Source organism: Moraxella sp. (assembly GCF_030525845.1).
GTDB lineage: Bacteria > Pseudomonadota > Gammaproteobacteria > Pseudomonadales > Moraxellaceae > Moraxella.
The window spans coordinates 1-49,741 of record NZ_JAUNDY010000012.1 but is presented as its reverse complement, the minus strand read 5'-3'; the positions used below and the strand labels follow the sequence as shown (position 1 = coordinate 49,741).

General features: G+C 44.3%; 55 protein-coding genes, 4 tRNA genes and 1 pseudogene. 32 read left to right on the top strand and 28 right to left on the bottom strand.

Annotated elements, in window-relative coordinates; translation table 11 throughout:
• Positions 1 to 95: 95 nt before the first annotated feature.
• The 3 genes from Q4B79_RS06115 to Q4B79_RS06105 all read right to left on the bottom strand — a co-directional run bounded on the left by Q4B79_RS06115 (position 96) and on the right by Q4B79_RS06105 (position 3,719).
• Positions 96 to 1,082 (bottom strand): hypothetical protein, encoded by a 987-nt coding sequence (locus Q4B79_RS06115; protein WP_303085542.1) that lies wholly within the window; start codon positions 1,080 to 1,082, stop codon positions 96 to 98.
• A 139-nt stretch (positions 1,083 to 1,221) separates the two neighbouring features.
• Entirely contained in the window at positions 1,222 to 1,470 is a 249-nt protein-coding gene (locus Q4B79_RS06110) for a YheV family putative metal-binding protein (protein WP_303085541.1), read from the bottom strand.
• Between the two features lie 137 nt (positions 1,471 to 1,607).
• Positions 1,608 to 3,719: a M3 family metallopeptidase gene (locus tag Q4B79_RS06105; RefSeq protein ID WP_303085540.1), complete on the bottom strand. Its 2,112-nt coding sequence runs from the start codon at positions 3,717 to 3,719 to the stop codon at positions 1,608 to 1,610.
• A 62-nt stretch (positions 3,720 to 3,781) separates the two neighbouring features.
• Here Q4B79_RS06105 and Q4B79_RS06100 point away from each other — a divergent pair, with 62 nt between their 5' ends.
• The 10 genes from Q4B79_RS06100 to lpxC all read left to right on the top strand — a co-directional run bounded on the left by Q4B79_RS06100 (position 3,782) and on the right by lpxC (position 9,977).
• Positions 3,782 to 4,531: an endonuclease/exonuclease/phosphatase family protein gene (locus tag Q4B79_RS06100; protein WP_303085539.1), complete on the top strand. Its 750-nt coding sequence runs from the start codon at positions 3,782 to 3,784 to the stop codon at positions 4,529 to 4,531.
• Between the two features lie 13 nt (positions 4,532 to 4,544).
• On the top strand, positions 4,545 to 5,144 hold the full coding sequence (locus Q4B79_RS06095; RefSeq protein ID WP_303085538.1) for a hypothetical protein: 600 nt from the start codon (positions 4,545 to 4,547) through the stop codon (positions 5,142 to 5,144).
• Positions 5,145 to 5,201: 57 nt separating this feature from the next.
• Positions 5,202 to 6,707: a glutamate--tRNA ligase gene (gene gltX / locus Q4B79_RS06090; protein WP_303085537.1), complete on the top strand. Its 1,506-nt coding sequence runs from the start codon at positions 5,202 to 5,204 to the stop codon at positions 6,705 to 6,707.
• A gap of 73 nt (positions 6,708 to 6,780) precedes the next feature.
• A complete protein-coding gene (locus Q4B79_RS06085) occupies positions 6,781 to 7,023 on the top strand; it encodes a hypothetical protein (RefSeq protein WP_303085536.1) in 243 nt (80 codons plus the stop codon).
• Positions 6,968 to 7,390 (top strand): type II toxin-antitoxin system VapC family toxin, encoded by a 423-nt coding sequence (locus Q4B79_RS06080; RefSeq protein ID WP_303085535.1) that lies wholly within the window; start codon positions 6,968 to 6,970, stop codon positions 7,388 to 7,390. Before Q4B79_RS06085 ends, Q4B79_RS06080 begins: the two co-directional genes overlap by 56 nt.
• A 108-nt stretch (positions 7,391 to 7,498) precedes the next feature.
• Positions 7,499 to 7,810: a DUF5713 family protein gene (locus Q4B79_RS06075; protein WP_303085534.1), complete on the top strand. Its 312-nt coding sequence runs from the start codon at positions 7,499 to 7,501 to the stop codon at positions 7,808 to 7,810.
• A gap of 139 nt (positions 7,811 to 7,949) precedes the next feature.
• Positions 7,950 to 8,025, top strand: a tRNA-Ala gene (locus tag Q4B79_RS06070).
• A 74-nt stretch (positions 8,026 to 8,099) separates the two neighbouring features.
• Positions 8,100 to 8,175: transfer RNA gene (locus Q4B79_RS06065), tRNA-Glu, on the top strand.
• Positions 8,176 to 8,234: 59 nt separating this feature from the next.
• Complete coding sequence (locus Q4B79_RS06060) at positions 8,235 to 8,927, top strand: metal-dependent hydrolase (RefSeq protein ID WP_303085533.1); 693 nt, start codon at positions 8,235 to 8,237, stop codon at positions 8,925 to 8,927.
• Positions 8,928 to 9,044: 117 nt separating this feature from the next.
• Positions 9,045 to 9,977 (top strand): UDP-3-O-acyl-N-acetylglucosamine deacetylase, encoded by a 933-nt coding sequence (lpxC, locus tag Q4B79_RS06055; protein ID WP_303085532.1) that lies wholly within the window; start codon positions 9,045 to 9,047, stop codon positions 9,975 to 9,977.
• 243 nt (positions 9,978 to 10,220) lie between these two features.
• On the opposite strand, the gene Q4B79_RS06050 is transcribed toward lpxC, so the two are convergent.
• Complete coding sequence (locus Q4B79_RS06050) at positions 10,221 to 10,736, bottom strand: hypothetical protein (protein WP_303085531.1); 516 nt, start codon at positions 10,734 to 10,736, stop codon at positions 10,221 to 10,223.
• A 212-nt stretch (positions 10,737 to 10,948) separates the two neighbouring features.
• On the opposite strand from Q4B79_RS06050, the gene Q4B79_RS06045 reads away from it, so the two are divergent.
• Positions 10,949 to 11,632, top strand: coding sequence for a CHAP domain-containing protein (locus tag Q4B79_RS06045; protein WP_303085530.1), 684 nt, complete (start codon positions 10,949 to 10,951; stop codon positions 11,630 to 11,632).
• A gap of 57 nt (positions 11,633 to 11,689) precedes the next feature.
• On the opposite strand, the gene Q4B79_RS06040 is transcribed toward Q4B79_RS06045, so the two are convergent.
• Complete coding sequence (locus Q4B79_RS06040) at positions 11,690 to 12,367, bottom strand: YidB family protein (protein WP_303085529.1); 678 nt, start codon at positions 12,365 to 12,367, stop codon at positions 11,690 to 11,692.
• Between the two features lie 154 nt (positions 12,368 to 12,521).
• On the opposite strand from Q4B79_RS06040, the gene Q4B79_RS06035 reads away from it, so the two are divergent.
• The 6 genes from Q4B79_RS06035 (at position 12,522) to trpE (ending at position 17,087) form a co-directional block, all read left to right on the top strand.
• Complete coding sequence (locus tag Q4B79_RS06035) at positions 12,522 to 12,842, top strand: sulfurtransferase TusA family protein (protein WP_303085528.1); 321 nt, start codon at positions 12,522 to 12,524, stop codon at positions 12,840 to 12,842.
• Between the two features lie 400 nt (positions 12,843 to 13,242).
• Entirely contained in the window at positions 13,243 to 14,121 is an 879-nt protein-coding gene (gene rpoH / locus Q4B79_RS06030) for an RNA polymerase sigma factor RpoH (protein WP_303085543.1), read from the top strand.
• 20 nt (positions 14,122 to 14,141) lie between these two features.
• Positions 14,142 to 14,507, top strand: coding sequence for a DUF423 domain-containing protein (locus Q4B79_RS06025; protein ID WP_303085527.1), 366 nt, complete (start codon positions 14,142 to 14,144; stop codon positions 14,505 to 14,507).
• A 164-nt stretch (positions 14,508 to 14,671) separates the two neighbouring features.
• The gene (rplS, locus tag Q4B79_RS06020) at positions 14,672 to 15,040 is read left to right on the top strand and encodes a 50S ribosomal protein L19 (protein ID WP_303085526.1); all 369 of its coding nucleotides are present in this window, start codon (positions 14,672 to 14,674) and stop codon (positions 15,038 to 15,040) included.
• Positions 15,041 to 15,168: 128 nt separating this feature from the next.
• On the top strand, positions 15,169 to 15,495 hold the full coding sequence (locus Q4B79_RS06015; RefSeq protein ID WP_303085525.1) for a sulfur transferase domain-containing protein: 327 nt from the start codon (positions 15,169 to 15,171) through the stop codon (positions 15,493 to 15,495).
• A gap of 77 nt (positions 15,496 to 15,572) precedes the next feature.
• Complete coding sequence (gene trpE / locus Q4B79_RS06010) at positions 15,573 to 17,087, top strand: anthranilate synthase component I (RefSeq protein WP_303085524.1); 1,515 nt, start codon at positions 15,573 to 15,575, stop codon at positions 17,085 to 17,087.
• A 52-nt stretch (positions 17,088 to 17,139) separates the two neighbouring features.
• Here the strand turns inward: trpE and Q4B79_RS06005 are convergent, their stop codons facing one another.
• The 7 genes from Q4B79_RS06005 to putP all read right to left on the bottom strand — a co-directional run bounded on the left by Q4B79_RS06005 (position 17,140) and on the right by putP (position 23,747).
• Positions 17,140 to 18,087: a ribose-phosphate pyrophosphokinase gene (locus tag Q4B79_RS06005; RefSeq protein WP_303085523.1), complete on the bottom strand. Its 948-nt coding sequence runs from the start codon at positions 18,085 to 18,087 to the stop codon at positions 17,140 to 17,142.
• A gap of 139 nt (positions 18,088 to 18,226) precedes the next feature.
• A tRNA-Gln gene (locus Q4B79_RS06000) sits at positions 18,227 to 18,302 on the bottom strand.
• A 29-nt stretch (positions 18,303 to 18,331) separates the two neighbouring features.
• Positions 18,332 to 18,407 (bottom strand) — tRNA-Gln (locus tag Q4B79_RS05995).
• Positions 18,408 to 18,503: 96 nt separating this feature from the next.
• Positions 18,504 to 19,373: a 4-(cytidine 5'-diphospho)-2-C-methyl-D-erythritol kinase gene (gene ispE, locus Q4B79_RS05990; RefSeq protein WP_303085522.1), complete on the bottom strand. Its 870-nt coding sequence runs from the start codon at positions 19,371 to 19,373 to the stop codon at positions 18,504 to 18,506.
• A gap of 9 nt (positions 19,374 to 19,382) precedes the next feature.
• The gene (gene lolB / locus Q4B79_RS05985) at positions 19,383 to 19,955 is read right to left on the bottom strand and encodes a lipoprotein insertase outer membrane protein LolB (RefSeq protein ID WP_303085521.1); all 573 of its coding nucleotides are present in this window, start codon (positions 19,953 to 19,955) and stop codon (positions 19,383 to 19,385) included.
• A 70-nt stretch (positions 19,956 to 20,025) separates the two neighbouring features.
• Positions 20,026 to 21,984 (bottom strand): tetratricopeptide repeat protein, encoded by a 1,959-nt coding sequence (locus Q4B79_RS05980; RefSeq protein ID WP_303085520.1) that lies wholly within the window; start codon positions 21,982 to 21,984, stop codon positions 20,026 to 20,028.
• A 263-nt stretch (positions 21,985 to 22,247) separates the two neighbouring features.
• Positions 22,248 to 23,747, bottom strand: coding sequence for a sodium/proline symporter PutP (gene putP / locus Q4B79_RS05975; protein WP_303085519.1), 1,500 nt, complete (start codon positions 23,745 to 23,747; stop codon positions 22,248 to 22,250).
• Positions 23,748 to 24,100: 353 nt separating this feature from the next.
• Here putP and Q4B79_RS05970 point away from each other — a divergent pair, with 353 nt between their 5' ends.
• The 4 genes from Q4B79_RS05970 (at position 24,101) to Q4B79_RS05955 (ending at position 26,631) form a co-directional block, all read left to right on the top strand.
• Positions 24,101 to 24,502, top strand: a complete 402-nt coding sequence (locus Q4B79_RS05970; RefSeq protein WP_303085518.1) for a hypothetical protein — start codon at positions 24,101 to 24,103, stop codon at positions 24,500 to 24,502.
• A gap of 143 nt (positions 24,503 to 24,645) precedes the next feature.
• Positions 24,646 to 24,936 (top strand): 50S ribosomal protein L25, encoded by a 291-nt coding sequence (gene rplY, locus Q4B79_RS05965; protein ID WP_303085517.1) that lies wholly within the window; start codon positions 24,646 to 24,648, stop codon positions 24,934 to 24,936.
• Positions 24,937 to 25,078: 142 nt separating this feature from the next.
• The gene (gene pth / locus Q4B79_RS05960) at positions 25,079 to 25,657 is read left to right on the top strand and encodes an aminoacyl-tRNA hydrolase (RefSeq protein ID WP_303085516.1); all 579 of its coding nucleotides are present in this window, start codon (positions 25,079 to 25,081) and stop codon (positions 25,655 to 25,657) included.
• A complete protein-coding gene (locus Q4B79_RS05955; protein WP_303085515.1) occupies positions 25,654 to 26,631 on the top strand; it encodes a tRNA-dihydrouridine synthase in 978 nt (325 codons plus the stop codon). Before pth ends, Q4B79_RS05955 begins: the two co-directional genes overlap by 4 nt.
• 56 nt (positions 26,632 to 26,687) lie before the next feature.
• Here the strand turns inward: Q4B79_RS05955 and murA are convergent, their stop codons facing one another.
• The 4 genes from murA to Q4B79_RS05935 form a co-directional block, all read right to left on the bottom strand.
• On the bottom strand, positions 26,688 to 27,950 hold the full coding sequence (gene murA / locus Q4B79_RS05950) for a UDP-N-acetylglucosamine 1-carboxyvinyltransferase (RefSeq protein WP_303085514.1): 1,263 nt from the start codon (positions 27,948 to 27,950) through the stop codon (positions 26,688 to 26,690).
• A gap of 59 nt (positions 27,951 to 28,009) precedes the next feature.
• Positions 28,010 to 28,255: a BolA family protein gene (locus tag Q4B79_RS05945; RefSeq protein WP_303085513.1), complete on the bottom strand. Its 246-nt coding sequence runs from the start codon at positions 28,253 to 28,255 to the stop codon at positions 28,010 to 28,012.
• 69 nt (positions 28,256 to 28,324) lie between these two features.
• Positions 28,325 to 29,167, bottom strand: coding sequence for a BON domain-containing protein (locus Q4B79_RS05940; RefSeq protein WP_303085512.1), 843 nt, complete (start codon positions 29,165 to 29,167; stop codon positions 28,325 to 28,327).
• Positions 29,168 to 29,190: 23 nt separating this feature from the next.
• Complete coding sequence (locus tag Q4B79_RS05935) at positions 29,191 to 29,583, bottom strand: YraN family protein (protein ID WP_303085511.1); 393 nt, start codon at positions 29,581 to 29,583, stop codon at positions 29,191 to 29,193.
• A 77-nt stretch (positions 29,584 to 29,660) separates the two neighbouring features.
• On the opposite strand from Q4B79_RS05935, the gene rlmH reads away from it, so the two are divergent.
• The 3 genes from rlmH to hemA all read left to right on the top strand — a co-directional run bounded on the left by rlmH (position 29,661) and on the right by hemA (position 32,682).
• Positions 29,661 to 30,140, top strand: a complete 480-nt coding sequence (rlmH, locus tag Q4B79_RS05930; protein ID WP_303085510.1) for a 23S rRNA (pseudouridine(1915)-N(3))-methyltransferase RlmH — start codon at positions 29,661 to 29,663, stop codon at positions 30,138 to 30,140.
• 96 nt (positions 30,141 to 30,236) lie between these two features.
• On the top strand, positions 30,237 to 31,205 hold the full coding sequence (gene ribF, locus Q4B79_RS05925; protein ID WP_303085509.1) for a bifunctional riboflavin kinase/FAD synthetase: 969 nt from the start codon (positions 30,237 to 30,239) through the stop codon (positions 31,203 to 31,205).
• A gap of 145 nt (positions 31,206 to 31,350) precedes the next feature.
• The gene (hemA, locus tag Q4B79_RS05920) at positions 31,351 to 32,682 is read left to right on the top strand and encodes a glutamyl-tRNA reductase (RefSeq protein WP_303085508.1); all 1,332 of its coding nucleotides are present in this window, start codon (positions 31,351 to 31,353) and stop codon (positions 32,680 to 32,682) included.
• A 28-nt stretch (positions 32,683 to 32,710) separates the two neighbouring features.
• On the opposite strand, the gene Q4B79_RS05915 is transcribed toward hemA, so the two are convergent.
• The 3 genes from Q4B79_RS05915 to yaaA form a co-directional block, all read right to left on the bottom strand.
• The gene (locus tag Q4B79_RS05915; RefSeq protein ID WP_303085507.1) at positions 32,711 to 33,619 is read right to left on the bottom strand and encodes a regulatory protein RecX; all 909 of its coding nucleotides are present in this window, start codon (positions 33,617 to 33,619) and stop codon (positions 32,711 to 32,713) included.
• Between the two features lie 6 nt (positions 33,620 to 33,625).
• A complete protein-coding gene (recA, locus tag Q4B79_RS05910; RefSeq protein ID WP_303085506.1) occupies positions 33,626 to 34,729 on the bottom strand; it encodes a recombinase RecA in 1,104 nt (367 codons plus the stop codon).
• A 147-nt stretch (positions 34,730 to 34,876) separates the two neighbouring features.
• Positions 34,877 to 35,659: a peroxide stress protein YaaA gene (gene yaaA / locus Q4B79_RS05905; RefSeq protein ID WP_303085505.1), complete on the bottom strand. Its 783-nt coding sequence runs from the start codon at positions 35,657 to 35,659 to the stop codon at positions 34,877 to 34,879.
• A gap of 130 nt (positions 35,660 to 35,789) precedes the next feature.
• Here yaaA and Q4B79_RS05900 point away from each other — a divergent pair, with 130 nt between their 5' ends.
• A complete protein-coding gene (locus Q4B79_RS05900; RefSeq protein ID WP_303085504.1) occupies positions 35,790 to 36,857 on the top strand; it encodes an enoyl-CoA hydratase/isomerase family protein in 1,068 nt (355 codons plus the stop codon).
• A gap of 57 nt (positions 36,858 to 36,914) precedes the next feature.
• Here the strand turns inward: Q4B79_RS05900 and Q4B79_RS05895 are convergent, their stop codons facing one another.
• Positions 36,915 to 37,334: a hypothetical protein gene (locus Q4B79_RS05895; protein ID WP_303085503.1), complete on the bottom strand. Its 420-nt coding sequence runs from the start codon at positions 37,332 to 37,334 to the stop codon at positions 36,915 to 36,917.
• Positions 37,335 to 37,629: 295 nt separating this feature from the next.
• Between Q4B79_RS05895 and Q4B79_RS05890 the strand changes: the two genes are divergently transcribed.
• On the top strand, positions 37,630 to 38,883 hold the full coding sequence (locus tag Q4B79_RS05890; protein ID WP_303085502.1) for a multidrug effflux MFS transporter: 1,254 nt from the start codon (positions 37,630 to 37,632) through the stop codon (positions 38,881 to 38,883).
• Here the strand turns inward: Q4B79_RS05890 and Q4B79_RS05885 are convergent.
• Entirely contained in the window at positions 38,880 to 39,245 is a 366-nt protein-coding gene (locus tag Q4B79_RS05885) for a diacylglycerol kinase (protein WP_303085501.1), read from the bottom strand. The genes Q4B79_RS05890 and Q4B79_RS05885 overlap by 4 nt on opposite strands.
• A gap of 177 nt (positions 39,246 to 39,422) precedes the next feature.
• On the opposite strand from Q4B79_RS05885, the gene Q4B79_RS05880 reads away from it, so the two are divergent.
• The 6 genes from Q4B79_RS05880 (at position 39,423) to Q4B79_RS05855 (ending at position 43,274) form a co-directional block, all read left to right on the top strand.
• Positions 39,423 to 39,650 carry a hypothetical protein gene (locus tag Q4B79_RS05880; RefSeq protein ID WP_303085500.1) on the top strand — a complete coding sequence of 76 codons (228 nt, stop codon included), beginning with the start codon at positions 39,423 to 39,425 and terminating at the stop codon, positions 39,648 to 39,650.
• Positions 39,647 to 39,916 carry a hypothetical protein gene (locus Q4B79_RS05875; protein WP_303085499.1) on the top strand — a complete coding sequence of 90 codons (270 nt, stop codon included), beginning with the start codon at positions 39,647 to 39,649 and terminating at the stop codon, positions 39,914 to 39,916. Before Q4B79_RS05880 ends, Q4B79_RS05875 begins: the two co-directional genes overlap by 4 nt.
• 137 nt (positions 39,917 to 40,053) lie before the next feature.
• Positions 40,054 to 40,215: a hypothetical protein gene (locus Q4B79_RS05870; RefSeq protein ID WP_303085498.1), complete on the top strand. Its 162-nt coding sequence runs from the start codon at positions 40,054 to 40,056 to the stop codon at positions 40,213 to 40,215.
• A gap of 80 nt (positions 40,216 to 40,295) precedes the next feature.
• Positions 40,296 to 41,879: a peptide chain release factor 3 gene (locus tag Q4B79_RS05865; protein WP_303085497.1), complete on the top strand. Its 1,584-nt coding sequence runs from the start codon at positions 40,296 to 40,298 to the stop codon at positions 41,877 to 41,879.
• Positions 41,880 to 41,894: 15 nt separating this feature from the next.
• Positions 41,895 to 42,398, top strand: coding sequence for a hypothetical protein (locus Q4B79_RS05860; RefSeq protein ID WP_303085496.1), 504 nt, complete (start codon positions 41,895 to 41,897; stop codon positions 42,396 to 42,398).
• Between the two features lie 51 nt (positions 42,399 to 42,449).
• Entirely contained in the window at positions 42,450 to 43,274 is an 825-nt protein-coding gene (locus Q4B79_RS05855) for a putative RNA methyltransferase (RefSeq protein ID WP_303085495.1), read from the top strand.
• A gap of 202 nt (positions 43,275 to 43,476) precedes the next feature.
• Here the strand turns inward: Q4B79_RS05855 and Q4B79_RS05850 are convergent, their stop codons facing one another.
• From Q4B79_RS05850 to Q4B79_RS05820, 7 genes and pseudogenes are all read right to left on the bottom strand, one after another.
• Positions 43,477 to 43,998 carry a redoxin family protein gene (locus tag Q4B79_RS05850; protein WP_303085494.1) on the bottom strand — a complete coding sequence of 174 codons (522 nt, stop codon included), beginning with the start codon at positions 43,996 to 43,998 and terminating at the stop codon, positions 43,477 to 43,479.
• Positions 43,988 to 45,373, bottom strand: coding sequence for an FAD-binding oxidoreductase (locus Q4B79_RS05845; protein ID WP_303085493.1), 1,386 nt, complete (start codon positions 45,371 to 45,373; stop codon positions 43,988 to 43,990). Before Q4B79_RS05845 ends, Q4B79_RS05850 begins: the two co-directional genes overlap by 11 nt.
• An 18-nt stretch (positions 45,374 to 45,391) precedes the next feature.
• Positions 45,392 to 46,450, bottom strand: a complete 1,059-nt coding sequence (locus tag Q4B79_RS05840; RefSeq protein WP_303085492.1) for a LysM peptidoglycan-binding domain-containing protein — start codon at positions 46,448 to 46,450, stop codon at positions 45,392 to 45,394.
• 65 nt (positions 46,451 to 46,515) lie between these two features.
• Complete coding sequence (locus tag Q4B79_RS05835) at positions 46,516 to 47,841, bottom strand: folylpolyglutamate synthase/dihydrofolate synthase family protein (protein ID WP_303085491.1); 1,326 nt, start codon at positions 47,839 to 47,841, stop codon at positions 46,516 to 46,518.
• A gap of 16 nt (positions 47,842 to 47,857) precedes the next feature.
• Entirely contained in the window at positions 47,858 to 48,553 is a 696-nt protein-coding gene (locus Q4B79_RS05830; protein WP_303085490.1) for a hypothetical protein, read from the bottom strand.
• A gap of 73 nt (positions 48,554 to 48,626) precedes the next feature.
• Positions 48,627 to 49,514: an acetyl-CoA carboxylase, carboxyltransferase subunit beta gene (gene accD / locus Q4B79_RS05825; RefSeq protein ID WP_303085489.1), complete on the bottom strand. Its 888-nt coding sequence runs from the start codon at positions 49,512 to 49,514 to the stop codon at positions 48,627 to 48,629.
• A 78-nt stretch (positions 49,515 to 49,592) separates the two neighbouring features.
• Positions 49,593 to 49,741, bottom strand: a pseudogene (locus tag Q4B79_RS05820) (tryptophan synthase subunit alpha); the annotation flags it as partial.

Below are 49,741 nucleotides of genomic sequence, written 5' to 3'. Positions count from 1 at the left end.
TGGTGTTGACACATCAGGGGAGGGTGTATCGGAGGGAGGGGGTTGTTAGGGGGGGATATGGCTCAAATCTAGGTTTGAGCCATATTTGTTGACTCTTACTTGGTGGCTGCCTCAGGCTTTTGTTTTTCAAGCTCTTGGGCGATTTGTGCTTCTAGAAGTGCGATAGCTTCTTCTTTGGCTGCGGTTAATTCTGTCATCATAGCAAGTTGTTCCTGAATCAGTTTTTCCTGCTCAGCAATTTGATTATTTGTATCAGTTAGACGGTCAATTTCCTCTTTGATAAGTGCGGGGTCATCAGGTATGCCAGCGTTTAAAATTTCATCAGGATTTGCCAAAGGTTTGATGTCTGGCAAGATGTCGCCATCGCTTTGTGTGGAGGTGCTTGCATTATCTGAGCTTACCCCTGCCTCTGGCGTAGTATCTTGTGTGGCAGGTGGTGTTGCCTGGGGCGCGGATTTTGGCTGTGTGGGAGCTGATGTTGTATTGTTATTTTGAGGTGGTGGTGTAGGCTGAGTATCATCACTGCTCATTGCCATATAAAGTGCCATACCAATTAAGGCTAATGCAATAATGCCACCTAAGATGAGTTTGTTTAGTTGTTTTGAGTCGCTAAGAACGCCAGCGATGTCAGCCTTGCGGCCAGGCTTTGATGTGGCAGTTTTTGAGGTTTTTTCTTTTTTGTCAAATAGCTCGTTTAGAGATTTTTTCTTTTTTGGGGTGGGTTTGGTGTCAGTTGCCGCTGCCGCTCCAATGCCGGCTACACCTGCCATTAAAACCTCTTCTGAAACGCCATCGGAATTTGGAGTTGGTTCATCCGCTTGATTAAGATCATCTAGTTGATGAAAAAAATCATCGTCAGATATTGCTTCTGTTTGAGGGGCTGTCTGTTGCGTTGGGTTGTCGTTTGATGAAATGTCAGAAGTAGCATTTGATGTTGTTAAATCAATGGCATTGTCTAATTCTAAGTCAAGGCTGATATTTTCTGCGCTTTCTGTGGCATTATTGACTGGTTTTTCGCCAAAATCAATCTCCAAGAAATTGTCATCAAAATTAATTTCGCTGGTGTCTTTTTTCTCTGACATGGTAACCCTTAAAATAACTGTGAATTGGCAGCAATGCGTTGCTAAATAAAATAATGTTGTACTATACCAAAATTTACAAAAATTTTCAGCTTTTTGCAATAAGATTAAGACAAAAAGCGTGTTTTTTTCTTTGAATTATTTATTCGTTTTGTGATGATGTGATAAAACGCACCACGCCAACATCATCGTTCCCACGCTCGGTTTGGATATTGGGTAAATCTTCGGCGGTGGGTCGGCGTTCGGTGTGATTACATTGTACGCACTCAATATATTCGTCAGGCTCTGGGATAAAAATCTGCACTTGGACGGTGGTGTCAATTTGACCGCATTGGGTGCATTTGACCCCAGCCAGAAATTGGCGTTTTGGGCGGGTGGATTGGTATCGCATGGCTTTTTGAAAATAAAAATGGAAGTAGATTTTACTCCCATTTTGTGATTTTGTCTATTGGTATGAGTTTGTTAAAGCTTGTAGGGGGGAAAGTCGTTATTCGTCCATATGGTTTTAGGTAACTTACTTTTAAATTTTTATTTAACAAAGCCACTTTGTTTTAAGAGTGCCGCCAAATCCGCCTCACGCCCCATAAAGGCGGTAAAGCTCTCTTTGGCAGGGCGTGAACCGCCCCTTTGCAAAATCTCACTTTTAAACAGCTCGCCTGTGGCGGGGTCAAACACGCCATGCTCATCGCTCGCCATGCTTTCAAATTTGCCAAATGCGTCCGCCGACAACAGCTCCGCCCATTTGTATGAATAATAACCAGAGGCATAGCCCCCTGCAAAGATGTGGCTAAATGTGTTGGCAAAGCGGTTATTGGGTGGTGGCGTGATGACCGCAATCTCTGAGCGAACCTCGTTTTGGATATTTAAAATATCCTCATAACCATTGAGCGTTTGTCCATGCACTCGCAAATCAAACAGCCCAAACTCGATTTGGCGGAGGGTTTGTAGTCCGCTTTGGAAGTTTTTGGCACTCACAAGGGCGGTCAGCTTATCCTCTGGCAACGGCTCGCCTGTCTCGACATGACGGCTGATGAGGGCAATACCGTCCTTATCAATGGCAAAATTTTCCATAAACTGACTGGGTAGCTCCACCGCGTCCCACTCTACGCCACTAATACCAGCGACATCGCTTAGGGTGATTTTGGTCAAAAGATGGTGCAAGCCATGCCCAAACTCATGAAATAGGGTGGTAACTTCATCAAAGGTCAAAAGGCTTGGCAAATCGCCCACCGCAGGCGAAAAGTTACCCACGATAAAGCCCACAGGGAGTTGCTCCATCTGACTATCTTTGTGCTTTTCTTGAAAGCCAGAGAGCCACGCTCCGCCCCGTTTGCCCGTGCGTGCAAATAGGTCAAGATATAGCCCGCCAATCAGCTCGCCATGTTCATGCAGTTCAAAAAACTGCACTTCATCATGCCAACGAGGCACATCGCTTGTGCGTTCTTTAAATTGCACATTAAACAATTTGCCAATAATCTCAAACAAACCACCCAGCACCACAGGCAGGGGGAAATAAGGACGAAGTTCATCGCTGTTGAGATTGTATTTTTCTAGGCGGATTTTTTCAGCCAAATAGGGTGTATCCCACGGCTCAACTTTATCCAGCCCCAGCGTTTTAGCCAAAATCTGCATGTCCGCCAAATCCGCTTTGGCAAAGGGGGTGGCATGATGAGCAAGATTTTTTAAAAACTGCTCAATCTCGTTTTTGTCGTTCGCCATTTTACTTGCCAAAGACACTTGGGTATAGTCATCAAAGCCCAAAAGTTTTGCCTTTTCTTGGCGTAACTTTAAAATCTCTACCATGATGTCGCTGTTATCAAAGCCTTTGCCTGCCTCATAAGTGCATTCGCTACTTGCCCGAGTGTTGTAGGCGTGATACAGTGTCTCACGCAAGGCTCTATCATCGGCGTACTGCATGACCGCCAAATACATCGGCACATCGAGCGTGGCGACATAGTCGGTGGCAAGCACGGTGTTGGGGTGCTTGGCTTTATAGTTGTCGCCTGCGGACTTTAACAGGGCAAGACCGCTTGGGGTAATGCCTGACAGTTGTGCGTGGGTAAGCGGTAAGGCGAAGGCTTGGGTGGCATCTAGGGCATTGTCGGAGAACTTGGCAGACAGCACCGACAGACGAGCCGAAATCTCGCCAAAACGAGCTTTTTTATCATCATCAAGTGCCACGCCAGACAGCGTAAAGCCTTGTAAGGCAAGCTCCACCGCTCGGCGTGTGGCAGTATCCGCACCCAGCGTGTCAAAATTATCGGCAATGAGTTTATAAAGCTGATACAGGGGCAAAGACTGCCCTGTTTTGGTGGAAAATGCCGACAACGCAGGCAACACCTCATGATGAGCGGTGCGAATCTCGGGGCTAGACACCACGCTATTTAGGTGCGACAGCACGCCAAAACTGCGATTTAGGGCAAGATTTAGGCGGTTAAACTGCTCGGTAACATCAAGGGCGACCGCAGGGTCATCGGTGGTCGGTAGGTTATCCAAAAAAGTGCTTGCCGTTTGTAAGTTCTGTTCTACCAATGCTTTGAGCGTGTCGGCAGAAGTTTTGCCAAAATCCACCAAATGTAGGCGGTCGTCAAGCCCATCATTGTGGTTAGGGGCGTGAAAATCGATGTTAAATTCGGTCATGATATTTTTCCTAAAAAATTTGTTTTATAATAGGGGTCAAATCGCATTTTACAAGTCAAACCATGACCCCCCTAAACATCATCTCTTATAACATTCATAAAGGCATGTCGCCCCTAAACCGCACAGTGGTTTTGCCAAAAATGGCACAGGCGTTGGCGACTTTGCCCATTGATGTGCTTTGCTTGCAAGAAGTGCAGGGGCAAAACCTAAAACGGGCATTTGCCTTTGATGACTACCCCGACAGCCCCCAGCATGACTGGTTTGGCGAGTATCTGTCGCTCACGCCCAGCTACGGGGCAAATGTCCGCTACCCACACGGTCATCACGGCAACGCCACGCTATCCGTCCATCGCCTTGACCCCTGCCATAATGTCAATATCACGGTGTCCACCCTAGAAAAACGGGGCGTACTGCACAGCGAGATTTATCCGCCTGATTGGGGCGTGCCTGTGGTGGTATTAAACGCCCATTTAAATTTATTAGAAAAAGACCGTACCAAACAATATCACGCCATTGCCGACTATATCGGGGGCGAGATTGATAAGGACAAACCGCTTATTTTGGCGGGGGATTTTAATGATTGGACAAAAAAGTCGTATGAATTTATGGCAAGATTAGGATTAAAAGAAGTCTTTATCAGCACGCATGACAACTATCCTGCCACTTTTCCCGCCAAATTTCCCCTATTAAGCCTTGACCGCATTTATGTGCGTCATTTGTCGGTATTATCCGCCCAAGTCTATGGCGGTGGGGTATGGGCGGAACTCTCCGACCATTTGCCGATAGGGGCTAGGGTGGTTTTGGATAATTAGATGAGAAAACACCATGAATGATATGATTGTTTTAACTCGTGATAATCTTGACGAAATTTTAACCCAAATCAAAAATTGCGATAATCCAGAAAATTTACCGATTATCCAAATTAACCTAATTCGCCCAAAAATGACTTTTCGGCTATTTTGGTTTTTAATGGTTTTTTCTGGTGGTTTATTTGTGTTATTTGCCAGTCTTGCAAAAGGCAATTTTAATATTTCTCTTATTATATTTTTTACAACTTGGTTTTGTTTCTTTGGTTTATTTTTAAGTTACGAAATTAAAAATTATAAAATCAAAGCCTTTTGGAATAAAACACCTGATATTTTTTATTGCCAATTAACGCCCACACATTTAATTTATCGTTTAAATGATAACGAAATAAAATTGGCTTGGCATGACATTATGGATTTTTCTTATATATGGGGCGGTCTAAATAATCAAAACCATATTATGATAACCCAAAGAAATGGCAATTTACTGCGTATTTTTAAAAGCCAAACCACTTTAAATATTAAAGAATTAGAAAAACCATTAACCGCTTATTTTAGAAAATGTCGCACCTTTAATTCTGACAGCAAATCCGTTTCCCTGTTTGCCATTAAACTTTAAATTATAAAAAATTTAAGCTATAATACCCCCAATTTCCCCTTTAAAAAGAGAACCCCTATGCCCTTTCCCAAAGTCCGCACTCGCATTGCCCCATCGCCCACAGGCTTTCCCCACGTTGGCACGGCGTACATCGCCTTATTTAATATGGTGTTTGCCAAAGCCCACGGTGGCGAGTTTATCCTACGCATTGAAGACACCGACCAAGTCCGCTCAACCGCCCAAAGTGAGCAGATGATTTTGGACGCCCTGCGTTGGACGGGGCTGTCGTGGAGCGAAGGTCCTGATGTGGGCGGACAATTCGCCCCCTATCGCCAGTCCGAACGCTCCGAAATTTACCAAAAATACGCCAATGAACTTCTTGATAAAGGACACGCCTTTCGCTGTTTTTGTACGCCCGAAGAGCTGGACGAAATGCGTAAAGCCCAAGAAGCACAAGGCTTGCCGACCAAATATGACGGTCGCTATGCCAATTTAAGCCGTGAAGAGAGCGACCGCCTTGCGACAAGTGGCAAGCCCTTTGTCATTCGTATGCGTGTGCCAACAGAAGGCGAATGCGTGGTTCACGATATGCTACGGGGCGAGATTGTCATTCCTTGGGATACGGTGGATATGCAGGTTTTGTTAAAAACGGACGGCTTGCCGACTTATCATTTGGCGAATGTCGTGGACGACCATTTAATGCAAATTTCCCACGTCATTCGTGGCGAAGAATGGATTAATTCCGCCCCAAAACATAAACTGCTGTACGAATATTTTGGCTGGGAAATGCCAACTTTGTGCCATATGCCCCTTTTGCGTAACCCCGACAAATCCAAACTCTCCAAACGCAAAAACCCAACTTCCATTACTTATTATCGTGATGCAGGGGTGTTGCCAGAAGTGTTGTTAAATTATTTGGGGCGAATGGGATATAGCTTGCCCAGCGAAAAAGAAATATTCTCCTTAAATGAAATGATTGAAAGTTTTGATATTAAACGCATATCGCTTGGCGGCCCTGTATTTGATATTGAAAAATTGTATTGGCTCAATGGCGAGTATTTAAGAGCGATGAGTGCCGAAGAATTAAAAACTCGTATTTTATCTTGGGCGTTTAATGACGATAAATTAACCGCCATTGCTAAGGCAATCCAGCCTCGTATCAATACTTTGACCGATGCGGTGAATTGGGCGGGATTTTATTTTCAAAACTTGCCAAACATTACCGCCGATGATTTTGCTCATAAATCTTTGGATAATGAAAAGTTATTGGAAATTTTACAAATCGCCACTTGGCAATTAGAAAGTTTGCCTGTATGGAGCGAAGAAAATATCTATAAAACTTTAAAAGGCTTATCGGCACATTTTGAGATTAAATTAAAAGACTTTATGCAGCCCTTCTTTATTGCCATTGCAGGCTCATCAAGCTCCACGCCTGTAATGAATTCAATGTATGTCATTGGGGCGGATATGACTTTGGCAAGACTTCGCCACGCCATTGAAGTCTTGGGCGGACTTGGCAAGAAAAAACAAAAGAAATTGGAAGAAGTCAATAGAGCCTTGCCTGATTTTTTGAGTGCTGAGTGATGGCATTGGCATAAAAGTGCGATTGGTAAAATTATATTTTGCCAATCGTATTTTTAAAAATAAGGATAATATGATGCAACTTGTGATTGATATTGACATTGATGATGATATTGGTAAAGAGTTTTTAACAAGCATTTCAAAAGATGAGCAAAAAAATATCTTTGAAAACTTGGTAAAAAAATATTTAAGCCAAATAACTGACAAAACCCAAGCCGATGATGAAGTGGACTTTGTGGGTATGTGGGCAGATAGAGAGATGAATGTTGAGGACTTTGTCAGACAATCAAGGCAAGGACGGCAATTTTATGTTGATTGACACCGATGTTTTGATTTGGCTTGCTCGTGATAATGCCAATGCCAAAAAGATGTTGTTAAATAATGATATTAAATATATTTCTATCATTACTTATATGGAAGTGTTGCAAGGCGTTCGCAACAAGGCAGAATTAAATGCCTTTTTAAAACAAATCAAAACAGACAATTACCATATTTTACCTTTAAATGAAGAAATTGGTAATTATGCAGGGGAATTGGTGAAAAATTACTATTTAAGTCATAATATGCAAATGTTTGATGCCCTCATCGCCAGCACCGCCATATTTTACAACAAACCGCTATTATCCGCCAACGCCAAACATTATGCTTTTATTGATGAATTGCAGTTGGTAAGGTTTGTGGTTTGATATTTTAATAATAACAAACCAAAACCTATCAATTGCCCAAACATTAGGAAAACAGTTATGTCAACCAAAGAAAATCTTACCAATCCCACCCTTTAACGACACGAATTTTTGGCGGATATGTATCAAGACGACTATTACCCCAATCATTTGGTGGCAAAAATTGAGCAAATCCTACTGACCATGTGTGAGCAAATTGAGACCAATCCACCCACCACCATTGAGGCATTTTGTGCATACTCTTACCCTGCGGTAGAGGCAATCAATGAGCTTGAGGATGAATTTGACGAACACGACAGCGAGCTTGAAACGGTGGCTCGTGAGTGCATGGGTGGGGATTTTGCGACCATCGCTCGGGCATATGGTTTTGAAAACCTGACAGGGGACGAACTTGAACACATCATCGCTCCGAGAGAATGGTAAATTTGGTGGGTAAATGACTTATTTTAAAAGTTATTAAAATCAATAAGTTACAAACTTTATTCGAAAAATATTAACTTTTTTAAAAATATTTGCTTGACCTTTGGTCGTTCTGTTTATATAATACGCCCACCTTAACAAAGGGGCTATAGCTCAGTTGGTAGAGCACTTGCATGGCATGCAAGGGGTCAGCGGTTCGACTCCGCTTAGCTCCACCAAATTATGCTAATAAGAATGTAAGCACCTAGGCATTTTCTTACATTCTGATGAGTTGAAAGACTTTTTTTCTTGCGCTCCATTCGTCTAGAGGCCTAGGACACCGCCCTTTCACGGCGGTAACAGGGGTTCGAATCCCCTATGGAGTGCCAAATTCCAAATCCCTAAGCTTAGGCTTGGGGATTTTCGTTTTGTTTGCTGGTCTTTGGTTATGGCAAATTTTACCACACATCTGACAGTCGTTGCTGTTGTTAGTACTGCCATGACGACATTTGGGCTCATGAGCGGATTATTTGGCTTGGGCGTGGCGGTTTTTTGCTGGGCGAGCGGTGTCATTGGTGGGCTGTTGCCCGACATCGACCTTGAAACATCTACGCCAGCCAAGCGATTTTTTAGCTTGATTTCACTGTTTATTGCGACTTTAACCGCTATTTTATACACTTCTTATTATGCTTCTTATCAGAGTGGTTCTCAGCTTGCCAAGCAGTCTCTTGTGGTGTGGGCGGCGGCATTTTTGGTGGTGCGTTATGGCATGATTGGATTGTTTAGCCATCTGACGGTACATCGTGGCATGGTACATTCGGTGCCATATATGGCGATGTGTGGGCTTTTGGCGGTATATGGTGCGTTTTATGGTTTTGGTATGACTGCCAAAGCCAGTTGGTTGTTTGGTGGATTTTTGTTTGTGGGTGCGATGGTGCATTTGTTGCTAGATGAGATATATAGCGTCAATGTGCTTGGGCTAAAACTTAAAAAATCCTCAGGTACGGCATTCAAATTTTTTGAGCGTAAAAAGCCTATTTATTATCTTATCTTATACGCAACGATTGCGATTTTATTTTGGTATGCTCCTGATCATTATTCTACTGTCAATGACATTAAACGAGTTATGGCAAGGTTTTAGTTAGGCATGATTTGATAGAGTTTGGTTGCCACAAAATCAATCAGCGCATTTTGGCTTAGATGACAAAATCACCCACAAATGATAAAATACCATCAAATCATCATTTGTGGATGCGGTATGAATCACTCTCCTGCTTCTTATTATCCTCAGCGTACTCTTGTATCATCGGTAACCACCACAGGGGTGGGGCTACACAGTGGCAAGGAAGTGGTATTGACACTTAGACCTGCCCCCATTGATACAGGCATTGTGTTTGTGCGAGTAGATTTGGATAATGCTCACATTCCCATGCATGCTACCGCCATTCAAGATACCATGATGTCTTCTAATCTGGTGGCAGGGCAGGCACGTGTAGGCACGGTGGAGCATTTGCTATCAGCAGTATCGGCATGTGGGTTGGATAACTTATATATAGAAGTAAATTCGCCTGAAATACCCATCATGGACGGTTCGGCAACCCCATTTTTGGCACTCATTGACTCGGTGGGGATAGCAGAGCAACCTGCTCCTAAAAAATTTTTAAAAATCAAAAAAACCATCTGTGTGGCAGATGGCGATAAATGGGCGAGGTTTGACCCTGATGAGGGTGGTTTTGCCATGCAATTTGAGATTGATTTTAATCACCCCGCCATTAAAGCCACACCCCAGCGTGCCACTTTTGCATTTGGTACGGCAAATTTTGAAAAAGAGATTGCTCCTGCTCGCACGTTTGGTTTTTTGTCCGACTTAGACAAGCTAAAACAGCACAACTTAGCACAGGGGGCGACGATGGAAAACGCCATCGTGATGGACGAGAACTCGGTGGTCAATGGCGAGCTTCGTTATTCTGATGAGTTTGTTCGTCATAAAATCCTCGATGCGGTGGGCGATTTGTTTGTGATTGGTTATGCTATTATTGGTCGATTTGACGCTTACAAATCAGGTCATGCCCTCAATAATGCCCTTATCCGTGCGGTACTTGCTGACGAAACCGCCTATGAAATTGTAACAAATTATGACAAAAATACCTGCCCCATTGACTTTATTTCGCCCAAAAACCCCTTAAATTAATCGTGAGTTTTAAGACATTTATGTATTAATGATTAGATTGAGCAAGCTATCCGTAAAATTACAGCAAGAAAAGCAAAGAGCAGACGGATACACTGTAACAAAAGCAAGTCTTATACGGCTTGCTTTTGTATTTGGGGGTTTGGCTGGCTGGTTGTGGAAAAAATTTTGGAGATTTTTGCCAAAATATGACGGTTTTGGTTACATAAAATTACAAAACTTGCCAAAAAACCCAAACTTAACAAATCAGTCTGGTGTTTTGGTGTGAGCGTTTTGGATAAGGCGAATAAGGGACGTTTGTAACTTTTTATTTTTGATGACAATTTTGGCACTGTGTGTTATAGTTTGCACCGTGTTTTCGCTTAATGGTTTTGTTGAGCGTGTGTCTGTGGCGATGTCATCGCCATGACGAGTGTTTTTTGGATTGACCACCCAGCTAATTTTTACAAATTGACCAAAGGCTTCATCTTGGTGTAGTGCTGTCAAACAGTCGTTTTTTAGGTAGCGTGCATGATTGACTGCCGTGATTGTTGGCAAGCTTAGCGTAATTTTATCATCGTGAGCATGCACTACCTGCACTTCATCGCTAAGTGTGTCTAGTGCCTTAGCAAGTAAGGGGCGAGCCAGATGACTAAGGTGTGATAAGTGAGCAAAGTGCTTACTAAGTGCTTTGGGAAGCTTTGCACCTGCTGACGCTTGTTTTTCAGTGCGACTGGCAAGATAATTGGGAAAATGGGTTTTTAGATACAAATCATCATTCATAAGACCACCTAACAAAATTGACGGACATGGTGTCCAAGAGCTAAGTTTACCACGCCACCCACCCAAAACCAATCATGTTGGGTAAAAAAGTATGCTAGGACGCATATGGCGTTAGATGAGGCTTTAATCAAAACAAAACAGACATGATGCATGCAGATAGAAAGCAGTCTGAGTCATTGGCTGTTATCGTGTGAATCATGCGAGGCAATTTCATGAAAAAACTCTTGTGGCTAGTATCAGCAGTAACATTTACCAGTGTGAGTGCCAATGCAGAAAGTGGCAGAATTACCATCTCATCTGCAAATGGCGAGCGTCAAGTAAATATCGTGGCACCGCCACCTGCACAGCAGACACTTAGTAATGCTCAGATTGATGATGCTATCAATGAGCTAATGGGTGCATCATCTGGTACGTCTCGTTTGGCACAGAATTCAAATTTAACGCCATCAAATCACTCCCAATCAGTTGGTGCTGTTGCTGCGTTGAGTGGGTCTGCTCCTGCTACTGCTGCTCGCTTAGCGTCTCGTGCTGCTCATGGCAGTAGCCAAGGTCGTTGTGCGTTATATGTACGCAAGGCACTACAAGGGGCAGGCTATCAGTTTACCTCACAGGCCTCAGCTTATATGTATGCTAATGGTACGTTAGCGAGTGCTGGTTTTACACGCATTAGCAGTGATAACTATGTGCCACAAGTAGGCGATGTGGTGGTGTTTAATCGTACCAGCAAAAATCCACATGGACATATTCAGATTTATGATGGTCGTCAATGGGTGTCAGATTTTCGCCAGCCAAATTTTAGTCCCTACCGCAATCACAACGGTTATAGTGTCTGGCGTGATGTTCGTCATTTAGATGCAACTGCCAATACAGGTACTGTGCTTGCGATGAATGAGTGAGATTGAGCTTGGCGTCATAAAAAAGAGCGTATTAGACGCTCTTTTTGTTTAGGGGGCTTAGCCTTGTAGCTGTTTTAGAATTTGACTGATTTCGGCATTGGCTTCACTTTCGTTTGAGAGGTCTCCATTTGGGGTTAGGTCGTTGACGATTTGGGGGAGTAGTTCGGCGATACCTTGACAGACGTCATTTTGGCTTGCCCCCGTTTGCTGGCAGGCGTGGTTGATGGTGTCTTGACCAAACAGACCTAAGATGTCTTTGGCATCAATCCCATCATTGTCGGTGTCGATATTTACCCAAGATTGGGCTTTGTTATTTAGGCCATTACCTTGAAATTTGGCAAGCATGCCTGATAATCCGCCATTGCTTTGAATGTAACCTAGGATAATTGGCAGCAAGGCAAGTAATAAGGTAGATTTTTTCATACCGCTTTGCTGACTCTTGGTCTGGCTACCAAGCACACTGCTTAGGATACTGCCTAAATCAGCTGAATTGGTTTTTTGGGTGGTTTGCCCCAAGAGGCTACCCAGTACACCGCCTAAGCCATCTTGGGATTGTTTACCACCAAGTTGGCTTGCTACCACTTGCCCAAGCATACCACCAAGTGCAGAGTTGTTGGACTGACCTGTTAGTCCGCCCAGCAAAGAACCAAGTCCGCCTTGTGGCTGTGCGTTGCGAGTGTTGTCAGCAATGGCGTTTTGTACCACCGAAGTTACAATGTTTTGTAATAAGCTCATGAGTTTTCTCCAAAATAAAAACCCCATTATCTTAACAAAATTTTTGTACTTAGACACAATTTTCTTGAATGATTTGTGTAACAAGCTAGAATTGTAAATTCATGATTTGCCCTTATCTATGGGTAAATTAATCAGTAAAATGTGCGGTATGGCGATGCTTTCTTGTTTAGATGATTTTTTGGCGACTCTTGATGAGGTGGATGGGACTGTCATTAAAATGGGTCTAAGCTCTGCTTTGGGTGAGCAGGAGCTGATGGCGGTGCATTATTTTTTAGATGCTCGTCATGTATCTTGCCCCATGCCACTATTGAGGGCAAAAGTCGCCCTAAAAACCATGTCGGAGGGTGAGTCTTTGTGCTTGCTTGCAACGGATAGGCATTCACAGACCGATCTGATGGCGTATTGCCAAAAAAACATGCTAGATATTAGGATGTGGCAACATGAGGTGGTTTTTTATTTTGTCATCACAAAATAATACCCTGATGTTTGGTATTGTAAAATTATGTAAACAGCCAAAATACGCCCTAGTATTTGGGTGGATTTAGGCTTACAATGAACTTGTTTAAATATTCTTGGTAAAGAAAATGCCCAAAAAATATGACGATTACGATGATTATAATGATTTTTATGGCGATGAGACAGAAGCGTATGAGGGATTTGCCACGCCTGTTCGCTCTCGCAAGATAGACGAGCTTGATGAATATTTGGAGGATTTGCCTTTTGAGGGGGCATCTGAGGATTTGGCAGGTTTTCATGACATCCATGATTTTGATGATGACTTGGAGGATTTAGAAGAGGATTTTAGTAAGGTGGGTGCTCCACGTTCAAAAAGACGCTCTACCACCGTAGATGATGGCAATACCCCCATCTATAACATGCCAACTCGTGAGCTTGTTCCTGCTATGCCTGTTGATTTGGCGACACCCGGTGTGAATTTGGGGGCGTATATTAATACCGTTCATCAGATTCCTATCTTAACCCCAGAGGAGGAGCGTGAGCTTGCCGATCGTTATTATCACGATGGCGATGTCGAGGCGGCACGATTGCTCGTCATGAGTCATTTGCGTTTTGTGATACATATTGCTCGTAGCTATTCAGGTTATGGGTTGTCGCAGGCTGACCTTATCCAAGAGGGGAATTTGGGGCTGATGAAAGCGGTCAAACGCTTTGACCCCACCAAAGGCGTGCGTCTTGTGAGCTTTGCGGTGCATTGGATTAAGGCGGAAATTCATGAATTTGTCATTAAAAATTGGCGAATTGTCAAGGTAGCGACCACCAAAGCTCATCGCAAGTTGTTCTTTAATCTGCGTAGCCTAAAAAAATCCAACAACCAGCTCACGCTTGATGAAGCCAAAGCCATCGCAAAAGACCTAAACGTTACGGTCAAGCAGGTGCTTGAAATGGAGTCCCGCCTAACCAGTTATGATGCTTCTTTTGAATTGCAAGACTCTGATGATGAAGACGGACGTTATGCTCCGCAGTTATTCTTAGAAGATGCCATCAATCCTGCTGAGGTGGTAGAAAATGATGACTGGGAAGAAAACACCGCGAATGCTCTTCAAGTTGCCATGCAGGGGCTTGATGACCGTTCACGAGACATTATTACCCAGCGTTGGCTTGCCGACCAAAAATCCACCTTACATGATTTGGCGGCGGTGTATAACATCTCCGCTGAACGAGTTCGCCAAATCGAAAAAAACGCCATGGATAAAATTCGTGAAGCCATGACGATGGACGATGTGCTGTTTGATTAAGGCTAAACTAAGAGGGTGTGATGAATTGGATAAAAATAGCGGGGCTAAATTTGGCATTGGCGGTGGCATTAGGGGCGTTTGGAGCTCACGGACTTAAAAAAACTGCTACGCCTTATGAGCTGGATATTTGGCATACGGCGACATTGTATTTGTTTGTGCATGGGCTTGGACTTTTGATGTTGGGTGCACTACATGCGGTGTCGGCATATCGTGTAAATGCAGTGGCTACCACGCTACAAATCGGCATTGGCATATTTAGTGGAACGCTGTATCTAATGGCATTAGGATTGCCAAAATGGCTGGGGGCAATCACGCCCATCGGCGGCACTTTGATGATAATTGGCTGGCTAATGCTGGTATTTATTAAACGTAGTGATAAATTGTGATTGATTTTTTTTGGGGTTTTTATTATAATGGGGGCTTTATGTGTTCCGTGTGGCTCGGATAGTGATTGATGAATAATCAATTAAAAATAGTATGATATGCGACTTTTTGGCCACCTAGTTTTTAGTAAAAAGTATGAGCCTATGTCATTTATTGGAGAATTTCCATGAGTAATAAACACCCTCTTGTTCAATACATCGAACAATCTCAACTAAAAGAACACCCATCATTTGCACCGGGCGACACCGTTGTGGTTAAAGTTCGTGTTCAAGAAGGCGACAAAGAGCGTCTACAAGCATTCGAAGGCGTGGTCATCGCTAAACGCAATCGTGGTCTTAACTCATCTTTTACTGTGCGTAAGATTTCAAGTGGTGTGGGCGTTGAGCGTGCTTTCCAACTTCACTCGCCAATCATTGGCAGCATTGAAGTGAAGCGTCGTGGTGATGTTCGCCGTGCCAAGCTTTACTACCTACGTGAGCGTTCTGGTAAGTCTGCACGCATCAAAGAAAAATTGGGTGCCAAAAAAGACGCATAATCTATGTGATGCCCAACATAAACTCCGTCTGATGGCGGAGTTTTGTTTTATGCTTATGCCAAATTTGTGCTGAGTGATGACGGATTTTTGGTTATAATATCCTTATAATATAACAATGAGGTGCCATCATGGAAAATGTCATTACCATTTATAAGCAAATCTATCCTTACCAATGTCCAGCATTGGCGAAGCTGGGCTTTAAGAGCATCATCAATTTACGACCTGATGACGAGGCGGCAGGTCAGCCCAAAAGCGATGAGTTGTTATCTAGTGCCAAGCGTGAGGGGTTGTCTTATTATCATTTGCCGTTTTCAAATGAGCAGTTGCATTTGGAATTGGTAAGAGATTTTGTGCATGTGCTGTCTGATATGCCAAAGCCTGTGTTGATATTTTGTGGGACTGGTGCTCGTGCCAAGCGTCTTTATCAGTCGGCGGTGGTCAGTGGATTGCTTTGATGAGATGATTTAAATTATTGCTTTAAAATTTGCCAAAATTATGCTATTTTTAGCAAAAAATCCTACAAGGTATCATCATGACTTTACTTACCCAAGAAGAATTTTGCAAACTTGCTAAGCAAGGCTATACCCACATTCCCTTGATTAAAAAACGCCTCATGGACGACTCGACCCCTGTGTCGGTATTTGCCAATTTGCGTAAATTTTACACTTCTGCTTATTTGTTTGAGTCGGTGGTGGGTGGCGAGCGTTGGGCAAGGTATTCTATGATAGGGCTGGGGTCTGATATGATTATCCAGTATCATGATGGCAAGGTGTTACTGACGGATAAACACAAAGGAGTAACTACCGAATATACGCAAAGCCCCTTTGATTTTCTTAGGGATTTTATGAAAAACTATCACATGCCCACCCAAACACAATTGCCTAGTTTGCCTACATTTAGCGGTGGATTGGTGGGGTATTTTGGGTACGATATGATACGTGTGATTGAACCATCGGTAGGGCAATCAAATGCTACGCACTCACTCAACTTGCCTGACATGTGGCTGACTTTATCTAATCAGGTGGTGGTGTTTGATAATTTGGAACACACTTTATCCATCGTTGTGTACGCCGACACTAACGCCAAAGACGGCTACAAAAAAGCTCTAAAAAACCTTGAAACCATTGAATACTTGCTTAGCCATAAGCCTGATTTGACCGTCAAAAAACAGCCCCTGCCACATTTTGTATCACAAACAGGGCAGGATAAATACTGCACAGACGTGGAACGCATCAAAGAATACATCAGAGCAGGCGATGTCATGCAAGTAGTGCCAGCTCAGCGTTTGACAGGCGAGTTTGACGGCGACCCACTAGCGGTGTATCGAGCACTTCGCTATCTTAACCCATCGCCATATCTGTTTTTGATACAAGGCGAGCTGTCAGATGACACGCCTTTTCATGTGGTGGGAGCATCGCCTGAGATTTTATCACGCATTGAGACTGTAGATAGTCAGCGAAAAGTAACGGTGCGACCTTTGGCTGGTACTCGTCGTCGTGGGGTAGATGTAGCGGAGGATTTGGCACTAGAAGCCGAGCTACTCTCCGACCAAAAAGAAATTGCCGAGCATTTAATGCTTATTGATTTGGGGCGTAACGACATCGGCAAGGTGTGCGACATTGGCACGGTCAAGGTTACGGACAAGATGTTTATTGAACGCTACTCGCAAGTCATGCACATCGCCAGTAATGTCGAAGGGACGGTGTCGGCTGACAAGGACGCCCTTGATGTTTTTTGTGCGACTTTCCCAGCAGGAACGCTGTCAGGTGCCCCCAAAATCCGAGCCATGCAAATTATTGATGAGGTTGAGCCTGTTCGCCGTAGCGTCTTTGGTGGGGCGGTGGGTTATCTTGGCTGGCATGGCAATATGGACACAGCGATTGCCATTCGCACGGCGGTACTAAAAGACGGACAAGTCCATATCCAAGCAGGGGCAGGCGTGGTAGCGGATTCCAATCCTATTGCCGAGTGGGACGAAACCAACAAAAAAGCCCTAGCCATCGTCAAAGCGGTTGAGATGGCGTGTGGGGGGCTTGATATTGGATAGTATTGGTTGATAAAATCCCCCTAACGGTATTAGGGGGATTTTTTGTGATACATCAATAATTAAACATCGCACTGATGGACTCTTCGTTGTTGATACGGCGAAGGCTCTCAGCAATCATTGGTGCGATGGTAACTTGACGGATTTTTGGACAGGCTTTGGCTTCGGCGGTCAAAGGAATGGTGTCTGTTACCACAATCTCATCTAAGGCGGAATTTTGGATATTTTCTAGGGCTTTACCTGACAGTACAGGGTGGGTAATATAACCAACCACACGACTTGCTCCCTTGTTTTTAAGGGCATCTGCTGCTTTGCACAGTGTGCCTGCGGTGTCTGCAATGTCATCAACAATGACGCAGTCTCGCCCTGCCACATCGCCGATGATGTGCATGACCTCAGATTCGTTAGCTTTGGCACGGCGTTTATCGATGATGGCCAGGTCGGTGTCGCCAAGCAGTTTTGCCATCGCTCTGGCACGTACCACGCCACCCACATCAGGAGAGACAACCATGAGGTTTTCGTAATTCTTTTGTTTTAGGTCAGCCAAGAAAACAGGTGTGGCATACAGGTTGTCCACAGGCACATCAAAAAAGCCCTGAATCTGGTCGGCATGCAAATCCACCACCATCACACGGTCAATCCCTGCAATGGATAGCATGTCTGCCACCACACGAGCTGAAATTGGCACACGGGCTGAACGTGGACGGCGATCTTGGCGTGCATAGCCAAAATAAGGAATCACAGCGGTAATGCGACCTGCACTCGAACGACGTAGAGCGTCAGCAAGTAGTACTACTTCCATTAAGTGGTCGTTGGTAGGGGCACAGGTGGGTTGTAGGATAAAAACGTCTTTACCACGCACGTTTTCTTTGATTTCAACGGCAATCTCGCCATCGGAAAAACGTGTGAGATTAGATTGGCTAAGTGGAATATGAAGGTGGTCAGCAACGGTTTGGGCGAGTTCAGGGTTGGCACTGCCTGAAAAAACAGCCATATATGACATGGAAAAATCCTATGATTGGATATTGGGTTTGATGTCATATTTTAGCACTTTTTGTATTAATTGCAAAGGCTCGGGGCTGTAAAATCTGTGTGGGTAAACCAGAATGCAAAAAAGCCAGTCTAGATAACTGGCTTTTAAATGGCAGAGGCGGCTGGACTCGAACCAACGAATGTCAGGATCAAAACCTGATGCCTTACCAACTTGGCGACGCCCCTATAACGGTGTGCTAAACAATTAGCTAAAATGGCAGAGGCGGCTGGACTCGAACCAACGAATGTCAGGATCAAAACCTGATGCCTTACCAACTTGGCGACGCCCCTAAATAATGCGACAATTATACCGAAAAATTTTAATTTTGCAACGACAAATTTTTTAAAATTAAAAATAATTTGTAACCTATTGAAATATATTATTTTTTAATATAAATTTTTGGTAAATATCGCAGGACAAGGAGCGTTATCAATCAGCTGTGCGATGGTGGTGTCATTGATGTTGTAAGGAAAAGGCAAAAACACCGCCGACCCTGTACCGCTCATGCGTGCTTTGGTGTGCGTCTGGGCGGAGACATCATCTAAATAGCCCATCGCTGTTGCTACTTGTGGGGAGAGTTCGAGTACCAAGGGGGTAAAGACATTGCCAAATAAGGCATTTGGCTCATAAAAATTGGAATTCATGAGTGTTTCTGTATCGTAAAGAGGGCAGTCTCGTCTTAGGTGCTCGCTGGCAAATAGCGTGGCGGTGCTGATGTGTTCATCTGGCATGAGAAGCAGGTATTGGCAGGGAGGTAGGTCAATGGGAGTTAATTTCTCGCCAATGCCTGTGGCAATCGCACCTGACTGGTGAGCGTGAGCGAAAATAAAAAACGGCACGTCCGCCCCAAGCGTGGCACCGATTTTTATGAGCTCGTCGGTAGATAAGCGAAGTCCCCAAAGCTCATTTAGGGCGATGAGTGTCGTGGCACAGTTAGAAGAACCGCCTCCTAACCCTGCCCCTGCGGGAATGCGCTTATCTAGGATAACTTGTACTGATGAAGCGTATGCTGGAAAACGCTTGGTAAGGGTGGTAACTGCCTTAACAATGAGGTTGTCATTAACATCATCAGTCAAATGTTCGCCCCCAATCAGCGTAACCATCTGAGAGCTGGTGGTGGAGCGAATGGTTAGGGTATCCCCAAAATCAAGGGCGGTAAACACGCTTTGTAGATGATGATAGCCATTATCTGCGTATCCTGTGATGTGCAAAAACAGATTGAGCTTGGCAGGCGAGAATAAAGTAAGTTCTTTCATGGTGTCTAGCTATGATGAATGAGCGATGGTCATGACGACACGATGTCCATCGGTGTGATTGATGATGAGGCGACTGGGAAGGGAGCTGTTTTTGGGGTATTCAAAAGTCGCTGTCCAGTTGTCGTTGGTGCTTTGTAGTAACTTGCCTTCGTCGGTGCTTGTGCTGGTGTCGTTTGTGGCAGGCTTGCCCATGACCCAGTAGGGAAGTTGGCTGATGGGAGCGTGCCAGCCTGTTGCCTTAAAAAGTAGCTCCTCTGGGCTATCTGCTGTGATTTCGCCCTTATCACTGATGAGTGTGGCTGTACGACCATCGTAGCGAATTTGGGTAGCTCCGATGCCGAGCACCCCTGTTAGGTCAATGGCAAAACGTTCGTCTTCTTGTGTCCAGCCATAAAACGCACTACCTGCCTGTTTGCCATTGGTATTTTGGGTGGTAATGCCGATTTTGCCTGTGATGGTAAAGCTGATTTTCTCGTCTGTGTTTTGTGTGATGAGTGGCGATGATGATTTTGGCAGGCTTTGACAGGCATTAAGCAATCCTACTAATACGGCAAGAGATAGGGCAATGATGTGTTTTTTCATAAATTTTTCCGAGTGAAATTTTGGAGGTGTCCTATAATAAGTGGTAAAGTTGGCAGGTTGGGTGGTAAATTTAGTATTCTTGTGCTTCGTTGCCTGTGTTGTTGGCACCAAAAGCAAAGCGATTTTGGAGGTCGCTAAGTAGGGCATATACTTTGTCGTGCTCGCCAAGCCCTTGATAGGCACGTAGTAGCACAATGCCTGCATTTAAATCTGGGGCGACTTCGTAGGGGGTTTCTAGGTATTCTAACACCGCCTTATAATCCCCCATCAAAAGTGCGTGATTGCCCAATACCACCAAAGCGTCCAGTTGTATCTTGGGGTCATAATTGGGATCGTCCGATTTAATTTGACTGATGGCAATGGCATCAGATAGGGCGGATTTATCATCGGGGCTTTGGTGTAGACGTAGCTTGATGTCTGCCAAACGATAAGCAAGATTAAACTCGTCAAGCTCTAATAATTTATCGATGGCAAAACGCTTGTCGTCGTCTGTTAGTTCGTTTTCTAATAATAAAAAGCTGGCAAACAGTAAACGGTCATCATCAGGGTATTCACGGTTGGCGGCGGTCAGCAGGTTTTGGGCTTCGGTTTTTTTGCCTTGACGCATTAAAATTTCTGCTTGCCACAAATAGCTATCTACGGTATAAATTTCAAAATCATCACGTAATCTGATGAGTGTCGCTATCGCCTTATCTACGTCATCTTTGGCAAGATAAAAGCCCACCACCTTAGTGCGTGCGTCTAGGACGTGTTCATAATCTTGGACACGTTCGTAGTATTCTTTGGCAACACTCATATTGCCTGTGCGTTCGTAGCTGATGGCAATGTAGTAGTTGGCACGACTTTTAAATGCTAAGTTGTCGAGCAGGGGGGTTAAAATGGCTCTGGCTTCGCTGTACTTGCCGATATCAAGACCTACCAAAGCAGTCAATAAGGAGACGTCAGGGTCGTGAGTTTGCCTGTTGGCAACTTGCAATAACTCCCATGCATGCCCCAATTCGCCTTGGTCGATGTCGTGGCGAATTTGGTATAGGTGTAATTCTTTGATGTGGGGCATTTCTTTGAGTTTTTGGCGAATAAATGCCCACATGTTGGCTTCTTGACCGCTTGCTTTTAGAATGTCGATTTTTAGGGTAATGAACGATAAATTTTGGGGGGCGGATTTTAGGGCTTTATTGGCATAAGCAAGAGCAGGAGCATAGTCGCCAAGCTGTAAGAGCAGACCTGCTCTTAGTACTGACAATGAGGGGTTATCATCGTCCATCATTTGTAGGGCGTAGAATAAGGAGCGTTGCTCATCAGGACTTTGGGGGAATATGCCTGTCAAAATCCCTGTCAAATCTGCATGACTGTCATAATCTAAAATCATGCCAATAGCGTCGCTGGCTTCGTGGTAATCCCCTGCTTTTAGGGCAAGATGTGCCACATAGAACCATGCAGGGATATGCTCTGGGTTTTGGCGTTGCCATGCACGGGCAAAGGCGAGCGACTGGCTGGGGGTTTCGTACTCGATGGACAGTGCCAAAGCACGTTCAAATACGGCGGTTGCATTGGTTTTAAAGCTCTCCGCTTTGTAGATGGTCAGGGCGGTATGAACCTGACCTCTGTCAATACCAAATTCTGCGGACAACAAGGCGTATAAATCAGGATAGCCAAGCATGGGCGTGCTGTCATGAGCGGTCAAGACATCATTAAAAATCACATCATCAAGGTCAAACATGCCAGTGGTAGGCATGTTCTCATCGGTGCTGTTGGGTAGATATCCCTCGTCGGTACCGTCATCGATGAACTGGTCAATGCTATCTATTTGTTGGGTTTTATCAGGTTGTGATGTGTCATGGCTTTCATCATAAAAGGGCAGTAGGATTTTTAATAAAGAGTCAAACACACCCGCCTGTGCTGCTGGTATGGGCTTGATAAAAAGACAAGACGACACCGCTAACACCAGCAGTGATGAATGCAGGTGTTTTTTGTGGGGTTTTTTAAAAGATGCTTTTAAAAATCGCTTAGGTGTCGGCTGTACCGTCATGACCAAAACCGCAAGAAAATTTGCCTATTATAAAATGAAAAGACATGTGCTTGCAATATTTGTAAGTGTGTCATAAATAAATTTAGGGAGAATTTTTTTTGGGGGGGGGGGGGGCGTCTGTCCATTGGCATTAACAGCGTGAATGCTCGGACAAAAAAAGACCCACCGAAGGAGGGGCGGTGGGCTGAGGAAACTAGATTTTATACCTTTAATAAAGATAAGTCAAATTTTTTCAAGTATTGCCTCAAAATTTTTGGCGGCAATCACGAGCGTGAGCTGTTGTTTAGTTCGTGCGTCATTTTTTCAAACTGTTCGGCAATCTCACGCTTGGGCGGAGCGGTCATGAGCGACACGACAACGGTGGCGATGACACTTGCCAAAAAGCCCGGCATGATAGAGTAGATGACTTTGTTGGCAGGTTCGCCCCCAATGGTAATCCCCCCATACACCCAGATGATGACCGTCAATGCACCGACCACCATGCCAGCCAATGCTCCATTGTGGTTCATGCGTTTCCACATGAGACTTAGTAGCACCAAAGGTCCAAAGGACGCACCAAAGCCCGCCCATGCGTGCGAGACGAGTTCAAGCACTGAGCTATTTTTGTCACCTGCAATGGCAATCGCTACCACTGCCACGACCACCACCGAAATCCGTCCGACTAGGATTTGGTTGGCTTCGGTGGCTTCTTTGTTTAAAAAAAGTTTATAAATGTCGCGTGTGAGCGAGCTACTCACCACCAAAAGCTGGCTTGAAATGGTACTCATGATCGCCGCCAAAATCGCCGCCAGTAAAAAACCACTCACGAGCGGGTGGAACAGCACTTGTGAAAATAATAGGAAAATCGTCTCAGGGTCGTCAAGCTTGATATTTTTGCCATTGGTATAAGCAATGCCTGCCAAACCAACCATCAACGCCCCAATGAGTGATAAAATCATCCAGCCCATGCCAATGGCAGTAGCAATCGGCACGTCTTTGACCGAGCGAATCGCCATAAAACGCACGATGATGTGCGGTTGCCCAAAATAACCCAAACCCCACGCCATGAGCGAGATAATGCCCATCGTGGTTACGCCATGCGTCCAATTAAAGACATCAGGATTGGCAAATTCTGCCACCGCCAAACCTTGACTTACCCCGCCTACCGCATCAAATGCCACGATAGGCACAAGGAGCATGGCAATGAGCATGATGACCCCTTGCACAAAGTCGGTCAAACTCACCGCCAAAAATCCGCCAAACAAGGTATAAGCCACAACCACGCCTGCCGTTACCCACAGCCCCATGTCGTAGCCTAGCCCGAGCGAGTTTTCAAACAGCTTACCACCTGCCACGAGGCTCGCTGCCGTATAAACGGTAAAAAACAAAATCACCACAAACGCCGACACAAGCCGTAGGGCGTGCGATTTGTCATCAAAGCGGTTGGCAAAAAAGTCAGGGAGCGTGATGGCGTTGTTTGCAATCTCCGTGTAAACCCGCAAACGTGGAGCAACGAGCAAATAGTTGGCAAACGCCCCAATTGTCAAGCCAAGTGCAATCCAAATAGACACCACGCCAGAGCCATACATATACCCCGGTAAACCCAAAAGTAGCCAGCCCGACATATCAGACGCACCTGCTGAGAGTGCCGTAACCGCAGGCGAGAGGTTGCGTCCGCCCAGCATATAGCCTTCCACGTCATTTTTTTGTTTAAAATAGGCATACACCCCAATGGCAATCATGCCAATAAAATATAAGGCAAGCGACACCCACACGCCATTCATAGCAAAATCCTTATGTGCGATGGTCTGCACAATTTATGTTAAAATTTATAAAACCATAAAACCCCAAATTATACCAAAATTTACCCCCAGACGACACAATACGCCCAAAATTCTAAAAAATGTTATGATTGGCAAAGTTTTATCATGTTTTGTAAAAAGTGCAAAAGTATTGTAAAAAATGCCATCAATCCTTGCCAAGCCCCCCATTTGTTACCAATAAACCCTCATTGCGATAAAAAATTCTAACACTTTTTAAGTATTATTTATTTTTACCAAACATTCTTGGCGTATCATACGCTCAATGCCAAGCAAGATGCATCGGCAGAAACCTCAACCCTTTAAAGAGAAAAACCATGAAAAAATCCATCCTAGCCTTGACCGCCATTTCATTCCTTGCTGGCAACCTTGCTTTTGCAAATACCGACACCAACAACAATTACCCAAAACACAACCCAGAATTTCATAAAGCCATTGGCGAGTGCATGGCAGAAGCTGGCATCAAAAAGCCTGAATTTAACAAAGATGACAAATCTACTGACGCCAAAAAAAGCGAACGTTCTACCAAAGCTGAACGTGCCCAAAAAGCCCAGAATGGCGAACGCCCAGAGCCACCCAAAGACGCACAAGGCAACCTGATTAAGCCACCATTTTCACATGGCAAACACCCTAAGTTTGAGATGACAGACGAGCAACGCACCAAAGTCGATGCGTGCTTGACCAAAAAGGGCATTGAAAAACCGCAACCACGCTCATAATTTAAAAAACCGCTCATCATTGGGTGGTTTTTCTTGTCAAAAATCCAACACTATGCTAAAATGAATATTTCATCTTCACGATGATAATTCCTGCAACGCTGGTCGCAAGCGTTGTGATTATTGAATTTATTTTGGAGTTCATCATGAGCTTTATTCTTAATGCGGTAGCACGTCCTACCGAATTGCAGGGCAAAGGTGCGAGCCGCCGCCTGCGTAAAGAAAACCTTATCCCTGCCATCGTTTATGGCAAAGGCGAGCCTGTATCTATCTCTGTTAAAAACAACGAGCTAGTGCGCGCCCTAGAAGAAGATGCGTTCTTTACCAGCACCATCACTTTGGCACTAGAAAGTGGTAACGAAACCGTTACCATCAAGGCACTACAACGCCACCCATCTAAGGGTATTCCACTACATGTGGATTTTGTGCGTGCCTAATTGCACCACCATCTCAAAAGCCAATGGGTCATCTGTTGGCTTTTTTGTTATGGTTAAATTTTAAAACCCAACTCTTAGAGCGGTTTTGTGTCATTGGCATAAATTGAATTTGGGTTTATTTGTAATCACTTTGGGTAAATTTATGATAAAACTGATTGTCGGCTTAGGCAACATCGGCAACGAATACAAGGACACACGCCACAACGCAGGATTTTGGTTTGTTGATGAATTGGCGGATAAATTTAACATCACGCTTAATCACGACAAAAAATTTCATGGCGATGTGGGGCGTGGGACAATCTTTGGGGCAGATGTGCGTTTGATAAAGCCGTCCACCTACATGAACCGTTCTGGCATGGCGGTTGCACCATTTGCTAAGTTTTATAATGTCAAAGCAGATGAGATTTTGGTGGTGCATGATGAGCTAGACATCGGTGCGGGCAGTTTACGCCTAAAACAAGGCGGTGGACACGGCGGGCATAATGGTCTAAGGGACATCACTCCTTACATCGGTGCAGACTTTTGGCGGCTGCGTGTGGGTATTGGTAGACCTGTGCAATCATCACAGGTCAGCAGTTGGGTGCTATCTAAGCCAACCACAGATGACCGTATCAGCATTGACCGTGCCATCGCCTGTGGCATTGATGCCTTAGAGCTTTTGATGAGCGGACAAAAAGACAAAGCTGTCAGCCTAGCCAATGGATTTAAGCTACCAACATGAGTGATTTTTGGCATTTGTTTGATAAACCAGTGCGTCTGCTGGCTCCGATGGAGGGACTGACCGACCCTTTGATGAGACGTATTTTAACGCACATTGCTGTGGAATTGGGGCGAGGATATGACTGGACGGTCAGTGAGTTTATCCGCGTTACTCATTATCCTCTGCCAGCTCATACGTTTTATAAGTTTGTACCAGAGCTTCATCAAGATGGTAAGACATCTAGCGGTACGCCTGTGCATGTTCAGCTACTTGGCAATAACCCACAAACCATCAGCGAAAGTGCGATGGTGGCGGTAGGTCTGGGGGCATGTGCCATCGATTTAAATTTTGGTTGCCCTGCCAAGACGGTCAATAACCACAAGGGTGGCTCGGTTTTACTTGATGAGCCTGAGACCATGTTTGCCATCATTCACGCCACAAGACAAGCTGTTCCTAAGCACATTCCTGTGTCTGCCAAAATTCGCTTGGGTTACACAGACACTTCTTTAATGCAGGAGATTGGCTGTGCCATCAAAGAGGCAAATACAAGCTGGCTGACGGTGCATGCTCGCACAAAAACCGATGGCTACAAACCGCCCGCCTACTGGGATAAGATTACGCATTTTACAGGTCTTGGCATGCCTGTGATTGCCAATGGCGAGATTTGGACTGGCGATGATGCAAGACGGTGCGTGAGTGAAGCTGACACGCCTCATCTGATGCTTGGGCGTGGTGCGGTAACTTATCCTGACTTGATTGCCAATATTGATGATCCCAAGGCATGCTTAACGTGGCAGGAGCTCATCTCTTATCAAATTGAATTTTTAAATGACGACACAGATAACCAAAACGGGCTGATTGGGCGTTATAAGCAGTGGCTTGGCATGCTTACAGGTGGTTATGATGAGGCAAAACTATTGTGGGATATCATCAAGCGAGAGAAAAGTAAAGAGAGTATCATCGACTGTTTAAAGAAGTCTGCGAAGTTGCCATGATAATAAAGCCATTTATCAAAATGATGATAAATGGCTTTATGGGGTCTGGCGACTAATCAGCCTTTAATCCGCTCAATATTGACCCCAAGCGATTTGAGTTTATGCTCGACATTATCATAACCTCTATCGATGTGATAAATGCGGTCAATGATGCTCTCGCCCTCAGCACACGCTGCCGCCATAACCAGCGACATGGACGCACGTAAATCGGTTGCCATGACAGGAGCGGGGCTAAATTTTTCTACGCCCGTAACGATGGCGGTATGTCCGTCAATGCGGATGTTTGCCCCCATGCGGTTAAGCTCTGGCACGTGCATAAAGCGGTTTTCAAAGATGTTTTCGATGATGGTGCTGGTGCCGTCCGCCAAACAGCAGACCGCCATAAGCTGAGCTTGCATGTCGGTGGGGAAGCCAGGGTGGACTTGGGTGCGAATGTCCACCGCTTTGGGGCGACCTTTCATCACGGCACGAATCCAGTTGTCGCCTGTGGTGATGGTGGCACCCATTGCCTCAAACTTTTTGAGGACGGGGTGTAAATGCTCGGCAGAGGTGTTGGTGGTGAGTACATCGCCCTCACTCATCAATGCCCCAGCCAGATACGAACCTGTCTCGATACGGTCAGCAATGACGCTGTACTCACAGCCGTGCAGACTCTCCACGCCCTCGATAATCATGGTGGGTGTGCCAATGCCGTCAATTTTGGCACCCATCGCCACCAGCATATTTGCCAAGTCTACCACTTCTGGCTCACAAGCACAGTTTTCTAGGCGAGTTATCCCTTTGGCAAGTGAAGCTGCCATGATGACGTTTTCGGTACCACCGACCGTTACCATATCAAAGGCATAATCGCAACCAATCAAGCGACCGCCAGCGGGGGCGTGGGCTTTGACGTAGCCGTTTTCGACATTGATGGTCGCACCCATTGCCTCAAAGGCTTTTAAATGCTGGTCAACAGGGCGTGAGCCGATAGAACAGCCCCCCGGTAGTGAGACTTCTGCCTCCCCAAAACGCCCAAGCAACGCCCCCAGCACCAAAATGGAGGCGCGCATGGTACGCACGAGTTCATAAGGGGCATAGTAGTTGGCGACATGGCGAGCGTCTGCGATGACGGTATTGCCCTCTTTTTTGATGTTGACACCCATGCCAGCGATGAGCTTGATGAGCGTGTCGGTGTCTTTTAGGGTTGGGACGTTGTGCAGTACGGTCTCATCGTTTGGAAGGAGCATGGCTGCCAGTAGGGGGAGCGAAGCATTTTTACTGCCAGAAACTGCCACTTCGCCTGCAATGCGACTTTTTCCGATGATTTTAAATTTATCCATAAGTTATCTCTTATAAAATAAAAATGATAAATACCCACAAAGCATTTGTCATGATAGGGTTAATGAGATTGGCGAGCTTGATATTCAGCAGGCGTGAGAGCGTGAATGGTTAAGGCGTGCATCGCACCGCTTTGAATGTGTGAATTGACAACGGCATATACCGATTGTTGGCGTTGGACGAGGCGTTTACCCTCAAAATTCTCATCAACAATCAACACTTCAAATTTGTTGCCTTGATTGACTGCTTGAATCTCGGCATTGGGGAAAGTGGGACGTAATAGGGCGATTAAATCATCAGAATTCATAATATTCACTTTTATTAATAAATCAAACAAAGCATTATATCAGATTTTTTGGGGTTTTGGGTGTTTGGTTTAAGGCTTATCGGTGTTGTTATATAGGTCGACATAGCTTGATGTGGGCGAGCCTTCCATTTTTATGATGGGGGCGTTGGGGTTGGTGGCGTTTGGGTAATCTCCTTGATAGCTACTTTGTGAATAGGTGTTTGTGGTGCTTGGGTAGCTACTACCGCCTCCTACGGGCGTGGCTGGGATAAGCGAGGAGTTGCCACCATAAATCACGCCTCCTGTGTTAGCCTGATTATCCAGTGCTGGCTGATTGCCAAGCTGTGCAAATGTTGCTCTGGTGCCAAATATCTTAATGCCCTCCATGCCTTGTGTGGACTGTATGGCATTTAGAATGATTTGTTCTTGTTCGGCGGTCAAAAAGCCAAGTAAATACGCCATGTTGTTACGCACGACCAATTTATATTGGGAGGATTTGATACTACCAGCACTGACGATTTTGGCGATGATTTTGGATTTTAGGTAATTTTCGTGCAAGGTATGGCTTTGGGCTTTGGGGGTGGCGGAGATGATGAGGTGGTCATGGACTTTTTTGACGTCATTGATGGAGGCAATCATGTTGGCAACATCTTGTCGAATCTGCTCGCTGGGTACTTCGCCAGTCAGAATAACCTCTCGGCGAAAGCTATCAACGGCAATGCGTACGTTATGGTCGCTAACACCATGGATGCTTGGTAGATTTTTATAGCTGGTGCGTTCGATGGCCTCATCGCTAATTCTCTCAGGTATGGTGCGATACATGGCAGGTACGCCATAGTAGCCACTTTGGGAGGTGTTCTTGGCGGTGCAAGCGGTAAGTAGTGCGACAGCACAGACGATGCTGGCTAAGACTTTTGGGGTGTGGTACATCATTTATCTCGTTTTGTTAGCTCTTATCATTCTACCAAAAACGCATTTTTTATCCAATGAATTTTTGGATAATTTTCGTGATTTATCTGGTTTGACCCAGATGTCTGATGTTCAACATCAAAACCAATCACATCAAAGCGACAGTCCATGCCATCGTACTGGGGGTGGTGTTGCAGGAAGTGGCTAGCGGTATTGATGATTTTGCGTTGCTTGCTTGGGGTGACAGACTCAATCGATGAGCCAAACTGACTGCGTTTACGAGCTTTTACCTCAACAAATACAAGTGTATCTTTGTCTTTGGCAATGAGGTCTATCTCGCCAATACGGTGGGCGACATAATTGGTGGTAATGATGGCAAGACCTTGATTGATAAGGTGTTGTTGTGCCAGTGCCTCGTAGATGTTGCCGATGTTTCTCATAAAATACAAATCCCAAATAAATTACAAAATGTTGCCAGTTTTTATTATAATACCAGTAAAATTTATCGGATAACATCATGAAATTAAGAATTTTAAGCGTGGGACATAAAATGCCTGCTTGGGTGCAGACAGGCGTGAGCGAATACCTAAAACGTGTACAGCCCATGATGACGACGCAGATGGTGGAAATCCCTCCTGCCAAACGCATTAAAAATCCGTCCCTTGCCGAGATTGACAAATACAAAACCTCTGAGGGGCAAGCCATTTTATCTGCTCGCCAGCCCAAAGAAGTGCTGTGGGTACTTGATGTCAAAGGTAAAATGCTCTCTACCGAAGCCTTAGCGGATAAATTAAAACACGCCATGACGGACGGTCAAGACATAGCAATCGTCATTGGTGGGGCGGACGGCGTGTCAGCAGAGGTGCTGGCGAATGCGGATTTTAAATGGTCGCTGTCGGATTTGACCTTGCCGCACCCGCTTGTTAGGGTGGTGCTGACCGAGCAGATTTATCGTGCGATGAGCATCATCAATAATCATCCCTATCACCGAGAATGATGTTGTAGGATACTTCTTAATGCGATTATCGGAATTTTTAAATGAAAAATTTATCAATTTCGCCTATAATAAGCAATTTTGTCAATTTGCTTACCCATGCAAGTCATTCATTTAGATTCGCACTCGCCAAATACACTACCGCCTCATGTGCTAACCATCGGAAATTTTGATGGTGTGCATTTGGGGCATCAAGCCATGCTAAATGTACTGCACGCCACCGCCAAAAAACACGCTCTAAACACAGCGGTTATGGTGTTTGAGCCTCAGTCCAGAGAATTTTTTAATCCAAAAAACCCCCCAGCTCGCCTGACGAATTTTACCGAAAAAGTTGCTCTGCTTGATGGTTTTGGGGTGGATTTGGTTATTTGTGTGGACTTCAATGAACATTTTCGTCAGTTATCTGCCACAGATTTTGCAGGTATTTTAAGTAAACTTGGGACGCATCATTTGGTGCTTGGCGATGATTTTCGTTTTGGGCATGACCGCATGGGCGATAAGGCGTTTTTGCAAAATTTGGGGTTTTGTGTACAAAATTTACCCACCGTCAACGAGGCAGGGGAGAGAATTAGCTCTACTGCTGTGCGTGAAGCACTTAGCCAGGGCGATTTGGTAAAAGCAAGCCGTCTGCTGGGTCGTGATTATGCCATCAAAGGCGAAGTGGTGCATGGCGATAAAATAGGGCGAACGCTTAATTTCCCAACCGCCAATATCTCTTTGGGTCGTCTAAAACCTGCCTTGCAGGGGGTTTTTGGGGCTGATGTCATCATTCATCAAGTAGGGCAGACGACAAAAGCAGATGGTGGTATTAAAGGCACACGCCCAAACAGCCTATTTGGGGCGGTCAATGTCGGCATGCGTCCTAGTGTGCAAGGGGCAGATTATCGCTTGGAAGTACATTTGCCTGACTTTCGGGGCGATTTGTATGGGGCGAGCTTAGAGGTAATTTTTACGCATTATCTGCATGGCGAGAGGCGTTATGGTAGTCTTGATGAGTTAAAACAAGGGATAAGTCATGATGTGGCACAGCTACTGGCATGGCAAAAATCTAAGTGTGGCAATGATTAGATTTTTGGAATAGTCCTAAAATTGCCGTTTTAAACGCCTGATAACCAAGCATTGGCACGCTTTGGGTTGATGTTTGGGTGTTTTTGATAAAAAATGTTATAATAATCCACCGTATCGATTTATTTTTATTATTAATTAGTCTGTCATGAAATTAGCCGTCATCGGAGTCAATCACAAAACTGCCCCTATCTCCCTGCGAGAGAGGTTGTCATTTGGCTCGGATTTACCACAGGCGGTAGCAGACATTCGTGCATTAAATGAGTCGGTATCAGGAGCGGTTATTGTCTCTACCTGTAACCGCAGTGAAATTTATGTGGGGTTTGATGATGAGTGGCGTGCAGATGATGAGGCTGTCATTGACACGCAAGCAAGTCCGTTGTGTGCGTGGTTGGCGGATTTTAAGGGTTTGACATTGTCAGAAATCTCGCCATTTTTATATGTTTATGAAAATGATAGGGCGTTGAATCACTGGCTACGTGTGGCATCTGGACTTGATTCGATGATTTTGGGCGAACCCCAGATTTTTGGACAAATTCGTCAGGCTGTCTCCGTGTCAAAAGAAGTTGGTGGTGTGAGTCGAGAGTTTGATTGGCTAACCCAGCAGATTTTTGCTGCTGCACGCACGGTTCGCCGTGATAGCAAGGTGGGACAGCAAGCGGTAACACTTGGGTTTGCTACTGCTAAGTTGGTTACACAAATTTTTGATAAACCTCAAAATACCACACTGCTGATGGTAGCAGCAGGCGAGATGAATCGCTTGGTGGCTCATAATGTGGCAAGTTTGGGCATGACAAATATCATCATCGCCAACCGCAGTCCGGAGCGAGCCGAGACTTTGGCAGATGAGCTGACAACAATGGCACATGACGCAGGGCGAACGGTTCATGTGCGATGTGTGGGGTTAGATGAGCTGGCACAGGTGCTTACTGAGGCAGACGTGGTTAGCAGTTGTAGCGGTAGCATGAATGCACTCATCACACATCAAATGATAAAAAACGCCCAAAAAATCCGCCGTCATCGTCCGATGTTGCTGGTAGACTTGGCAGTACCCAGAGATATTGAGGCAAGTGTATCAGCCATAGATGATGTGTATTTATATTCGGTAGATGATTTGCAACATGTCATTGAGGGCAATCTAAACGAACGAAAACAGGCGGCGGTAGAAGCAGAACTGATGGTCAGTCAGCTGGCACTAAATATAGAGAGTCAAATGCAACTTTTGTCCGCACGTAGACTTATTGCTGATTATCGTGCTCTGGCACAGACGCATAGAGATAGACTGCTCGCCCATGCCAAACATCGCTTATCCTGTGGCGATGACGTGGGGAGCGTGCTTGATGAATTTGCTTATCGCCTGACAAATACACTCATGCACTCGCCATCTCGACTGATTCGTGCCAGTGCCATACATCAAGACGCAGAAGTGCTGGATATGGTGGCAGATGGCTTAATGGATTATCGTGAAAAGCAAGTGTGATTTAGGAGATTTGGCATTTGATGAATTGTCATTCAAAATCATCAAGCGTCATTTTTAACGCCCTAAAACAAATATCCATGTCAAAACCTCGATATTGCAAAAACCGCAATTGACGGGCTTTTTCTTTGGGGTCTTTGGGCGGGGTGTCGCCATATTTTTTACAGCGAGCCTCAACCGCCAATTTGAGCCAGTCTATTTCATCACTTCTATCATCATTTTCTAAAATTGTGCCGTCCGCCACACTTTCCACATCGCTCATGGCGATGAGTGTATCCATACCTCCAAAATCTTTGGCGTCTAACCCTGCTTTTTTGAGCATTTTGGCAAGGTGCTGTACGCCACGTCCTTTGCGTACTGATTCACGCACGAGCATGGTGGCACAGCGTTCGTCTGATTGGTAGCCTTTTTCGGCAAATTCGCTAAGTAATTCATCAACCGCCACACTGTCGCAATCTTTGGCGAGTAATTTATTTTTTAATTCAAAGCGAGACAGTTCTTTTTTGGACAAATAATAAAACGCCAGCCATCGCAAATAGCGAGTTTGCCTATCAGGAATGGCTAATTTTTCAATCTCAACTTTGCTTAATAATTTTAATAAATTATCATCAAGCACCGTTTGGGTATTGTCATTTAATAATAAATCTACCGCAGATGGCTTACTGTTACTTTTTTGGGATTGGCGCTTATGTGGTGGATTGGCTGGGCTGGTTTGGGAGATGGGTTTTTGGGTGTTTTTAATCGGTGTTGTGGGTTTTTTTAAAGACTTTTTGGTGTTGCTGTCTTTATTATTTGTGATGTTGGGTTTTTTGGCATTGTTATTATCCGCATTATCACTATTTTTATCAAAAGTTTTGGCAGACACAGGCTCTCCCATGTCTGCTAAAATCTCGTCCAATGTTTTGATGACTGGCGTTTTGATGTTTATGGGTTTATCCATAAAGGTTTAGTCGTCCATGCCTTCGACATATTCTGGCACGTCATCAGCATCATCGTCCGAGTGGGTAGCGGTAACGTTTGAGAGTTTAGCTTCACGGATTTTGGCTTCGATTTCTTGGGCAATGGCTGGGTTATCCGCCAAAAATTGACAAGCATTGGCTTTGCCTTGACCGATTTTTGTACCGCCATAAGCGTACCAAGCTCCTGATTTTTCAACAATATCAAGACTTGCTCCCAAGTCCACAATCTCGCCCAAGCGGTTGATGCCCTCGCCATACATGATGTCAAATTCGGTTTGGCGGAAAGGGGGAGCCATTTTGTTTTTGATGACTTTGACACGAGTTTCTGAGCCAAGAACAATCTCTTTATCTTTGGCGTCTTTAACAGAGCCGATACGGCGAATGTCAAGGCGTACAGAGGCGTAGAATTTTAGGGCATTACCGCCTGTGGTGGTCTCAGGCGAGCCAAACATCACACCGATTTTCATGCGGATTTGGTTGATGAAAATCACCATGCAGTTGGAGCGTTTGGCGTTGCCTGTGATTTTGCGTAGGGCTTGGCTCATCAGACGTGCTTGTAGCCCCATGTGGCTGTCGCCCATCTCGCCCTCGATTTCGGCTTTGGGAGTCAGAGCGGCGACCGAGTCCACCACAATCAAATCCACCGCCCCAGAACGCACGAGCATGTCCACGATTTCAAGGGCTTGCTCGCCATTGTCGGGCTGTGAGACCATGAGTTCGTTTAGGTTTACGCCCAATTTTTTGGCATAAATGGGGTCTAGGGCGTGTTCTGCGTCAATAAAGGCACATTTGCCACCCTGCTTTTGGCATTCAGCAATCGCTTGTAGGGTGAGTGTGGTTTTGCCCGAACTCTCAGGACCAAAAATCTCAATGATACGACCTTTTGGCAAGCCACCAATGCCAAGTGCGATGTCTAGTCCCAGCGAGCCTGTAGAAATCACATCGACATCTACTTTTACCGAGTCATCGCCCAGATTCATGATGGTGTTTTTACCAAATGCCTTTTCAATTTGGGCAAGGGCGACTTGCAGGGCTTTTTCCTTGTTGACTTCAACGTTGTCTGTTTCTTGGTTTTTGGGTGCTTTTGCCATGAGATTTTACCTATAAGACTTAAAAATTTGTGTTAAATTAACTTCAATTCATGTGAAAAATTTTGCCTATTTTAGCACTTTTTTGGATAAAATGGCGGTAAATTTTACGTTGTTGCAGTAAATAATTATTAAGCTTATAAATAAAACTTAAAAAATCTCATCTCGTTTAAATACCCACTCGTCATGACTGCTTGCTCTCTCGTCAAAATAATAACCTTCCATGTCAAAGCCTTTTAACTCATCAGGGTTTTGGATGTTATTGACGCAGGCAAAGCGGGTCATCATGCCCCTTGCTCGTTTGGCATAAAAGCTCACGACTTTATATTGACCATTTTTTTGGTCTAAAAATTTGGGGGTGATAATCTCGGCATGGATTTTATTGGGTTTGACCGCTCCATAATATTCGTTGGAGGCTAAATTAATTAATATGTCCGAACCACTCTTGGCAATGCGTTCATTGATGACATCGGTAATCATGTCGCCCCAATATTCATACAAATCATCGGCATGGGGAGTTTTCAATTTAATGCCCATTTCAAGGCGATAGGGGAGCATATTATCAAGCGGTTTTAAAATGCCATATAATCCTGATAAAATCCCCAAATGACGATTTAAATATAAAATCTCATCAGTGGTTAATGAATAAGCGTCCAATCCTTTATAAGCGTCCCCGTCAAATAAATAAACAGCAGGTTTTTTATCATCATTAAAAGGATAAGTCCAGTTTTGATTGCGAGTTACATTTAATTGGGCGATTTTATCAGACACACTCATGAGTTCTTGAATGTCAATGCTGTCTTTTTGTTTGAGTGTTTTCATTAAATCAATGGAATGCTCAATTAAAACAGGCTCGCTTAAATGATTGGTCAAATCAAAAGGAATGGTGGTTTTTTCATCTAAATTTTTGGCAGGGGATAATAAAAAATACATACATTTTCCTAATCATAAAAATTTTATTATAAAAGTAAATGGTTAAAATTGCAATTAAAATTATTTATCTATTGATTGTATTTGCCAAATCTGTTATCCTAATTTTGCTTGTTTTTTAAAAGGAATTCTCATGACTGACGCCATTTTATCCCATGTTCTCCCCACCACGCATGGCAAATCCATTGCCATCATCACGCTCAACAACCCCAAAGCCCTAAACGCCCAAAATCTCGACATGGTTAAAGCCACTCGCGAGCTTTTAAGTGCGTGGGCGACTGACGAGAGCGTGGCAATGGTCGTGCTACATGGGGCGGGCGAAAAGGGGCTGTGTGCAGGGGGCGACATCAAGGCACTACACGGCGACACGATTGGTGCGACCGCCCACGACTTTTTTACCCATGAGTATGGGCTTATGCACGACATGCACACCTATGCCAAGCCCATTTTGGCGTGGGGGCATGGCATTGTGATGGGTGGTGGCATGGGGCTGTTTACGGCATCTAGTCATAAGGTCGTAACCAAAAGCACGCTCATGGCGATGCCTGAGGTGTCCATTGGGCTGTTTCCTGACGCAGGGGCATCGTACTTTTTAAATCATTTGGCAGGGAAAGTGGGCTTATTTTTGGGCTTGACGGGGGCAAGATTTAATGGGGCGGACGCTTATGAATTGGGTGTGGCGGATTTTGCGATAAGTCATGAACGATTTGATGAGTTGTTAAACGCCTTACAACAAATTGACTTTAAGGATAATGCCAGCAATCATCATTTATTATCCGCTTGTTTAAATAACTTTCATGACAAATCGATATTACCAAATGGTCAAATCATGAATGACTTTGATGAAATTAATCATTTGATGGCAGGGGATTTACAATCCATCCATCAAGCATTGATGAATTATCAAGGCAAGAGCGATTTTATCAAATCCGCCCTTGAATTTTATAAAACAGGGTCAGACACCACCAAAGCCATTACCTTTAAAATCTATCATGATTTAAAAACGGTGAAAAAAGATTTTTCTTTAAAGCAAATCTTTGATTTAGAAACGGTGGTTGCCACAAATTGCGTAGAAAAGGGCGATTTTAAAGAAGGTGTACGAGCTTTACTTATTGATAAAGACAAAAACCCAAAATGGCGACATACGCTTGATGATATGCCCATGGGGTGTATTGATGAGTTTTTTGGGGAATTTAAATAATCATTGATAAAATAGAAATCCGCTTAATATGATATTAAGCGGATTTTTAATGGAGCTTTATTGTTGTCTTTTGGCAACGGCCTTGCAGACATGGTCAAAATAGGGCGTGATGATGGTTTCTCTGTCAAGTTTTTCCCACCGTTGGTCGGTAGAAGTGGTAATCGCTTCTTCAACTTCTTCATAAAGAATGTTGTTATTTTGGTCGTACAGCACGTAGGCGGTGTTGGCTAGGCGTTCTTTGGTACAATCAAAATAGTAAAACATTCGCATTTCAGCCACGCCGTCTGCCAGCTCGTGAAATACGCCACGCTCCCAAGTTGTTACAAATGGCTTGCCTGTGTCGGCAAAATGCTCAACGTGCGTGTATTCGTCCGCATAATAGCTTTTGCCATAGAGCAAATCATAAACCCATTGCCAGTCTTCGGCATGAGCGAGCGTACACAAGGAAAGTAAGGTGATAAAAAGTAGTTTTTTCATGGTAATGAATGGGTGTGGGAGTTAAGGGTTATTATAATCATAAATGGTGGGGCGATACAAGTTTTATCAAAACACTAGTCCCACAACAATCCATCAAATTGCGATTTTCCATGATTGCGGTTAAGGCTGATAATTAATTTTGCAGTAGTTTTGTATTGATTGCTGTTGATGATGGGTTTTGTACAGCCGTGTTATCAAATGTCAGGGTGTACAAAATATCTGTCTGCTTGATGGGCAAATCATGGTAAAATGATGAGTTCTTGTCATCACTTGACCATCAAATAAGCGATACATCATGTCAAACCCATCTCATCTACCCTCAAACAACCAATCCCAAGCCGCTCACGCCAAGCCATTTCCGACTTTATGGATTATGGTAATGGGGCTGATGATTGCCATCGGTCCGCTTGCTATTGATATGTATCTGCCCGCCTTGCCAAAGATGGCGGACGAGTTTGGGGTTAGTGTTTCGGAGATTTCAAAATCTGTGCCGTTTTATTTTGTGGGACTGGTATTTGGACAATTATTCTACGGTCCTTTTTCTGACAGGGTGGGGCGTGTACTGCCGATGTATATTGGCATGACGGTGTTTGTGCTGGCTTCTGTGGTGTGTGCAACAGCCACCAGTGAGACCATGTTGTTCATTGCTCGTACGGTGCAGGCACTTGGGGCGTGTGTTACGGCGGTGGTAACTCGTGCCGCCATTCGTGATACGCTAAACCCTGTGCAAGGGGCTAGGGCATTTAGCCTGATGGTGCTTGTGATGGGGCTTGCTCCGATATTGGCACCGAGTTTGGGGGCGATGATTTTAAAATTTGCCAACTGGCATGCTCTGTTTTGGTTTTTGGCGTGTTATGGTGTGTTGAACATCATTTTGACTAAGCTGTTTTTAAAAGAAACGCTAACCCCTCAAAACCGCAATACCCAACCAATGAGCCAAGCATTTTTGGCGTATGCTGACCTCATGAAGGATAAAACCTTTGTCATACCTGCATTGGCAGGGGGGCTATTACAAGGGGCATTTTTTATTTATTTATCTATATCTAGCGAGCTGTTTATGGTGGGCTATGGTCTGTCTGAGCGTCAATTCGCCATCGCATTTGGGGCAAATGCCTTTGGGTTTGTGGCACTTACCCAAGTTAATCAATTTTTAACCAGCAAGTTTCGCTTGGTGCAACTGCTACGTTTTGGGGCGTTAATGCAACTTGTCTCAGGAGTGTGTCTGCTGGCTTTGGTACTTGCCTTTGGTACGCAGGCTTCTTTTGCTTTGGTATTTGTGGCTATTTTTTGTTGTATTGCAGGGCTTGGTCTGACTCAGCCAAATGCTGGTGCTATCGCACTGGCATACCAAAAAAAACGAGCAGGTCTAGCTTCGGCACTACAAGGTTCATTTCAGTTTAGCGTGGGGATTTTTGGTGGGTTATTGCTGAGTTTGTTTGATGTCAGTCCTGTGGTTAAGCTGGGTATGGTGGTTACTGTACTGGCGGCGATCGGGACATTTTTGGTGTATCAGCTTGACCCCAAAATGGATTTATCAAATTTGGATTAACCACCAAAAATCGCCATCACCCAAAGCACCACCACCAAAATCAGTGCGAGCGACTGAGCGGACGAGCCGACATCTTTGGCGATTTTGGCAAGGGGGTGGATTTCCATCGAAGTATGGTCAACCGCCGCCTCCAATGCGGTATTAAAAAATTCCACGATTAAAGATAAAAACGAGCCGATGATTAACGCCATCTTAACCGCCAAAGCAAAATCTAGCCATAACGCCAATCCCATTAAAGGCAAATGCAAAATCACAAGCTGAAAAATGGCGGGTTCTTTTAGGGCAACTTTAAAACCATCTTTGGAATAAGATAGGGTTTTGATGATGCGTTTTAAGCCTTTGGTTTTGTTAAATTCGGACATGGATTTTTCCTGTGTGATGATGGCGGATTATAGCATTTTTTCAATATTGACAAAATCCGAGAATTTGGGATAATGACAAAAACACTTGGATAAATAAGTTATGATTACCCTAGACCTACCCCCCAGAAATGCAAGAAACCATCACCATCACCGCCGAAAAACAAGGTGTAAGTGTCAATGACCTATATACTAAACGCCATCAAAGCCACTTTGGAAAATGATACGCCTAAGCATATTGATGATGTCATGGTCTTTGATATGGACGTGATGCAAGAGCGATTAAAAGGCTTTGAAAGTAAGGAGGAAGCTCTAAAAAACAGCGTGCCTGTGCCAAAGTCGGCATTGGCGAACCTTGACAGCTTTAAACAATGGTTGAGCGAAAGCAAAACAGGGGCGGTTGTATGAACGCACGGCTATCTCATTGGTTAAGGGATAACTTGGATTCTTTCGATGATTCTATTCAAATTGCCGTAATGTCCTTTATGGCTCATGTAGAAACAAGCGGTCTAAAAGACTTACAAGGTCGCAACAAATCCTCCGCCCCACCAAACCTCCATACCAAAAAAGAACACAGACACGCCAAATTTGCCCAAAAATATTGTCTTTGGCATAGGGCATGCCTACCCTTTATAGCACCATTTGTATTCGGCGATATTTCAGAAGTAAAATGAATGTTTTTACATGAAAAATGGCTAAATCTTGATTTTCATCGTCAAATCCCTTACCAATATTTTCATATTGCCTGCGGAATTTTCCTTGAAAATCTGGTGATTTTTCTCATTTTTCATTGTAAATACAAAGAGTGGACATGCCCTGTCATCTCGGTGCGTGCTATGTGGAGCAGGCGAGTGGTGATTTGACGAGCGAATATATTTTGCATTATTGTCGCTATAACGATGCGATTGTGCTTGTGGATATTAGCACTCACCCACCTTTTGACTTGCCAAGCGTGGATAGATTGGATTATTGACCGCTAATGGCGGTTTTTTTGTGTGAAGTTTATGGTTATTTCAAGTATAATAACCATTTTATTTTTATTAAGAAAATCCTATGACCAACCTAGCCCAAGAAATCGCCAAACGCCGTACATTCGCCATCATCAGCCATCCTGACGCAGGTAAAACCACAATGACCGAAAAGCTCCTTTTGTGGGGCAAGGCAATCTTAACCGCAGGCGAGGTCAAAAGCCGTAAAACCGACAAACACGCCACCTCCGACTGGATGAGTATGGAGCAGGAGCGGGGCATTTCTATCACCACCTCTGTGATGCAGTTTCCCTATGGCGACTGTATGGTCAATCTGCTAGACACCCCCGGACACGCTGATTTTAGTGAAGATACTTATCGCACTTTGACCGCCGTTGATAGTGCCTTGATGGTCATTGATGGGGCAAAGGGCGTGGAAGAACGCACCATTAAACTGATGGAAGTCTGCCGTATGCGAGACACGCCCATTATCAGTTTTGTCAATAAACTTGACCGTGAAATCCAAAATCCCCTTGCTCTTTTAGATGAAATTGAAAGCGTGCTAAAAATCAAATGCGTGCCGTTTTGTTATCCCATTGGAATGGGGCAGGATTTTGTGGGGGTGTATAACTTTTTTGATAACAAAACTTATCTTTATAAAAAGGGCTTTGGCACACAATTAACCGACATTGAAACCCTAGACGGCTACGACCACGATGAGATTAAGGGGCGACTTGGCGAGCTTTTGTGGAATGAGTTTTTGGAAGGGGTGGAGCTTGCCGAAATGGCATTTGGCGATTGGGACATTGATGAGTTCTTGGCAGGCAAGCAAACGCCTGTGCTGTTTGGGACGGCTTTGGGTAATTTTGGCGTGGATATGGTGCTAGATACCCTAACCAAATACGCCCCAGCCCCCAAAGACCACAATGCCGTGGAGCGAGTGGTCAAGGCGGACGAACCAAATTTCACAGGCTTTGTCTTTAAAATCCAAGCCAATATGGACCCCAAACACCGAGACCGTGTCGCCTTTATGCGGATTTGTTCTGGCAAGTACGAAAAAGGTATGAAATTAAACCATATTCGTATTGGCAAAGAAGTGCGAGTGTCGGATGCGTTGATGTTTTTGGCAGGCGACCGTGAAAGCCTTGAAGAGGCGTATGCTGGCGACATTATTGGCTTGCACAATCACGGTACGATTCAGATTGGCGACAGTTTCACCAGTGGCGAAACCCTTAATTTTACAGGCATTCCGCACTTTGCCCCAGAGCTGTTTCGCCGTGTGGTGCTAAAAGACCCACTAAAATCCAAGCAATTACAAAAAGGTTTACAACAGTTGTCAGAAGAAGGAGCAACCCAAGTCTTTATGCCCCAAATCAACAATGATTTGATTTTGGGAGCGGTGGGCGTACTGCAATTTGAAGTGGTGGCTCATCGCTTGCTAGAAGAATACAAGGTGCAATGTGCCTTTGAGCCGATTTCTGTTGCCACCGTCCGCTGGGTGCATTGTGATGATAAAGTTGCCTTTGAAAAATTTAAGAAAAAAGCCCACGACCAACTCTCGCTGGACGGCGGTGGTTATCTGACCTACCTTGCCCCAAGTCGTGTCAATTTGCAACTCATGCAAGAGCGTTATCCAGAGGTGGAGTTTAGAAGTACGAGGGAGCATTGATTTTAGGTGGGTGGCATGAAAGACATTAAAAGTATCGTTCGCAGTATTTTTACTAATGCCATTTTGGTTTTTATGTTGCCCATTATGCTTTATTTTTGGATAGATGTATTTAAAAACCCTAAATATTACTATCCCATCAAATTGGATTATGATAAAAAGCAAGCCGAATTACAACAAATCTTGGATACAATTACCATCGGCTTGCCACAATTTGATAAAAGAGATAACCGTAAAAAGACCAGTGCACAATCCATTTCTATTGCATATCATTACCATAATCCCAAAACAAGCGATATTGAAACATTGCTAGAAAATATTCAACAAATTGCTAATGTGGAATTATCTGCTTATGATACCAGCAGTCATTCTTTTAAAAAGCGGTTTTGTGTTGGCGAAAATGCAATATCGGCGGGCGATTATAATTTTGATGATTTATACCATATAAGGTTATATGTCAGTTTTTATAAATATGACGATTGTCGGCGCTTTGTTTATGAGAAGAACCGTCAAGATGTATAATTCTTCCAAATTCGTGATATATTACTTTTTTAGCTTTTGAATAATTAAACCATGCTCATCTGCCCCATTTGCCATACTGCCCTAAATTTACAAGGCAAAACCTACACCTGCCAAAACCGCCACAGCTATGACATTAGCAAGGACGGCTATGTCAATCTACACGTGGTTCAGCACAAAAACAGCCACACCGCAGGCGATACGCCAGAATCGGTGCAGGCTCGCAGACGCTTTTTGGCGGGCGGATTTTATGAGCCACTTCGCACCAAAATCAGCCAAATTACTGCCAGTCTATCGCCTACATCAATACTGGACATCGGCTGTGGCGAAGGTTATTATACGAGCAAGCTTGCCAAAACCGCCCCTGTCATTGGGCTAGACATCGCCAAAACCGCTATCATTACTGCTTCAAGAACCTATAAAAATCAAGAAGTTGGGAACAACATCACTTGGGTAGTGGGTACAGGCTCGCTGCTTCCTGTGGCAGATGAGAGCGTGGGACTTTGCACAAGCTTTTTTAGTCCTCTGCCAAAAGCCGAAATGCTAAGAGTGCTGATGGCGGGCGGTCATTTGCTGGTTGCCACGCCCGCCCCACGCCATCTGTACGCGATGCGCGAGCAGTTGTTTGAGCTTGTCAATCTGCACAACCCCGCCAAATTTATCACTGAACTGTCGCCAGAATTTGCCCTGATTGATGAATGGCAAATTGATGCACCGATGGTCTTGGACAGCCAAAATTTGTCCGATTTGATAGATATGACCCCTTATACTTATAAAGCTAAATTGGATAAAAAAATAGCCCTAAAAGCCCAAAATAATTTTGAGGTTACAGCCAGTTTTTGTGTATATCTATTTAAAAAACAATGCGGTACTAATTAATAAAATCCAACAACAATGGCATAGTTTATCTAAGTTTATTTTTTTATAAATATTTTATGTTTTATTTCTTGATAGAGAATATATGATCTGATGAGTCATCAAATATCTATCATAAAAAATATCAGCAACTGATTTATTAACAGTCATCATTTGTTTAAAAGGTATCTTTATTAAGAACCCACCATGAATATGAGATTGTATTTTAAATTTTAGCCATTAATAATCTTAATTTTAGCAGCCAAAGCGGAGCAACGCCTGTAAAGCTCTGCACCATTTTGCCGTCACTGACAATCACAAAAGAGGGCGTAACTTGCCCCTGCCATGCTCCAAATATCGCTCCGTCCGTGTCATTGATGGTGGCAAAATCATAGCCACGCTCATTCATGTGTGAGAGTAGCTCGTCATCATTGCCTGACGATACCGCCACCGTCAGCACTTCGTAGCCATCAGCGTGCAGGGCTTGGACATTTGGGCTGGTGGTACGACATACATGACACCATGTTCCCCAAAAATACACGAGAATTGGTTTGTCATGACTGGCGGTAGCGATATTGGTGAGTTGTCCGTGTGAATTTTGGTAAGTCAAATCCACATCATCAGGCATGGTGGGCGACCGCCATAGATTAATAAGGGTGTAAATGACAATAAAAACCACCAAATACCCCATCATTTTGATGAGGTATTGGACGGTTTTTTTAGAATATCCAGACAAGTTAAAGGTCAAAAATCTTACCTCTGTTCATGATGCCATTAGGGTCAAATACCGCCTTGACCGCTTTCATGTATTCAATCTCGGCAGGCGAGCGAGTATAATCCAAATAAGGCTTTTTGGTCATGCCCACGCCATGCTCAGCACTGATAGAGCCTTTGTATTTTTTGACGGTTTCAAAGACGTATTTGTTGACGATTTTGCATTTGTTAAAAAACTCATCTTTACTCAGATTATTAGGTTTTAGGATATTTAAATGTAAATTGCCATCGCCAATATGTCCAAACCAGCATACCTCAAAATCTGGGTAATTGTCTTTGACGATTTTGTCAATGTCGCTGATAAAATCGCCCAAATGCGTGATGAGTACCGACACGTCATTTTTGTAAGGGGTAAATACCGAAATGGTTTCGGAGATACTTTCTCTTAATTTCCACAAGTCGGCAAGTTGCCCCACGCTTTGGCTCATCACACCATCAACAATCAAGCCATTTTCAAGGCAGTTTTCAAACACGCCCATCGCCGTATCAAGCACCTCATCGCTAATTGCCTCAAATTCAAGCAATACATAAAAGGGCGTACGGCTTTCAAAAGGTTCTTTGGCGTGTCCTGCACTGATGACTTTGTCAATCGCCACGTTGTCAAAAAACTCAAAAGCGGTCAAATTTAACGCCTTGCCAAATTTATCAAGGAGCTTAACCACCGAACCAAAATCAGGCACGCCCAGCACCATTGCCGTCAGGTTTACAGGTTGTTTTTCTAATTTAATCAACGCCTTAGTTACAAAACCAAGCGTGCCTTCTGCCCCGATGAACAGATGACGAAAATCATAGCCTGTGGCGTTTTTGAGCATGCCACCATTTAGCTCCAAAATGTCGCCTTTGCCCGTAACCACCGTCAAGCCCAAAATTTGGTTACGGGTCATGCCATAGCGAATGACCTTAATCCCGCCTGCGTTCGTGCCAATGTTACCACCGATTTGGCTAGACCCTGCGGAGGCAAAGTCCACGCCATAATATAAGCCACGACTTTCGGCAAAGTCTTGCAAGGCTTTGGTAACCACGCCCGCCTCAACTTCCACCATGCGGTCAGCTTCATAAAACGTACCAATGGCGTTCATTTTATCAAAACTCACCACCACCTCGCCATTGCTTGCTACTGCCCCTGCGGACAAACCTGTGCGACCACCAGAGGGTACAAGGCAAATCTTGTGTTCGTTGGCAAGGCGGACAATGTCGGCAACTTGTTCGGTGGTTTTGGGGAAAACGATGAGACAAGGGTTTGGCTCAAAATGTTTGGTTTGGTCTTTGCCAAAAAAAGCAAGGTCGCTTTGGTCGGTTTTGATGTTAACACCGAGTGTGGTTAGGGCTTCTAAAAAATTGGTTGTCATGATGTTCTCTACTAAGGGTTATTGTGTGCGTTTGACCCAAGCACCGCTACCGTCGACACGGCTATCTTTGCGGATTTTATCACGCAGGGTTTCGGCGGACTGTTGGTTTTTTTCTGAACCAACCAACACTCGCACGCCACGACTGGTTTGGCTGGTGGTAACTTTATAACCAGCAGCACGGTATTTTTTGGCAAGCTCATCTGCTTTGGCCTGGTTGTCAGCGAGCGAAACTTGCACGCTGTATCGTGCCTTACCATCGGTAGAATTTTCTTTTTGGCGAGATTCTGATGGGCGTTTTTCGACAGTGGCTTTTTTGGTGTCTTTTTCTTTGGACTTGGTGTCTTTGGTTTTTGTTTCTTTGGCTTTGACTTCTTGGATTTCTTTTGTTTTAGTCTTTGCCTTCGCTTCTCGCTCTTTGGCTTCACGTTCTAGGCGTGCCACCTGAGACTTGGAGGGGATTTTGATGGTTTTGCCAAGTGGTAGGGGGTCGTTACGCCCCATGTTATTGGCTTCGGCAATGGCAGAAACAGGCACGCCATACTGACGAGACAACTTGATCAGACCGTCGCCACGCACGACCTTATGCTCGCCAGCTTTGTTTTGGGTTTTTTGTTTTTCTGTTTTTTGTTTCTCGGCTTTGGCTTTCTCAGCTTTTAGTCGTTTTTCTCTATCAGCCTTGATTTGCTCTTCTTTGGCTTTGGCGATAGATTCTGGGCGAGTTTCAACTGTTAGGTTGGAGGCCTGTTCAAGCATTTTTTGTTCGGCGTCTGCTTTTGCTAAGGCTAAGTTTTGGGCTTTTTCTTGTTTGTCAAGAAGTGCTCTGACCTCTTTTTCTTGGGCGAGCGTCTGAGTCTCTCGCTGTTTTTGCTTGATGGCGAGCAGTCTATCCTCTTCTTCTCTGCCAATGGTTAGCGGTTCAGCAACAGGGCGAGCCACGTCATCGCTGACGGGGCTGGGGGTGGTTGCTGAGGTGGTCATTTGGTGGGAGGGGTCTGGCTGACCTTGATTGATGGCATAAAAAACCACGCCACCGCCCAGTGCTAAACTAAGTCCTAATAAGAGCTGTTTTGAAATCATGGGGTTATCATCATCTGTTGCCGATATGGGTATTTTATCATAAAGCCTAGAAAACTCATAATATTTTACGCCAAAACGGACGCTGGATTATCCGCCAATCCCAACGCAATCAAGCTCTCACCAATGGTATGAAACGAGCCAAAGCATAACACCACATCACCATCGCTCGCCAGTCTCTCCACACTTGCCACCGCTTTACCAATATCATTGTGCATAAAAATGGTGCTGTGTGGCACATGATGGCTGATTTTGGCGTTTAGGTCAATCACGTTGGTCGCTCGCACGTTATCAATCCTCCCAATATGCCATGCCGTGATGGGTAAATCAAAAGTAGCAATCAAAGCAAGCACTTCATCGATGTCTTTATCAGCAAGCATGGAAAATAAAAAGTGTAATTTGGTATTAGGGCATTGATGATGAATGTTTTGCCAATAAGGGATAAATGATTGCATTAAAAATGTCATGCCATGAGCATTATGCCCCACATCAAAAATCCATTGTTTGTTGTCTATCATTCTTTTGTCAAATCGCCCTGCTATTTTGACAGTAGTTAAGCCATTTTTAATATCATCAATGCCAATATTTAATTTGCTTGCCAATATTGCACTGATGGCATTGCTGGCATTTGTTAGAGCTATCGTTGGTTTGGGCAAATTAAGGGTTATTGACGCTGATGAATAAATCCAGTCATCAACATTGTCTTGATAGACATAATGTTTGCCAAATTGATGACAGAGGGCGTGTTTTTCTGTGATGATTTGTGCCACGCTATTTGGCATATCAGCCTCGCCAAATATCACAGGCATATTTTTACGGATAATTCCTGCTTTTTCAAAACCGATTTTTTCTCTGTCATCGCCAAGCCAATTAACATGGTCAATGCCTATATTGGTAATCACGCCCACATCAGGGTCAATGATATTGACGACATCAAGCCGACCACCCAAGCCAATTTCTAATACCCAAACATCGCAGTTTAATTCTTTAAAAATCCAAAATGCCGATAAAGTCGTCATTTCAAAAAATGACAAAGACAAATTGCATTTGGTACGAGCTTTTTCGCATGCATTAAATGCCTTAATAAGCATGTCATCATCAATATCTATGCCATTGATTTTGATGCGTTCATTAAAACTAACCAAATGCGGGGATTGGTATAAGGCGGTTTTAAAACCCGCTTTCGTACAAATTTCGCTGATGAGTGCGGTGGTTGAGCCTTTGCCATTGGTTCCTGCTACGGTAAAAATATAGGGCTTATGGGATAAATCCTCTTTTAAAACCCCCATTTTTTTGGCGACAGGCAACACTCGCTCTAAGCCCATGTCAATGGCGGAGACGTGAATTTGACCCATATAATTGAGCCACTCGGAGACGGTTTGGAGGGTGTTCATGATTGATTATTCGCTGTCAATATTTTTTTAAAAATTCTGGATTGGGCTCACTACCATAACCAAGATTCTCTGCTATTTTAAACATTTCTGAATACATATACCGTACGGTGGGTGAGTTTTCATAAAGTTTTTCCACTTCTTCTCTAAGTTGTGCTTCTTTGGTTTTATTGTACTTTTCTAGAAAATCTTTACCATGATTTTCTACATATTCAATAATGCTATTAATATCAGGGTTGTCCACTAATTCATGCTCAACTTCATACGATTCGGTCAAAGCAATGCTTTTGCCAATGGGCGATTCATAAAATTCAATTAATGCATTTACTTGTTCTTGGTTGTATAGCCTTTTTGTCTTATCAATCTCTGTTTGTATGTACATTTTGTCAATAAGCTCAATCCAATTTGGGTCGGTCGTGATTTCTTTTTTTAACATCTCTTGGGATTTTTTATTAAGTTCTAACATCATTGCCAGCTTTTGTTCTAATGCTTGCTTGTCATCATTTTCCGATATAATAAATGGAAAGATTTGAATGACGATGACTGATTGTGGAATGACATCACTAAATGCATTTATATAATGCTCTTTTGTCATTTTGACTTTAATTAAACGCTCCACCGATTCATCGCTGGGCGTATTATTAGAAATATTGTCAGAGACATTGGCATAAGCCATTGATGATAAAAATAACATCATGATGATAAAGAAATGCATAATTTGCCTTGTGCTACCCAATAAAAATACCAAAACCCCTTTTGGTGGAGTTTTGGTATTATAGCATGATTTATCAACTCACATTCGGCAATTTCATCAGCTTAGTCAGCAGTCGATACACTGTGTCCACAAGCTCATGACGATGTACCACCATATCTACCGTGCCTTTATCAAGCAAAAATTCAGCACGTTGGAATGGCTCATCAAGCACTTCACGCACGGTCTGCTCAATCACACGTTTACCTGCAAAGCCAATCATCGCTTTTGGTTCGGCGATATGTACATCGCCCAGCATGGCAAGGCTCGCCGTTACGCCCCCATAGACGGGGTTGGTTAGTACCACGATGTATGGCACGCCTGCCAAACGTAAACGCTCAATGACCGCTGATGTGCGAGCCATCTGCATGAGTGATAACAAACCCTCTTGCATTCTTGCCCCGCCTGAGGCAGCGAAGCACACCAAAGGCTTACGCTCGGCAAGGGCTTTTTCAGCTGCTATTACAAAACGGTCGCCCACCACCGACCCCATTGAGCCACCCATGAATTTAAAGTCAAAGGCACAGGCAATCAACTCCAAATTTTTGATTTTACCGCTCATCACTACCAAAGCCTCACTCTCGCCTGTCTGACGTTGAGCCTCTGCCATGCGAATGGGGTAGGGCTTGGAGTCGGTAAAACGCAAGGGGTCGCCCGCTTGATATTCTTGTCCAAGCTCGCCTGTCACACTCTCAAAAAACCAGTTTAGGCGTTTGCGTGCCGACATGGTCATGTGGTGGCCGCAATCAGGGCAAACATACTGATTAAAAATCAAGCTGGTGTTGGTCGTCAGCGTATGGCACTCAGGGCATTCGGTAGATGGCTCGGTCTCTACCGCTGAGGGGATTGCCACACGGTTTTGTTTTATGGACGGTACAGGGCGGTTAAGCCATGTGGTTGGTGTTGCTTGGGCTTGTTCGCTCATGAATTTTCCTATAAATTCTTAAATAGGCATAGTTTACAGTTGTTTTGTCAATTTGGCAAATGGTTTGGCAAATTTTTCTCACAAATTATCAATTGCTTGTCTTAACTCGTCCATTTTTGCCAAAATATTTGCTTTCGCCTGTTCAATCTTTTGAGCGTCCGAACCTACATCGGCAAAGTTTTTGACAAGCTCACTGCCCACAATCACCCCATCGGCAAACTTGGCAA

What these genes read in the sequence shown, in the direction of transcription:
- Q4B79_RS06115 (WP_303085542.1), bottom strand. Translation starts at nt 1,082, where the DNA reads ATGTCAGAGAAAAAAGACACCAGCGAAATTAATTTTGATGACAATTTC.
- Q4B79_RS06110 (WP_303085541.1), bottom strand. Translation starts at nt 1,470, where the DNA reads ATGCGATACCAATCCACCCGCCCAAAACGCCAATTTCTGGCTGGGGTC.
- Q4B79_RS06105 (WP_303085540.1), bottom strand. Translation starts at nt 3,719, where the DNA reads ATGACCGAATTTAACATCGATTTTCACGCCCCTAACCACAATGATGGG.
- Q4B79_RS06100 (WP_303085539.1), top strand. Translation starts at nt 3,782, where the DNA reads ATGACCCCCCTAAACATCATCTCTTATAACATTCATAAAGGCATGTCG.
- Q4B79_RS06095 (WP_303085538.1), top strand. Translation starts at nt 4,545, where the DNA reads ATGAATGATATGATTGTTTTAACTCGTGATAATCTTGACGAAATTTTA.
- gltX (WP_303085537.1), top strand. Translation starts at nt 5,202, where the DNA reads ATGCCCTTTCCCAAAGTCCGCACTCGCATTGCCCCATCGCCCACAGGC.
- Q4B79_RS06085 (WP_303085536.1), top strand. Translation starts at nt 6,781, where the DNA reads ATGCAACTTGTGATTGATATTGACATTGATGATGATATTGGTAAAGAG.
- Q4B79_RS06080 (WP_303085535.1), top strand. Translation starts at nt 6,968, where the DNA reads ATGTTGAGGACTTTGTCAGACAATCAAGGCAAGGACGGCAATTTTATG.
- Q4B79_RS06060 (WP_303085533.1), top strand. Translation starts at nt 8,235, where the DNA reads ATGGCAAATTTTACCACACATCTGACAGTCGTTGCTGTTGTTAGTACT.
- lpxC (WP_303085532.1), top strand. Translation starts at nt 9,045, where the DNA reads ATGAATCACTCTCCTGCTTCTTATTATCCTCAGCGTACTCTTGTATCA.
- Q4B79_RS06050 (WP_303085531.1), bottom strand. Translation starts at nt 10,736, where the DNA reads ATGAATGATGATTTGTATCTAAAAACCCATTTTCCCAATTATCTTGCC.
- Q4B79_RS06045 (WP_303085530.1), top strand. Translation starts at nt 10,949, where the DNA reads ATGAAAAAACTCTTGTGGCTAGTATCAGCAGTAACATTTACCAGTGTG.
- Q4B79_RS06040 (WP_303085529.1), bottom strand. Translation starts at nt 12,367, where the DNA reads ATGAGCTTATTACAAAACATTGTAACTTCGGTGGTACAAAACGCCATT.
- Q4B79_RS06035 (WP_303085528.1), top strand. Translation starts at nt 12,522, where the DNA reads ATGCTTTCTTGTTTAGATGATTTTTTGGCGACTCTTGATGAGGTGGAT.
- rpoH (WP_303085543.1), top strand. Translation starts at nt 13,243, where the DNA reads ATGCCAACTCGTGAGCTTGTTCCTGCTATGCCTGTTGATTTGGCGACA.
- Q4B79_RS06025 (WP_303085527.1), top strand. Translation starts at nt 14,142, where the DNA reads ATGAATTGGATAAAAATAGCGGGGCTAAATTTGGCATTGGCGGTGGCA.
- rplS (WP_303085526.1), top strand. Translation starts at nt 14,672, where the DNA reads ATGAGTAATAAACACCCTCTTGTTCAATACATCGAACAATCTCAACTA.
- Q4B79_RS06015 (WP_303085525.1), top strand. Translation starts at nt 15,169, where the DNA reads ATGGAAAATGTCATTACCATTTATAAGCAAATCTATCCTTACCAATGT.
- trpE (WP_303085524.1), top strand. Translation starts at nt 15,573, where the DNA reads ATGACTTTACTTACCCAAGAAGAATTTTGCAAACTTGCTAAGCAAGGC.
- Q4B79_RS06005 (WP_303085523.1), bottom strand. Translation starts at nt 18,087, where the DNA reads ATGTCATATATGGCTGTTTTTTCAGGCAGTGCCAACCCTGAACTCGCC.
- ispE (WP_303085522.1), bottom strand. Translation starts at nt 19,373, where the DNA reads ATGAAAGAACTTACTTTATTCTCGCCTGCCAAGCTCAATCTGTTTTTG.
- lolB (WP_303085521.1), bottom strand. Translation starts at nt 19,955, where the DNA reads ATGAAAAAACACATCATTGCCCTATCTCTTGCCGTATTAGTAGGATTG.
- Q4B79_RS05980 (WP_303085520.1), bottom strand. Translation starts at nt 21,984, where the DNA reads ATGACGGTACAGCCGACACCTAAGCGATTTTTAAAAGCATCTTTTAAA.
- putP (WP_303085519.1), bottom strand. Translation starts at nt 23,747, where the DNA reads ATGAATGGCGTGTGGGTGTCGCTTGCCTTATATTTTATTGGCATGATT.
- Q4B79_RS05970 (WP_303085518.1), top strand. Translation starts at nt 24,101, where the DNA reads ATGAAAAAATCCATCCTAGCCTTGACCGCCATTTCATTCCTTGCTGGC.
- rplY (WP_303085517.1), top strand. Translation starts at nt 24,646, where the DNA reads ATGAGCTTTATTCTTAATGCGGTAGCACGTCCTACCGAATTGCAGGGC.
- pth (WP_303085516.1), top strand. Translation starts at nt 25,079, where the DNA reads ATGATAAAACTGATTGTCGGCTTAGGCAACATCGGCAACGAATACAAG.
- Q4B79_RS05955 (WP_303085515.1), top strand. Translation starts at nt 25,654, where the DNA reads ATGAGTGATTTTTGGCATTTGTTTGATAAACCAGTGCGTCTGCTGGCT.
- murA (WP_303085514.1), bottom strand. Translation starts at nt 27,950, where the DNA reads ATGGATAAATTTAAAATCATCGGAAAAAGTCGCATTGCAGGCGAAGTG.
- Q4B79_RS05945 (WP_303085513.1), bottom strand. Translation starts at nt 28,255, where the DNA reads ATGAATTCTGATGATTTAATCGCCCTATTACGTCCCACTTTCCCCAAT.
- Q4B79_RS05940 (WP_303085512.1), bottom strand. Translation starts at nt 29,167, where the DNA reads ATGATGTACCACACCCCAAAAGTCTTAGCCAGCATCGTCTGTGCTGTC.
- Q4B79_RS05935 (WP_303085511.1), bottom strand. Translation starts at nt 29,583, where the DNA reads ATGAGAAACATCGGCAACATCTACGAGGCACTGGCACAACAACACCTT.
- rlmH (WP_303085510.1), top strand. Translation starts at nt 29,661, where the DNA reads ATGAAATTAAGAATTTTAAGCGTGGGACATAAAATGCCTGCTTGGGTG.
- ribF (WP_303085509.1), top strand. Translation starts at nt 30,237, where the DNA reads ATGCAAGTCATTCATTTAGATTCGCACTCGCCAAATACACTACCGCCT.
- hemA (WP_303085508.1), top strand. Translation starts at nt 31,351, where the DNA reads ATGAAATTAGCCGTCATCGGAGTCAATCACAAAACTGCCCCTATCTCC.
- Q4B79_RS05915 (WP_303085507.1), bottom strand. Translation starts at nt 33,619, where the DNA reads ATGGATAAACCCATAAACATCAAAACGCCAGTCATCAAAACATTGGAC.
- recA (WP_303085506.1), bottom strand. Translation starts at nt 34,729, where the DNA reads ATGGCAAAAGCACCCAAAAACCAAGAAACAGACAACGTTGAAGTCAAC.
- yaaA (WP_303085505.1), bottom strand. Translation starts at nt 35,659, where the DNA reads ATGTATTTTTTATTATCCCCTGCCAAAAATTTAGATGAAAAAACCACC.
- Q4B79_RS05900 (WP_303085504.1), top strand. Translation starts at nt 35,790, where the DNA reads ATGACTGACGCCATTTTATCCCATGTTCTCCCCACCACGCATGGCAAA.
- Q4B79_RS05895 (WP_303085503.1), bottom strand. Translation starts at nt 37,334, where the DNA reads ATGAAAAAACTACTTTTTATCACCTTACTTTCCTTGTGTACGCTCGCT.
- Q4B79_RS05890 (WP_303085502.1), top strand. Translation starts at nt 37,630, where the DNA reads ATGTCAAACCCATCTCATCTACCCTCAAACAACCAATCCCAAGCCGCT.
- Q4B79_RS05885 (WP_303085501.1), bottom strand. Translation starts at nt 39,245, where the DNA reads ATGTCCGAATTTAACAAAACCAAAGGCTTAAAACGCATCATCAAAACC.
- Q4B79_RS05880 (WP_303085500.1), top strand. Translation starts at nt 39,423, where the DNA reads ATGACCTATATACTAAACGCCATCAAAGCCACTTTGGAAAATGATACG.
- Q4B79_RS05875 (WP_303085499.1), top strand. Translation starts at nt 39,647, where the DNA reads ATGAACGCACGGCTATCTCATTGGTTAAGGGATAACTTGGATTCTTTC.
- Q4B79_RS05870 (WP_303085498.1), top strand. Translation starts at nt 40,054, where the DNA reads ATGCCCTGTCATCTCGGTGCGTGCTATGTGGAGCAGGCGAGTGGTGAT.
- Q4B79_RS05865 (WP_303085497.1), top strand. Translation starts at nt 40,296, where the DNA reads ATGACCAACCTAGCCCAAGAAATCGCCAAACGCCGTACATTCGCCATC.
- Q4B79_RS05860 (WP_303085496.1), top strand. Translation starts at nt 41,895, where the DNA reads ATGAAAGACATTAAAAGTATCGTTCGCAGTATTTTTACTAATGCCATT.
- Q4B79_RS05855 (WP_303085495.1), top strand. Translation starts at nt 42,450, where the DNA reads ATGCTCATCTGCCCCATTTGCCATACTGCCCTAAATTTACAAGGCAAA.
- Q4B79_RS05845 (WP_303085493.1), bottom strand. Translation starts at nt 45,373, where the DNA reads ATGACAACCAATTTTTTAGAAGCCCTAACCACACTCGGTGTTAACATC.
- Q4B79_RS05840 (WP_303085492.1), bottom strand. Translation starts at nt 46,450, where the DNA reads ATGATTTCAAAACAGCTCTTATTAGGACTTAGTTTAGCACTGGGCGGT.
- Q4B79_RS05835 (WP_303085491.1), bottom strand. Translation starts at nt 47,841, where the DNA reads ATGAACACCCTCCAAACCGTCTCCGAGTGGCTCAATTATATGGGTCAA.
- Q4B79_RS05830 (WP_303085490.1), bottom strand. Translation starts at nt 48,553, where the DNA reads ATGCATTTCTTTATCATCATGATGTTATTTTTATCATCAATGGCTTAT.
- accD (WP_303085489.1), bottom strand. Translation starts at nt 49,514, where the DNA reads ATGAGCGAACAAGCCCAAGCAACACCAACCACATGGCTTAACCGCCCT.